This is a genomic window from Devosia sp., from assembly GCF_017307565.1.
Classification (GTDB): domain Bacteria; phylum Pseudomonadota; class Alphaproteobacteria; order Rhizobiales; family Devosiaceae; genus Devosia.
On the sequence record NZ_JAFKHD010000071.1, the window covers coordinates 1 to 41,176 of the forward strand.

General features: G+C 62.2%; 42 protein-coding genes. 17 read left to right on the top strand and 25 right to left on the bottom strand.

What is annotated here, in order from left to right; genetic code table 11:
• The first annotated feature begins 378 nt into the window (after positions 1–378).
• From J0I64_RS02135 to J0I64_RS02145, 3 genes are read left to right on the top strand one after another with little or no spacing between them, the layout of a single operon-like run.
• Positions 379–1,605: a urate hydroxylase PuuD gene (locus tag J0I64_RS02135; protein WP_291405977.1), complete on the top strand. Its 1,227-nt coding sequence runs from the start codon at positions 379–381 to the stop codon at positions 1,603–1,605.
• Entirely contained in the window at positions 1,602–2,903 is a 1,302-nt protein-coding gene (gene guaD, locus J0I64_RS02140; protein WP_291405979.1) for a guanine deaminase, read from the top strand. The genes J0I64_RS02135 and guaD overlap by 4 nt, the downstream gene beginning before the upstream one ends.
• A gap of 56 nt (positions 2,904–2,959) precedes the next feature.
• The gene (locus tag J0I64_RS02145; protein ID WP_291405981.1) at positions 2,960–5,122 is read left to right on the top strand and encodes a malate synthase G; all 2,163 of its coding nucleotides are present in this window, start codon (positions 2,960–2,962) and stop codon (positions 5,120–5,122) included.
• Positions 5,123–5,166: 44 nt separating this feature from the next.
• On the opposite strand, the gene J0I64_RS02150 is transcribed toward J0I64_RS02145, so the two are convergent.
• From J0I64_RS02150 to ade, 4 genes are all read right to left on the bottom strand, one after another.
• Complete coding sequence (locus J0I64_RS02150; RefSeq protein WP_291405983.1) at positions 5,167–5,496, bottom strand: DUF6693 family protein; 330 nt, start codon at positions 5,494–5,496, stop codon at positions 5,167–5,169.
• A gap of 82 nt (positions 5,497–5,578) precedes the next feature.
• Positions 5,579–6,337 carry a DUF2470 domain-containing protein gene (locus J0I64_RS02155; RefSeq protein ID WP_291405985.1) on the bottom strand — a complete coding sequence of 253 codons (759 nt, stop codon included), beginning with the start codon at positions 6,335–6,337 and terminating at the stop codon, positions 5,579–5,581.
• Between the two features lie 59 nt (positions 6,338–6,396).
• Complete coding sequence (locus J0I64_RS02160) at positions 6,397–8,025, bottom strand: CocE/NonD family hydrolase (protein ID WP_291405987.1); 1,629 nt, start codon at positions 8,023–8,025, stop codon at positions 6,397–6,399.
• Between the two features lie 3 nt (positions 8,026–8,028).
• Entirely contained in the window at positions 8,029–9,762 is a 1,734-nt protein-coding gene (gene ade, locus J0I64_RS02165; RefSeq protein ID WP_291405989.1) for an adenine deaminase, read from the bottom strand.
• Between the two features lie 95 nt (positions 9,763–9,857).
• Here ade and J0I64_RS02170 point away from each other — a divergent pair, with 95 nt between their 5' ends.
• Positions 9,858–10,019 carry a hypothetical protein gene (locus tag J0I64_RS02170; protein WP_291405990.1) on the top strand — a complete coding sequence of 54 codons (162 nt, stop codon included), beginning with the start codon at positions 9,858–9,860 and terminating at the stop codon, positions 10,017–10,019.
• On the opposite strand, the gene J0I64_RS02175 is transcribed toward J0I64_RS02170, so the two are convergent.
• Complete coding sequence (locus tag J0I64_RS02175; RefSeq protein ID WP_291405991.1) at positions 9,997–11,499, bottom strand: diguanylate cyclase; 1,503 nt, start codon at positions 11,497–11,499, stop codon at positions 9,997–9,999. The two genes, J0I64_RS02170 and J0I64_RS02175, sit on opposite strands and share 23 nt — an antisense overlap.
• Positions 11,500–11,665: 166 nt before the next feature.
• On the opposite strand from J0I64_RS02175, the gene J0I64_RS02180 reads away from it, so the two are divergent.
• The gene (locus tag J0I64_RS02180) at positions 11,666–12,712 is read left to right on the top strand and encodes an NAD(P)-dependent alcohol dehydrogenase (RefSeq protein ID WP_291405992.1); all 1,047 of its coding nucleotides are present in this window, start codon (positions 11,666–11,668) and stop codon (positions 12,710–12,712) included.
• Positions 12,713–12,775: 63 nt separating this feature from the next.
• The gene (locus J0I64_RS02185) at positions 12,776–13,354 is read left to right on the top strand and encodes an MgtC/SapB family protein (RefSeq protein WP_291405993.1); all 579 of its coding nucleotides are present in this window, start codon (positions 12,776–12,778) and stop codon (positions 13,352–13,354) included.
• 230 nt (positions 13,355–13,584) lie between these two features.
• Here J0I64_RS02185 and J0I64_RS02190 read toward each other — a convergent pair whose 3' ends face one another.
• A complete protein-coding gene (locus J0I64_RS02190; RefSeq protein ID WP_291405994.1) occupies positions 13,585–14,031 on the bottom strand; it encodes a hypothetical protein in 447 nt (148 codons plus the stop codon).
• 267 nt (positions 14,032–14,298) lie between these two features.
• Between J0I64_RS02190 and J0I64_RS02195 the strand changes: the two genes are divergently transcribed.
• Positions 14,299–16,059, top strand: coding sequence for a hypothetical protein (locus J0I64_RS02195; RefSeq protein WP_291405995.1), 1,761 nt, complete (start codon positions 14,299–14,301; stop codon positions 16,057–16,059).
• Here the strand turns inward: J0I64_RS02195 and J0I64_RS02200 are convergent, their stop codons facing one another.
• The 4 genes from J0I64_RS02200 to J0I64_RS02215 form a co-directional block, all read right to left on the bottom strand.
• Positions 16,060–16,392 (bottom strand): SMR family transporter, encoded by a 333-nt coding sequence (locus J0I64_RS02200; protein WP_291405996.1) that lies wholly within the window; start codon positions 16,390–16,392, stop codon positions 16,060–16,062.
• Positions 16,389–17,690 (bottom strand): UDP-N-acetylmuramoyl-L-alanine--D-glutamate ligase, encoded by a 1,302-nt coding sequence (gene murD, locus J0I64_RS02205; RefSeq protein WP_291405997.1) that lies wholly within the window; start codon positions 17,688–17,690, stop codon positions 16,389–16,391. The genes J0I64_RS02200 and murD overlap by 4 nt, the downstream gene beginning before the upstream one ends.
• Positions 17,680–19,011 carry a hypothetical protein gene (locus J0I64_RS02210; protein ID WP_291405998.1) on the bottom strand — a complete coding sequence of 444 codons (1,332 nt, stop codon included), beginning with the start codon at positions 19,009–19,011 and terminating at the stop codon, positions 17,680–17,682. The genes murD and J0I64_RS02210 overlap by 11 nt, the downstream gene beginning before the upstream one ends.
• Positions 19,012–19,145: 134 nt before the next feature.
• Entirely contained in the window at positions 19,146–20,036 is an 891-nt protein-coding gene (locus tag J0I64_RS02215; RefSeq protein ID WP_291405999.1) for a metallophosphoesterase, read from the bottom strand.
• 214 nt (positions 20,037–20,250) lie between these two features.
• On the opposite strand from J0I64_RS02215, the gene J0I64_RS02220 reads away from it, so the two are divergent.
• Entirely contained in the window at positions 20,251–20,724 is a 474-nt protein-coding gene (locus tag J0I64_RS02220) for an NUDIX domain-containing protein (protein WP_291406000.1), read from the top strand.
• 48 nt (positions 20,725–20,772) lie between these two features.
• Here the strand turns inward: J0I64_RS02220 and J0I64_RS02225 are convergent, their stop codons facing one another.
• The gene (locus tag J0I64_RS02225; RefSeq protein ID WP_291406001.1) at positions 20,773–21,732 is read right to left on the bottom strand and encodes a glutathione S-transferase family protein; all 960 of its coding nucleotides are present in this window, start codon (positions 21,730–21,732) and stop codon (positions 20,773–20,775) included.
• A 350-nt stretch (positions 21,733–22,082) separates the two neighbouring features.
• On the opposite strand from J0I64_RS02225, the gene J0I64_RS02230 reads away from it, so the two are divergent.
• From J0I64_RS02230 to J0I64_RS02240, 3 genes are all read left to right on the top strand, one after another.
• The gene (locus tag J0I64_RS02230; RefSeq protein ID WP_291406002.1) at positions 22,083–22,631 is read left to right on the top strand and encodes a GNAT family N-acetyltransferase; all 549 of its coding nucleotides are present in this window, start codon (positions 22,083–22,085) and stop codon (positions 22,629–22,631) included.
• 77 nt (positions 22,632–22,708) lie between these two features.
• The gene (locus J0I64_RS02235; RefSeq protein ID WP_291406003.1) at positions 22,709–23,338 is read left to right on the top strand and encodes a CoA pyrophosphatase; all 630 of its coding nucleotides are present in this window, start codon (positions 22,709–22,711) and stop codon (positions 23,336–23,338) included.
• Complete coding sequence (locus J0I64_RS02240; protein WP_291406004.1) at positions 23,335–24,510, top strand: CCA tRNA nucleotidyltransferase; 1,176 nt, start codon at positions 23,335–23,337, stop codon at positions 24,508–24,510. Before J0I64_RS02235 ends, J0I64_RS02240 begins: the two co-directional genes overlap by 4 nt.
• 4 nt (positions 24,511–24,514) lie before the next feature.
• Here J0I64_RS02240 and J0I64_RS02245 read toward each other — a convergent pair whose 3' ends face one another.
• From J0I64_RS02245 to J0I64_RS02260, 4 genes are all read right to left on the bottom strand, one after another.
• Entirely contained in the window at positions 24,515–24,712 is a 198-nt protein-coding gene (locus J0I64_RS02245; protein WP_291406005.1) for a DUF1059 domain-containing protein, read from the bottom strand.
• A gap of 64 nt (positions 24,713–24,776) precedes the next feature.
• Entirely contained in the window at positions 24,777–25,910 is a 1,134-nt protein-coding gene (locus J0I64_RS02250; RefSeq protein ID WP_291406006.1) for an AAA family ATPase, read from the bottom strand.
• Positions 25,911–25,923: 13 nt separating this feature from the next.
• The gene (gene hemF / locus J0I64_RS02255) at positions 25,924–26,796 is read right to left on the bottom strand and encodes an oxygen-dependent coproporphyrinogen oxidase (RefSeq protein WP_291406007.1); all 873 of its coding nucleotides are present in this window, start codon (positions 26,794–26,796) and stop codon (positions 25,924–25,926) included.
• An 18-nt stretch (positions 26,797–26,814) separates the two neighbouring features.
• Entirely contained in the window at positions 26,815–27,285 is a 471-nt protein-coding gene (locus J0I64_RS02260) for a tRNA (cytidine(34)-2'-O)-methyltransferase (protein WP_291406008.1), read from the bottom strand.
• A 168-nt stretch (positions 27,286–27,453) separates the two neighbouring features.
• On the opposite strand from J0I64_RS02260, the gene petA reads away from it, so the two are divergent.
• The 5 genes from petA to J0I64_RS02285 all read left to right on the top strand — a co-directional run bounded on the left by petA (position 27,454) and on the right by J0I64_RS02285 (position 31,127).
• Entirely contained in the window at positions 27,454–28,038 is a 585-nt protein-coding gene (gene petA / locus J0I64_RS02265) for a ubiquinol-cytochrome c reductase iron-sulfur subunit (RefSeq protein WP_291406009.1), read from the top strand.
• A 14-nt stretch (positions 28,039–28,052) separates the two neighbouring features.
• A complete protein-coding gene (locus tag J0I64_RS02270) occupies positions 28,053–29,303 on the top strand; it encodes a cytochrome b/b6 (RefSeq protein WP_291406010.1) in 1,251 nt (416 codons plus the stop codon).
• A 20-nt stretch (positions 29,304–29,323) separates the two neighbouring features.
• Positions 29,324–30,190 carry a cytochrome c1 gene (locus tag J0I64_RS02275; protein WP_291406011.1) on the top strand — a complete coding sequence of 289 codons (867 nt, stop codon included), beginning with the start codon at positions 29,324–29,326 and terminating at the stop codon, positions 30,188–30,190.
• Between the two features lie 184 nt (positions 30,191–30,374).
• The gene (locus J0I64_RS02280; RefSeq protein ID WP_291406012.1) at positions 30,375–30,569 is read left to right on the top strand and encodes a hypothetical protein; all 195 of its coding nucleotides are present in this window, start codon (positions 30,375–30,377) and stop codon (positions 30,567–30,569) included.
• A 24-nt stretch (positions 30,570–30,593) separates the two neighbouring features.
• A complete protein-coding gene (locus tag J0I64_RS02285) occupies positions 30,594–31,127 on the top strand; it encodes an adenine phosphoribosyltransferase (RefSeq protein WP_291406013.1) in 534 nt (177 codons plus the stop codon).
• 79 nt (positions 31,128–31,206) lie between these two features.
• Here the strand turns inward: J0I64_RS02285 and J0I64_RS02290 are convergent, their stop codons facing one another.
• The 10 genes from J0I64_RS02290 to J0I64_RS02335 form a co-directional block, all read right to left on the bottom strand.
• Positions 31,207–31,605, bottom strand: coding sequence for a GFA family protein (locus tag J0I64_RS02290; protein ID WP_291406014.1), 399 nt, complete (start codon positions 31,603–31,605; stop codon positions 31,207–31,209).
• A 70-nt stretch (positions 31,606–31,675) separates the two neighbouring features.
• Positions 31,676–32,074, bottom strand: a complete 399-nt coding sequence (locus J0I64_RS02295) for a VOC family protein (RefSeq protein ID WP_291406015.1) — start codon at positions 32,072–32,074, stop codon at positions 31,676–31,678.
• A gap of 159 nt (positions 32,075–32,233) precedes the next feature.
• Positions 32,234–32,407, bottom strand: coding sequence for a hypothetical protein (locus tag J0I64_RS02300; protein ID WP_291406016.1), 174 nt, complete (start codon positions 32,405–32,407; stop codon positions 32,234–32,236).
• A gap of 369 nt (positions 32,408–32,776) precedes the next feature.
• Positions 32,777–33,796 carry a TerC family protein gene (locus J0I64_RS02305; RefSeq protein ID WP_291406017.1) on the bottom strand — a complete coding sequence of 340 codons (1,020 nt, stop codon included), beginning with the start codon at positions 33,794–33,796 and terminating at the stop codon, positions 32,777–32,779.
• 236 nt (positions 33,797–34,032) lie between these two features.
• Positions 34,033–34,377, bottom strand: a complete 345-nt coding sequence (locus J0I64_RS02310) for a hypothetical protein (protein ID WP_291406018.1) — start codon at positions 34,375–34,377, stop codon at positions 34,033–34,035.
• Between the two features lie 31 nt (positions 34,378–34,408).
• Positions 34,409–34,966 (bottom strand): MaoC family dehydratase, encoded by a 558-nt coding sequence (locus tag J0I64_RS02315; protein ID WP_291406019.1) that lies wholly within the window; start codon positions 34,964–34,966, stop codon positions 34,409–34,411.
• Complete coding sequence (locus J0I64_RS02320) at positions 34,963–35,436, bottom strand: MaoC family dehydratase (RefSeq protein WP_291406020.1); 474 nt, start codon at positions 35,434–35,436, stop codon at positions 34,963–34,965. The genes J0I64_RS02315 and J0I64_RS02320 overlap by 4 nt, the downstream gene beginning before the upstream one ends.
• 91 nt (positions 35,437–35,527) lie before the next feature.
• The gene (locus tag J0I64_RS02325) at positions 35,528–37,816 is read right to left on the bottom strand and encodes an EAL domain-containing protein (RefSeq protein WP_291406021.1); all 2,289 of its coding nucleotides are present in this window, start codon (positions 37,814–37,816) and stop codon (positions 35,528–35,530) included.
• 56 nt (positions 37,817–37,872) lie between these two features.
• Positions 37,873–38,346: a molybdopterin-dependent oxidoreductase gene (locus tag J0I64_RS02330; protein WP_291406022.1), complete on the bottom strand. Its 474-nt coding sequence runs from the start codon at positions 38,344–38,346 to the stop codon at positions 37,873–37,875.
• Between the two features lie 188 nt (positions 38,347–38,534).
• The gene (locus J0I64_RS02335) at positions 38,535–39,416 is read right to left on the bottom strand and encodes an AraC family ligand binding domain-containing protein (protein WP_291406023.1); all 882 of its coding nucleotides are present in this window, start codon (positions 39,414–39,416) and stop codon (positions 38,535–38,537) included.
• Positions 39,417–39,506: 90 nt separating this feature from the next.
• On the opposite strand from J0I64_RS02335, the gene J0I64_RS02340 reads away from it, so the two are divergent.
• Positions 39,507–40,961: an alpha-glucosidase/alpha-galactosidase gene (locus tag J0I64_RS02340; RefSeq protein ID WP_291406024.1), complete on the top strand. Its 1,455-nt coding sequence runs from the start codon at positions 39,507–39,509 to the stop codon at positions 40,959–40,961.
• Positions 40,962–41,176 lie beyond the last annotated feature (215 nt).

Consider the following 41,176-nt stretch of genomic DNA (forward strand, 5'->3'; position numbering starts at 1 on the left):
TCCACATCTTCACCGGCCCGATCAAGGACAATACCGGCACCGAACGCGTCGCCGCCGGTGTGACCATGACCGATGCCGAACTGCTGTCGATGGACTGGTATGTCGAAGGCGTCGAACAGCCGGCGTAACGCTGGTTTCTGACGCGACTATGGGGGGCGGGCGCACGCCTGCCCCTTTTTACGTGAGCCGCCCAAATTTCGGTGATTACCTTCTCCCTTGCGGGAGAAGGTGCCCGAAGGGCGGATGAGGGGTACGCGACCTTTCCAGTCATTCCTCTGCGGAGGACAGAGACCCCTCACCTTGATTTTCTGCTGGACGCAGAAAATCTGTTCCTCTCCCGCAAGGGGCGAGGGAAGGCGCTGTGGTTGAGGTGAGAGAATGCCCGATTATGCGATTTTTTATGAATGGCTGATGTTTGCCGTGCGCTGGCTGCACGTCATCACCGCCATCGCCTGGATCGGGTCGTCCTTCTATTTCATCGCGCTTGATCTTGGGCTGCGCAAGACGCCGAGCCTGCCGCCGCTGGCGCATGGCGAGGAGTGGCAGGTGCATGGCGGGGGCTTCTACCACATCCAGAAATACCTGGTGGCGCCTGAGTTTCTGCCGGAGCACCTGACCTGGTTCAAGTGGGAGAGCTACTGGACCTGGATGAGCGGCGCGATGCTGCTGGCGCTGATCTATTATGTTGGTGCCGATATTTATCTCGTCGATCGCAATGTGCTCGACATTCCGAGCTGGGGCGCGATCCTGCTCTCTGTCGGCTCGATCGTGTTGGGCTGGGTGCTCTATGACACGCTCTGCAAGTCGCCGATCGGTCAATCGACCACCGGGTTGATGCTGGTGCTGTTCGCCATTCTGGTGGCGGCAAGCTGGGGCTACACGCAACTTTTCACCGGGCGGGCGGCCATGCTGCATATGGGCGCGTTTACCGCGACCATCATGGCGGCGAACGTGGCCATGATCATCATTCCTAACCAGAAGATCGTGGTGGCCGACCTCAAGGCGGGGAAGGTGCCCGATGCCAAGTATGGCAAGATCGCCAAGCAGCGATCGCTGCACAACAACTACCTGACGCTGCCCGTTATCTTCTTCATGCTCTCGTCCCACTATCCGCTGGCCTTTGCCACGCAGTGGAACTGGATCATCGCCTCGCTGATCTTCCTCGTCGGCGTGGTCATCCGGCACTATTTCAACACGCGCCATGCGCGGAAGGGCAATCCGCACTGGACCTGGGGCGTCGCGGTTGTCCTGTTCCTCATCATCGCCTGGCTTTCGACGGCCCCGAAACTGCCGGGGGCGGATACCGAGACGCTGGCCAGCGCCACGGGCGAGCGCTTCATGGCGACCGAGCATTTCGCGCTCGCAAGCCAGACTGTGCAGACGCGGTGCGGCATGTGTCACACGGCCGAGCCGGTGTGGCCGGGCGTATACGAAGCGCCGAAGAACGTCATTCTCGACAATGACGTGGCCATCGCCAATCACGCCAAGGATATCGCCATTCAGGCCGGCTATGCCCATGCCATGCCGCCGGGCAATGTTACCGAAATGACGGCGGAGGAGCGGGCGCTGCTGGTCGAGTGGTTCCGCGAGGGTTCGCGCTCATGAGCCGTACGCTGCTGCGCGGGCGCGTGCTGAGCTTTCATCGCGCGCCGGAAGGCATCGAGGATAGGGAGAGCTTTCTCTATCTCGAGGATGGTGCGGTCAGCATCGAGGGCGGGGTTATAGTCGCGGTTGGCGACTTCGCCGCGGCGGAAAAGACCGGGGCGGTGATCGTCGACCACCGGCCGAACCTGATCATGGCCGGCTTCATCGATATGCATCTGCACTATGTGCAGAGCCAGATGATGGCTTCCTATGCCGGTTCGCTGCTCGAATGGCTCAACGGCTATACCTTCATCGAGGAACAGAAATTCTCGCAACAGGGGCATGCCGATGCGGTGGCAGTCGATTTCTACGATGCGCTGATCCGGCACGGTACGACCACGGCCGTCGCCTATTGCTCGAGCCATCCGCGCTCGGTCGATGCGTTCTTTGCCGAGGCGCAGCGGCGCAACATGCTGATGGTCGGCGGCAAGGTGATGATGGATCGCAATGCGCCGGAAGACCTGCTGGACACGGCGCAATCGAGCTATGACGACACCAAGGCGCTGATTGCCCGTTGGCATGGCCGGGGCAGGGGGCTCTATGCCATCTCGCCACGCTTCGCCATCACTTCAACGCCCGAGCAGATGGCGGCGGCGCAGGCGCTCGTCGCCGAACATACTGACTGCTACGTGCAGACACATCTCAGCGAGAACGACGCCGAGATCAGCTATTCCATGGAGCTCTATCCCGATGCGCCGGACTATACGGGCATCTATGAGGGCTATGGGCTACTGACCGAGCGGACGCTGCTGGGCCACTCCATCCACCTCAATCATCGCGAGACCCACGCGATTGCCGAAGCGCGGGCGGTCGCGGTGTTCTGCCCGACCTCCAATCTCTTTCTGGGCTCTGGGCTCTTCGACCGCGAGCGCCTGCTGAAGCAGGGAGTGCGTATCGGCCTCGCGACGGACATCGGGGCCGGGACGAGTTTCTCGATGCTCCGTACGATGGACGAAGGGTTCAAGGTGCTGCAACTGCGCGGTCAGCGCTTCAATCCGCTCGCCTCTTTCCACCTGGCGACGCGTGGCAATGCCGAGGCGTTGGGGCTGGCTGACGCCATCGGCAGCGTAGCAGTGGGTCGGGCTGCGGACCTGGTCGTTCTCGACGCGCGGGCGACGCCGACTATGCGGATGCGCATGACGACGGTCGAGACACTGGCCGAGGAGTTGTTTCTATTGCAGACTTTGGGCGATGATCGCGCCATTGCCGAGGTCTATGTGGCTGGTGCAAGGGCGAAGTCAACGTTAGGCGGGTTGTGACCCGCTGTGCGATGGCCTAAAGCTGTCGCCAACCTGTTACTTTGGGACTCAATGGCATGAGCGACTATCTGACGAAATCCGGCCTTTCCGTGCACCCGTTGCTGGTGGATTTCGTAGAGAAAGAAGCGCTCAAGGGACTTGCCGTTTCGGCCGATCAGTTCTGGGACGGTTTTGCCGCGCTTGTGCGCGAACACGCCCCAACCAATGCCCGTCTCCTCGCCCGGCGCGATGACCTGCAGAGTCAGATCGACGAATGGCACCACAGGTATGGTCCGGTTTCGAACAATGTTCAGGGCTACGAATTCCTGCTCAAGGAAATCGGCTATCTGGTGCCGGAACCCGCCGACTTCACCATCGAGACAGAAAATCTCGATCCGGAAATCTCCAGCGTCTGTGGCCCGCAGCTCGTCGTGCCAGTCTCCAATGCGCGTTATGCGCTGAACGCAGCCAATGCCCGCTGGGGCAGCCTCTATGATGCGCTTTATGGCACCGACGCCATTTCGCGCGATGGCGAGCTGGCACCGGGCAAGGGCCTTAATGCGGCTCGTGCTGCGGCTGTGGTGGCTCGGGCGGCAAAATTCCTTGATGAAAGCGTGCCGCTTGCCTCCGGCAGCCATGCCGATGTGACCGGCTATCACGTGGTCAAGGAAGGCGAGGTGCGCCGTTTTGTGGCCGATACGGCTGCCGGTCGGATCAGCCTGCGCGATGCCGCGGCTTTCGTTGGCTATGGTGGGAATCAAGAGCGCGGCGAAGTCGTGCTGCGCCACAATGGCCTGCATATCATTCTGGTGATCGATCCAAAGAGCCCCATCGGTTCCCTGCACAAGGCAGGCCTTTCCGACGTTGTGGTCGAGTCGGCGCTGACGACCATCCAGGACTGCGAAGACTCCGTTGCTGCTGTCGACGCCGAGGACAAGGTTGGCGTCTATCGCAACTGGCTCGGGTTGATGACCGGGACGCTGGAAGACACCTTCGAGAAGGGCGGGCAGACCGTTACCCGCAAGCTCAAGGCGGACCGCGTCTACAAGGACGTCAATGGCGGCGAACTGGTGCTCAAGGGCCGTTCGCTGCTGCTGGTGCGCAATGTCGGCCACCTGATGACGACCGACGCCGTGCTGCTCGACGGCAAGGCCGTCGGCGAAGGGCTGATGGATGCGGCGGTGACTGCCCTCTGCGCCATGCACGACAAGGGCAACAATTCGCGCACCGGCGCGACCTATGTGGTCAAGCCGAAGATGCACGGCCCGGAAGAAGTGGCTTTCGCCTGCGCGATCTTTGCGTCGGTCGAAACGTTCCTGGGCCTCAAGCCCAACACCATCAAGATCGGCATCATGGATGAGGAGCGTCGCACCTCGGCCAATCTCAAGGCCGCGATCTATGAAGCGCGGCAGCGGGTGTTTTTCATCAATACCGGGTTCCTTGACCGTACGGGCGATGAAATCCACACCTCGATGGAAGCTGGCGCGGTGCTGCGCAAGGATGAGATCAAGTCGGAGCGCTGGATTTCATCCTATGAAGATCGCAATGTGCTGATCGGGCTTGCCTGCGGCTTCTCGGGCAAGGCGCAGATCGGCAAGGGCATGTGGGCCCGGCCCGACGACATGGCTGCCATGATGGATGCCAAGATCGGGCACCCGAATTCCGGTGCAAACACAGCCTGGGTGCCGTCGCCGACGGCCGCGACGCTGCATGCGCTGCACTACCACCAGGTCGACGTTTTCGAAGCACAAACGCGCCGCCATAACCAGGCCGTGCCGTCGCTTTCCGATCTCTTCTCGATGCCGGTGCAGGTGCCCTATTCGCTGAGCCGCGAGGAAATCACGCGCGAGCTGGAGAACAATGCCCAGGGTATTCTGGGCTATGTCGTGCGCTGGGTGCAGCAGGGTGTTGGCTGTTCCAAGGTTCCGGACATCAACAATGTCGGCCTGATGGAAGACCGCGCGACGTGCCGCATTTCCTCGCAGGCCGTGGCGAACTGGCTGCGCCATGGGCTCGTGAGCCGTGACGAAGTCACGTCCACCTTCGAGCGCATGGCAGTGGTTGTCGACCAGCAGAACGAGGGCGACCCGATCTATCGGCCGATGGCCGAGAATTATCAGTCGGTGGCCTTCCAGGCGGCGCTTGATCTGGCGCTCAAGGGTGCCGACCAGCCGAGCGGCTATACCGAGCCGCTGCTCCACGCCGCACGCCGCAAGGTGAAGGCGCGCGACGCGAAGTAGGTCAGTTACAAAAATCCCCGCGGAAGCGGGGATTTTTATTGGGATTAGTAGTAGACGATGCGGGTGTCGTTGAGCAGTACGCGCAGAATTCTGTAAGCGTAGAAGAAGGCAGCGATACCCAGCGTCACGATGATCAGCAGAAACCAGATGATCACGTGGCCGATAGATGAGCCCAAGTTGAATTGGCAATCGAGCTTTCCGATTGCCTTGCCGCTGGCGTCGATGACTTCAGTGCGGTTGAGCACGGCCTTGTTGAAATAATAAGGGAATACGAGCAGCGCGAGACCGAGCGTAACAATGCTCAAAACGATCCAGATAATAACCTGGCCGATGGTCTCAACGAGCCCGAAATCACACCGGAACTTTGCCGGCATGCCTGAATTTCCAAACGATGACATGATATGCCCCCAAATAAAGCGGGGGCATATCTAGTTTCTATTTGGCGATCTGACTAGGTCAGACTTCCATGAAGGCGACGCGGGCGGCGCGGGCCATCTGGACCAGGATCATGTGCATGTCCTGGGGAACGGTGATCGGCTTTTCGAAGAAGATGCGCCTGATATCGTCGCCATTGGCGATGTCGATGCCTTCGGCGTCGATGCCGGTGAGGCCCCACTTGCCCGATGGCGCCTTGGCGAAATGGCGGGCGTAGAGGTCGATGGCCTCGGAGTGATCTTCGTTCATATGCTCGATTGCGCTGGCTTCGGCCGCGGCAAGGGCAGGATCGGCATTGGAAAGCAGGTCGGCGGCGGTCATGGCAAAGGCCTTGCCGAAGCCGCCGTTGAGGCTTGCCGAGAGCGGTTCGAGGCGAACGAAGCGGAAGTCGCCCAGCTGGGCATAGAGCTTCGCCTTGGGCTGATGGGCGAGATAGCGCGCCGCGATGCGCTGGCTGTCGGCATCGTCGCGCTCAAGGATATTGGCATTGGCGGCAATGGACATGCGGGCATAGGCCAGCGGGTCGCCCTTGCCGGGTTCGCCGAGGAGAAGCGAGCAGCGACCATCGGCCTTGAGCGCCGGGAAATGCGCAGCGAGCCCGGAGATCAGCAGGGTGGGGGCGCCGTCGAAATCGGTGGAGACGCCGACGCGCGTTACCTGCGGGGCGCCGGTTTCGGGATCGAGCGTTGCCAGCGCGCCAAAGCGGGCCGAGCGGATCATGGTCTTGGCCTGACGGCGGGCGTCGTCGCCGGTTGGTTGCAGGACTGATTTTTCTTCCATGGTGCTTGTTCCCTCAAATGGTCTGGGGGCACTACGGGATTAAATGGTGATAGTCAATGTCATGTTAAATCGAAAGACGGCAGCGTGATGCCGGTGCCATCGCGCACGATCTCGATGTCGTTGGCGAGCAGGGTTTGGGCGGTGCTGATCGGCTCGCTGGTGCCGTGATTGCGCGCGTAGCGCGGGTGGGCGCCGGAGGCGATCAACAGGCGCAGGCGGTGGCCGGCGAGGAAGCTGTGGGCCGTGGCGTGCAGCGGGAACGTCAGCGACCAGGAGCCGTCTTCGTTGCGTGGCGTTTCCGGGGTTACGCGCAACATACCATCGCAGATATTGGTCGAGACACCATCCGAACTAACGTCGGAAAGGCGCACGAAGAAGTCGCAATGGGGCAGGCTCGCCCGGGCGTGGATGCGGACGTGACATTGGCCGATGATGGTCAGAGGGCGGAGGAGTGGGGTGCCGGTATAGGTGAGGACGTCCGGTCGCGCTTCGAGCGGGGCATTGTCGACAGCGCCGGCGCCGGTGAAGGCGAAGATGGCGCCGCCGAGGTTGGGCGTGGGATCGTTGGGATCGTAGCGGTAGGTGTCGCTGCCCTCTTGTGCGCCGGTGCCGTCGAGCAGTTGCCGGTCGGCAGCGATCGAGAAATTGACGGGTGACGGCGGGCCGGGCGGATAGCGGTCGAACTCATACCAGTTGTTTTCGCCCGAGATGTGGATGCGCACCGGATTTTTACGCAGGCCCGAGTCGTCGCCGAGGAGCTTGGCGCGCATCCAGAACAGGGTTTCGCGCAGGTTGTCGCGCTGCAATTCCTCGGCGATGTGAAACCAGGTGCCGATGGTGAGGTAGGGCGTGTGGCCGAGCTCCACCAACCGCTGATAGTCGGCCAGCAGTGGATCGACCATGAAGTCGTACCAGCCGGAGATGAAATGTACCGGTGGGGTCGTGCTGGAAATGCGGTCGCTGTGATCAATCTCCGCCCAGAACGCATCATTGCCGATGGCATGCTCGAACCAGTCGCGCCAGAAGCCGACCTTGTGGCCGACGGCGACCTTGTCGGCCTCGACAAGCGGCAGGACGGCGGCGGCGCGATCGGTCCGGCGCTCGATGACGCCGGAGAACATGCGAGCGGCAGTCGCGAGTGGGCGATTGCGCAGGCCCTCAATGACCTGCACCCAGGAGAGCCAGAGATTGAGGTGGAAGGCGCCGGAGGGGAAGACGACGGGACGGAAATTGGAGGTCGTGACCTTGGTTGCCATGGCGGCCACGGGTGGCAGGGCGTCGGAGATGGCCCATTGCGCGTAGCCGAGATAGCTGGGGCCCGTGAGGCCGATGCGGCCATCGAACCAGGGCTGGGCCTTGATCCAGTTGAGCGTGGCGAGGCCATCGGCGCGCTCATTGGCGAAGGGGTCGAATTCGCCGCCGGAGCGCTCGGTGCCGCGGCATGCCTGGATGACTACGTGGAAACCGCGCTCGGCATAGGCCTCGCAGATGGCGCTGAACCCGCGCCGCCCATAGGGCAGGCGCATGAGAATGGTCGGGTGGGGACCATCGGCGCGGGGCGCATAGTGGTCGGTCTTGAGGATGACGCCGTCATCCATGGTGAGGGAAATGCCGCGCGTCTTGGTCACCCCATTGAGCCGGGGCGGCAGGTCTTCGACCCAGGCAAGATAGAGCGAGGCGAGGCCCATGGATCAGCTCACGAAATCGAACTTGTCGACGTCGAAGAGTCCACGGTCGGTCATCTTGAGGTGCGGAATGACCGGCAGAGCAAGGAAGGCGACCTGCAGGAACGGCTCGGGCAGGACGCAATCGAGCGCCTTCGCCGCATCGCGCAGATGGTGGAGGTCGTGCGCCACGTCTTCGAAGTTTTTGAGGCTCATGAGCCCGCCGATGGGCAGGGCCAGTTCTGCCGTAACCTTGCCGCCGTCGGCAGTGACGAAGCCGCCGCCCAGTTCGATGAGCCGATTGACGGCGACGGCCATGTCCTCGTCGGTGGCGCCGACGACGGTGATGTTGTGGCTGTCGTGCCCGACCGACGACGCAATGGCGCCGCGCTTGAGGCCGAAGCCGGTGACGAAGGAGCGGCCGATATTGCCGTTCTTGCCGTGGCGTTCGATGACGGCGACCTTGATGACGTCGGCCTCGAGGTCGGGTTGCAGGCCCTTGTCGGATGAGGCGAGTGAGGCTTCCTCGCGGAAGGTGAGGATCAGGCCCGGCTTGACGCCGATGACAGGTACGCGGTTCTGGCCGGGCTTGGGTTCGGTGATGAAGGCTTCTGCGGTGACCGGCTTGGCCTTGACCGAAGTGAGGCCCACCGGCGTGACGGTGCCGCGGGTTTCAAAGAGGGCGGGCGCGACGACGCGGCCGGCGGCAATCACGTCTGACACGCGGCAATCTTCGAGGCTGTCGACAATGGCGATATCGGCGCGCCAGCCGGGGCCGAGGAGGCCACGATCCCGAAGGCCGAAAATCCGGGCGGCGGAGTGACTGGCGGCACGATAGACGTGATGCAGCGGCCGGCCCATGGCGATCAGGCGGCGAATGGAGCTGTCGAGATGACCTTCCTCGGCGATGTCGAGCGGGTTGCGGTCGTCGGTGCAGAGCGCGACGAAGGCGGAGGTGTTCTCGTCGAGAATTTCGGCGAGGGCCACGAGGTCTTTCGACACCGAGCCTTCGCGAATGAGAATGGCCATGCCCTTGGCCAGCTTTTCGCGCGCTTCGGCGGCGCTGGTGGCTTCATGGTCTGTGCGGATGCCGGCGGCGAGATAGCCATTGAGCCCCATACCCCGCAGCAGGGGGGCGTGACCGTCGATGTGGCTGTCCTGGAAGGCGACGAGTTTGGCAAGAATGCCGGGGTCAGCATTGAGCACGCCAGGAAAGTTCATCATCTCGGCAAGGCCGAGGGCCTTGGGGTGGCTGCGGAAGGGCAGCAAGTCTTCTATTTCGAGCTGGGCGCCTGCGGTCTCGAATGGCGTTGCCGGCACGCAAGAGGAGAGGTTGACCCGCACATCCATGATGGTGTGCTCGGAACTGTCGAGGAAATAGCGAATGCCCTCGGCGCCGAGAACATTGGCGATCTCGTGTGGATCGCAGAGGGCCGTGGTCACGCCATGGGGGAGGACGCAGCGGTCGAATTCAAGCGGGATAACCAGCGAGGACTCGATGTGCAAGTGCGTGTCGATGAAACCGGGAACGGCGAAACGGCCGGTGCCGTCCAGCTCGACCTTGCCCTCATAGCGGGCATGGGTGCCAACGATGCGATCGGCCACGATGGCGATGTCGGTGGTGGTGATCGCCCCGGTGATGACGTCCAGCATGCCGACATTGCGGATCACCAGATCCGCCGGTTCCTTGCCCTGTCCGGCCATGATCATGCGGGTGAGGAGGGCGGGGGTGGTCATGGTTTCGGTCTTTCTGGTGGTCATGCCGGAAGGTCGGCCGCCGCGCCCGCTGCGTCAAGCCCCGCGGAACCCTGCCAGCCGGCAGGCGTTGGATTCACGAGGCTTTTGGGAGAGAACTTATGGAAACCTATGATCCGCACAAAAGCACAACCGAAGTACGCCAGGCCAGTCCGCGCAAGATGAATGTCCGGGTACTCGCCATGTCGCTGGCCGGTGTCATCGTCGCCTTTGTGATTATCTACATCGTCTACAGTATGGCTATGTCGGGCCCTGCGAACTGACCGGAGTGGTGTCTGAGCGCCGGGCGATGAATGCCTCGCGCAACTGGGCATCCAGCCGGGCGGGCTCATTGGTATCGCCCGAGCCGTAGATGCAGTAGCGGTTGCGCCCACCGTTCTTGGCGCGATAGAGCGCGTCGTCAGCAAAGCGGATGAGTTCGGTCTGATCGTGTGCCAGGTCCGGCGCCGTGGCGATGCCGATGCTGACGCCGATGCGCGAGACCCCGGCGGCCAGCGAGATCGGCCTTGCCAGGGCGTCGATGATGGACTGCGCCAGTGCGGCGGGTTGGCCGTGGCCCGAGATACCGGTTTGGACAATGGCGAATTCGTCGCCGCCGAGACGGATCAGGGTGTCATGGGGGCCGAGCAGCGGCTGGATGATTGCGCCGATGCGCATGAGCAGTTCGTCGCCGGCCTGATGGCCCATCGTGTCGTTGACTTGCTTGAACTTGTCGAGGTCAAGCGCCAGGACGGCAAGGCTTGGGGTGGATTTTCTTCCAGTCGGGAAATTTTCAGCGAGCTTGAGGTGGAAGAGACCGCGATTGCCGAGGCCGGTCAGCGGATCGTGCAAGGCCCGGTGGCTCGCATCTTCGCGCTCGGCGTTGAGCTGGGAGAGGGCCGTGTGGAGGCTCCGAAGCAGCAGGCCGACGATGACGATGCCGATGGCCAGTGCGGTCAGCAGCGCGGGCAGCGTGACGCCCACAAGCCTAGCGCCGGGTGTTTCCGGTTGCCAGGCGATCCAGGCCACGGGCTGCCGATCCTGGCCGAGCACGGGGAGGCTTGCGGTGGTCGTCGGCTCGGTGAGGACGAAGGTGGGATTGGCGATGAGGTATTGGTCGCCGAGATAGCTGGCCAGTTCCGCATTGAGCAGCAGGATAGACACATAGAGCGGCTCGGTGCCGGCGGGCATGGTGTAGTCGCCGCTGTAGGAGAGGATCGGCATGACGGCGATCAGCGCCGGCTGGCCTTCCAGCATGGCAAATTCCATTGCCTGGGGAGCGGTGTCGCTTACGCCCGAATTGTAGGCGGCAATGGCGGCCTGGCCATCGAGGCTCTGGAGGCGCTCGAAAAACGGCGTCAGGTCAGGGACGTATTCCGACGCCGTCGAGGGCGCGACCTGGCCGCCTTCACGGATCGCCATGACGGGGCTAAGGCTGGAATCGAAGACGTAGACGCGATTGTGCCCAAAAGTGTCGAAGGCGTTGACGCCCAGGTTTTCGGCCAGCCAGCGCCAGTCGCCATCCTCATAGGCCGTAACGGCGTCGTCCCATACGGCCAGCTCGGCCTGGGCGATATACATCTGGGTCTTGAGCTCTTCAAAGGCGCGGTCGAGCAGTTGCTGCTCGCGCGCCAAGGCGTCGCCGTCGATCTGCTGAACCGACCAGGCCAGAAAGCCTGCCAGAGCCAGAATGGTCATGCCGGTTGCCGCCACGATGGGCAGGAGGAACCGGGCCTTGAAATGCGTTGTGTCCCGCAACTGCACTATCGCCCCCAGAAATTCGGCCGACTTTCGGGCGCGGGCCGTTAGCGGAGAGTGAATCCGTGCGGGAGCGGGCAATTCTGGGTTAATGCGTTGTTTCGGCTGGTGAAGCTCTGGCGGTTGCCCATGTGATGGGCTAATGCTCGCAAACTGGATTTTGGAGGATGCCATGGCCAAGGTGCGCGCGCTGGTGCTGGAAAAGCAGCATGAACTCAATCTGCGCGAGATCGACCTGCCGCTCGAGGTCGGCCCCGGCATGGTGCGGATCGCGATCCACACGGTCGGCGTTTGTGGTTCGGACGTGCACTACTATACCCATGGCCGGATCGGACCCTTCGTGGTGGACGCGCCGATGGTGCTCGGCCACGAAGCGGCGGGCACGGTTGTCGAGGTGGGGGAGGGCGTGAGCCACCTCAAGGTCGGCGATCGGGTCTGCATGGAGCCGGGCATTCCTGACCCAAGCTCGCGCGCCTCGCGGCTCGGCATGTACAATGTCGATCCGGCCGTGCGCTTCTGGGCGACTCCGCCAATCCACGGCGTGCTGACGCCCGAAGTCGTGCACCCGGCCAATTACACGTTCAAGCTGCCTGACAATGTGAGCTTTGCTGAAGGCGCTATGGTCGAGCCGTTCGCTGTGGGCATGCAGGCAGCGAGCAAGGCCCGAATTTCGCCCGGTGACACGGCCGTGGTGCTTGGCGCAGGGCCGATCGGCACGATGGTGGCGCTGGCCGCCCTCGCCGGCGGTTGTGCCCGGGTGGTCGTGGCCGATCTTGCCCAACCCAAGCTCGATATCGCTGCGCAATACCAGGGCATCATTCCGGTCAATATCCGGGAGACGAATCTGGTCGGAAAGGTTGGTGAATTGACCGAGGGCTGGGGCGCGGACGTGGTGTTCGAGTGTTCGGGCTCGCCGCGCGCCTGGGAAACCATCATGGACCTGCCGCGGCCGGGCGGCGCCATCGTGGTGGTGGGGCTGCCGGTGGAACCAACCAAGGTCGATATCGCCGCCGCCTCGACCAAGGAACTGCGGATCGAGAACGTCTTTCGCTATGCGCACCAGTATGACCGGGCGATCGCGTTGATTGCCTCGGGCAAAGTCGACCTGAAGCCGCTGATTTCGGAAACCTTCGGCTTTGAAGACGCAAAGGCTGCCTTCGATCGGGCAGTGGAAGCGCGGCCGAGCGACGTAAAACTGCAGATACGCGTCGCTTCCTGAGGCGGAACCAAGTCCATGCCCCGGAGATTGTGACGGCAGCGTCACTTTCAGGAGTTTTGGGGCATGGATACTGGCAATGCGTTTGGGCTGACCCAGACCTATCTGGCCGAGCACATCATCGCCATTCGGCTGATCATCGCCGCGCTTTGTGGTGCGGTCATCGGCTTTGAGCGCGAGGTGCGGACAGCTGAGGCGGGGCTGCGGACGCATATTCTGATCGCCGTGGCGGCCGCGCTCTTTACCATTCTCACCTTCGAGATTTTTCACACCATCGGGGGCGGTTCGGAGTCGCGGGCCGATCCCATTCGTGCGGTCGAGGCGGTTACGGCAGGGATTGCGTTCCTTGGGGCCGGCGCCATTTTTCGAGCGGGCGGTGGTGTGCAGGGGTTGACGACCGGCGCAGGCATGTGGCTCGCGGGGGCCGTTGGCGTTGCCTGTGCGTTGGGGTTTTATACGATAGCTGCCGGCACGACCGTGCTGGCCGTCGTCGTGTTGGCGGCGCTGCGTGCGGTGTCGCATCGGCTTATTGGTCACAAGGCGGGCGAGGACCAAGCTCTGCAGGTTATGCGGGAAGATGAAGCGGGCACATGGGGCCGCGGGGAGAAGCATGATAGGCCGCCCGACGGCGCAAAGGGACAGTAGCGCTGCCAGGCCTGATGCTTCTCCCCCCGTACGGTTGCGATCGGGAGGTATCGCCACCGTGCCCCCACGCCAGTTCTCTTGGAGCCGAACCGGCGATGCGGACGTCGATGGTGCAGATCGACGCCCGTGTTTTGAGTGCGGAGAGCAACGCTTGGGAATGCAGGATCGCGGTGGGAGCCGGATCTAGCAGCGCTGCTCTCCGTAAGGCACGTAACCTGTGGACGCAGGAGTCACATGCCAACAGCATCCAGGCGCTCACTGCGCGCCCAGAAATCGGTGATGGCGGCCAGTTCATGCCTATAGGCATTGACTTCGGGCTGCCGGAAGAAGACGGCGGCGGCACCGGCTTCGTGATACATCATGCGCACCGCCCGACTGGTGGGCGGCACCATCACCACCACGGCAACACCCTTTTGGTGTAGCCAGGCCTGGTGGCGACGAACGAACTCAACATTGGCATTGCTGTGGCCCTTGAGGTCCACGACCAGCAGGTCCGGCCAGTGCGAGCGCGGGTCGCTCAACTCACCAGCCAGCTCCGCGAGGCCTTCCACTTCGTCGCCATAGTGGCGCACGGAAGGGCCGTCATTGGCAGCCAACATACGCATGAACAGGTGTGCGGAATGGCCGTCATCGTCGATCAGCCCAATGAAGGGCGATTGTTGAAGCCTGTCGGTCACACGCTGCTCCTGCCCGTGTTTTCAACGGGCAATTTACTCTTGTGGACAAACATGCGGCCGCCGCGCCGCATGCAAGTTCAGAAACGCTTTGGTGGTTTCGTCTCGGCAGGGCCTGGCTGCCGGGAGGAGTGCCGGACTAATCGACCCGACGTCCGCCATATGAGGGAGGTCGGGCGAGGCGGGTAGGCAAACTCGCGTAAAATGAGAGTAAGTCGCTCTTGCTTTTTACATGTTAGCAATGACTATTAACCTCCCAGTGGGGGTAAAATGGTCGATGACCGGGACGACAAGGATGCGGTGCTCGCGGCACTGGATCGCCTGACGGCGTGGTCAGAAATGGCCAGGTCGCCGCAACTCACTCGTTTTCTTGAATACATCGTCAAACGCCGACTCGATGGCGACACCCAATCGATCAAGGCCTATTCGATCGCCGTTGACGTCTTCGGGCGGCCTTCGGACTTCGATCCGCAGACCGACCCGATCGTGCGCGTGCAGGCGAGGCGTCTCCGGGCGCTGCTGGATCAATACTATCGGGGCCCCGGCGCCGAGGAAAAGCTTCAGATCACCTTGCCGATCGGGCGCTATGTGCCTGATTTCATTGTCGCGGATGGGACCGGTCCGGCCCCCCCGGCGCGGCGCGGGCAGAGGACTTTCGATAAAGAACTCGACGCGGCGCTGGCGGCGCCGAGACGCAAGGGGCACGTGACCATTTCGTGGTTCGTGCTGCTCGTCATCGCCATTGGGGCGGCGGCGCTGGCCTATTCGCTCTCGACCTGGGGGCCGCGGCAGGTGCAGACGGAGGCGCGGAACGGCCTCATACAGCAGCCGCACCTGCGGATCATGGAGTTTCAGAATCTCACGGATGACCCGACGATTACAGCGGCTGTTTCGGGTCTGGCGGTCGATCTCGTGGACCGGCTGGAGCCCCTTCGGTTCCTCGTTGTCGACTATGGGGGGCGTGGGGAGGCAAATTCTGCGCCGATGCCGGCTGATGGCTATGTGCTCACCGGCATCGTGCGTCGCGACCCTGCTGTGCCTGCCAATTTACAGTACAGCGTGATTCTGACCGACCTCTCGACCAATAGCGTGATCTGGAATCGATCGCTGATTCTGACCGAGGAGCAGCTATCCGATCCGGGTCGAATCGATCGGCTCTCGATCGATCTTCTGGCCGTGCTCGGTAATCCTCGCGGCCCCTTGCACACGCGTGCGCGGCAGTTTCTCAGCCGGAACACGCTTTCGGGTGGAGAGAACCTTTATCTCTGCCGGCAGCTTTTCACCATGTATCGGGAGACGTCGACCCTCGGCGCGGCGGAGCGGGCGAAGTCCTGCTATGGCGCGCTTTCGGTCGAGGATCGGAATACCGGTGTAGCGCTGGCGGTGATGGCGAGCCTGACTGCCGAGGAGAACGAATTCGGCACATCGACGCCGACAACGCGGCTGGAGCGTTTTCGTACGGCGAACGAGTTGCTGGCACAAGCGGTGCAGGTTTCGCCGACCAGTAGTTTCGTTTGGGAGCAGCGCGCCCGGCTTTACGAAGCACAGGGAGAGCATGCCCAGGCGGAAGCCGCCTATGGCACCTCTCTCCAATCCAACCCGTCCAACATGGATGCGCTCGCGGCCCATGCGCGGCACATGGCCTTCATCGGGCAGCTCGACCAGGCCATCGTCATCGCCCAGCGAGCGCTCAGTGCCTACACGATCATTCCTGACTGGTACTATGGCGTGCCGACGCTGGCGGCTCTTCGGGAGGGCGATTTCGCCAAGGCGGCACGCTATGCCGAAATCTATGCCCGCGCGGATCGCGAGATCGGGCCGATCCTTGCCATCATGGCGGCGCAGGGGGCGGGGGATGACGCACAGGTGGCGCGCCAATTGCCCCGCGTGCTGGAGGTGCAGAGCTTCCGCAATGTCGGCATCATCACGCAGTTGAGGCGGCGGATTACCGACAGCGCGCTCCTTGACCGCATCCGCACGGCGCTGTTTGACGCGGGCGTGCCGCCGATCTCGCTAGTGACCGCCTTCTGATCAGTGGGCGCTTGAGTGGCTGAAAAGGTTGATCACCAGCACCCCGGCGAGGATCAGGCCGATGCCGATCAGCGCCGGTAGGTCGAGCGTCTGGCCGTAGGCGAAGAAGGCGATGATCGAAACGAGGATGATGCCGACGCCAGACCAGATGGCGTAGCCGATGCCGACCGGGATGGTCTGGAGCGCCAGCGAGAAGAAGTAGAAGGTCACGCAATAGCCCACCACCACGACGACGGACGGGACGAGCTGGGTAAAGCCGGCCGAGGCGCGCAGGAATGAGGTGGCGATCACTTCGCCGACGATGGCGATGGCGAGATAGGCGGCACCGTTCATGATTGTGCGTCCGAAAAATGGGTTTTGCAGAGTTCTACGAAGCGATGCCCGCGCTCTTCGAAATTCTTGAACTGGTTATAGGACGGGGCGCCTGGCGAGAGGATGACAGTGTCGAAGCGGTCACGCTTTTCTTCCAGAGCGGCGACGGCAGCGTCGAGGTCGGGCACTTCTGTCACGTCGATATCGGGCGCGGCCTTGCGTGCGGCGGCGGCGAGGCGTTCGCCGGTTACGGGCAGGGTGACTAGCGTCGTCACGCCGCGCTGGCTCAGGAGCGTTGCAAGTTCAGCATAGTCCTGCTGGCGCTCGTGGCCGCCAGCGATCAGGGCAATGCGGCGAGCCGGATAGGCGGCGAGGGCGGCCTTGGTCGCTTCGGGTGTCGTGGAGATGGAATCGTTGACTATGGTGACGTCGCCGAAACGATGCTCTTCGAGTCTGTGGGGCAAGGGGCGGAACGCGGCAATGCCTGCCAGAACGCCATCCATGCTGGCGCCAACGGCGAAGGCGATTTCGGCGGCGAGGACGGCGTTGTCGAGGTTGTGCGCGCCCTTGAGGCGGGACCGCGACACGGCGCCTTCGATGGCCATGGCCTGTTCGGCGGAGAGCGGCTTTACGAGCCGTCGGTGGTCGCGCACTGCCTTGGCGACGCGGGCGTTCGCGGCGGCGGCCTGACCGAGGGCAACGGCGAAGTTGCCGTCGCGGTCAACGAGGTTGAGCTTGTCGTCGTAATAGCGCTCGACCGAGCCGTGCCAGTCGACATGCTCGGGGTAGAGATTGGTGATGGCCGCCACGTCAGGGATAAAGCCCATATCGGCGGTCTGGTAGCTTGAGAGCTCGAAGACGACGATGGCGTGTTTGTCCGCGATTTCGAGCGGCGCGAGGCCGACATTGCCGGCAAGGCCCGCGTCGAGGCCGGAGCGTACCAGCATCAGGTGGACGAGCGTCGCCGTTGTCGACTTGCCCTTGGTGCCGGAGATGGCGATGACCGTGCGATCGGCACGATAGGTCGCACCCCAGAGGTTGAGGTTCGAGGTGATCGGGATGCCGGCGGCCGAAGCCTCGGCGAAAAAGGGCTTGTAGCGCGAGACACCGGGGCTTTTGACGATGCTGCCGAAGCGGCGGGCGGCAATTGCCGCGGACAGGTCGGACGGCGCGATGGCTTCGGTATCCGGAATGTCGGTGGAGCCGGAATCGACCGTGACGAAGATCTTCAGGTCCGGCTGCAGGCGGTGCAGGAAGTGCCGGGTGGAATTGGCTTCGCGGCCGGCGCCATAGAGCAGAACGGGCTCGTCAAACCGCATAGGCGGCCACCTTGGCGGCGAGCGCCGGAGGAATGTGGTGGTCGTGGCTATCGGTGAGGCATTCGGCCATGGCCAATTGCAGCCGCTCCTCGCCATATTGGGCGAAGAGATCGGCCTTTACGGCGCGCACGACGGCGTCTTCGTGCCAATCGGCGTGTCGGGTCAGCGTGTAGAAACAGGCGGCCGCTTCGAGGATTTCGCCCACGCATTCCCAAGGTTTCTGGCCGGCAAGGCCGGACAGTTCACGGAAAGAGCGTTCGTATTCAGGCACATCAAGCAGGTTCTTGCCGAAAATCCTGAGCAGACGCTCTTTCGACATGAAAGGGGCGAAGATCAGGAAAACGAAGTGGCACTTCGGGCACTCGCCGCACCAGAGCGGGCCATCGTTGCCCGTGAGGCGGAAGTTGCGATTGCAGCTCGAAAAGACCGAGTCGAACCGCTGGCCCTGGGTGAACAGCGAGGCGATCCGCGCTTCCGAATAGGGGCGCAGCAGCGAAAAATACTTCAGGGCGCCGCCGGTCGCGTTGGCGAGGATGTCGGCAATCAGCAGCTCGAAGCCGAGGGATTTTGAGTATTGGTGGTTGGTTTCGCGGCCATCGAACTCGACATTGCCTTCGCTGGCCGAGCGCTCATTGCTCAGCACGATCTGGTCGTAGCCAAAGAGCAGAGCGCAGAGCGAGGCGATCATCGAGTTGATCGCGGTCGAGGGAACGTGGCCGTTATAGTATCCGGGTTCCTTGCCAAGCCGGATCATTTCGGGGTCGAGCTTGCGCATCACATAGACGGGCTGGCGGCCGATGGCCTCGACCGAGGTGATTATCGGGCCCTTGGGATTGACCGCGAAGGGCGTGAAATCGACGCCGACATGGCTCAGGAGTTCGACGCTGACCAGCGAATCCTTGCCGCCGCCGATGGGCAGCAGGGTGCGTTCGGGCAGGGTAGGGGCGGGTTTGCGCGAGACGCCATCTTCGGCCGTGCTCAGTTTCAGGCGACCAAAACGGGCGAGATTGTTGCGGGCGTAGAATTCCCCGAGGCCGTTTTCGTAGACATCGATGACGAAAGCGCGCTCGGCCTCGGTCAGCTTGATGTCCGGGGCCGTGATGTCGAAGGGCGCGCGCAGCTTGAAGTAGCTTACGCCCAGAACGAAGGCCGTGAGGTCGAGCAGCTTGCGGAAAGCGGGGCTTTCAGCCGCTTCCGGCCGGGTGATGTTCGGCAGATCCAGAACTTCGGTGAAGTTCAGTTCGCCTAGGCGATAGGCGAAGCGAGCTTCGCCGGTGCTTGCGTCAAAACTCGGCGGCAGAATGGAAAAGGATTCGGTCACGGGCAACTCACGCGGCTTTGCATCATCATATAGGTGATTTGCGGCTGTGGCGGGAGTGGGGCTTCGCGACCTCCCGAAAGTGAAAGGTTCCGGTGGAGCCTTTCGAAGTTGTGGGCGCCGCCAGACGAACGGACTCAGTAGATCCGCATCTGCATGCGCATGACGATGTCGCTGCCGATGCGCTGGAAGCCGTATTCACGCATGGTGCAGGTCCAGCCGGCGCCGTTCTTCTCGATCCGGAAGAGATTGTAGCGGGCCGGATCATCCAGCGTGCCGCCCTGTGCAGCGCTGGCGGCGGCAACGCCGATCACCGGCACTTCGTGGTCGAGGCCCGGAATATGGTGGATCGAGGAGCGGTGGGTGTGGCCGTGCAGGATCATTTCGGCGCCACGGGCGGCGATGACCTTGCGGAAAAGCCGGTGCCCCTTGAGGCCGAAGGAAGGGTGCTGCAGCTCGGCATTCGGCGGATGGTGAATAAGTACGACGCGGAAATAGCCGGCATCACCCAGAAGCTTCAGCATCCGGTCGAGCCGGGCTGCCTGCTTTTCCTCGAACCGGCCGATGGCAAAGAATGGCGCGGTAGGAACGGCGCTCGAGCAAGAGATGATGGCGAGTTCGCCGATGCGACGAACGAAGGGGAAGGGCGAGCCTTCGAGCGTTTCGCCCTTGAGGTAGTCGCCCCACATGTCCCGCGCCATTTCCAGCGCGCCGGGCACGTAGGCGTCGTGGTTGCCCGGGCAAACGGCGATGCGTTCGCTGTCTCCCAGGTCTTGCAACCACTTGCCGGCGCGGCGCACTTCGGCGGGCAGGGCAAGATTGGTGAGGTCACCGGTGACGGCAGTGAAATCGGCGTTCTGTTCCTGCATATGCGAAACGAGACGGCCAAGGGTTTCGGAATTGAGTTCGCCGTGGCGCTTCAGCTTCCAGTTGAGGTAGCCGGTTACACGTTTCCCGACGAGGTCACTCAAAGCCACCTCAGGCAGGGGCGAGAGGTGAATGTCCGATATGTGCGCGAGCGTGATCATCGGGAGGGGTTGTGCCAGAAGGTTTTGCGCAGGGAAACGGTCAATCGACTGCCAAAGTCGGATTTTCCGGGCAAAAACTAGTTACTGACCGGGGTGCCGTTTTGCAGGAATGCACTGTGTTCGTGATTGGATGCATCGGAAAACCGCAAAAAGCGCTATCGACTTTTGCGCAGGAAACGCTACCCCTCGGGGCAGAATTGACGGAGAAACCAGCATGATGAACCGATTCCAGCGCGTCCGCGCCAAGGTGTTTCTCACCATTATCGGGATCATCAGGCACATGACCATCGGCACGCGGGTGATGCTGATCGATGGAAACAAGGTTTATCTGATCCGCCACACGCTCATTCCCGGATGGCAATTTCCTGGCGGCGGTATCGAGCCGGGCGAAACGGCAGAGTTCTCGGCCGCGCGCGAAACGCTCGAGGAAACGGGTCACCGCGTGACCGGCCCGATGGAGCTTTTCGGCGTCTATCACAATACCAGCTCGGTCACGAACCGCGACCACGTGCTCTTCTATGTGGCGCGCTCGCACGAGTTCGTCTTTGTGCGCAAGAAGGACCACGAGATTTCCGAGGGTGGCTGGTTTGACATTACCAAACTGCCAGAAGGGGTGACCCCCGCGACTTCCCAGCGCATCGACGAAGTGTTCGACGGCGCGCCCAAGCGGGATGTCTGGGGGTACTGAGCGCCCGTTTTCCCTCCCCGGTCAAAGGGGAGGGACGGTCACCAGGGCTTAGTCCAGAAAGGACAACTCTGGGCCAATCGGCACGACGCGGTGCGGATTGATGGTGATGTGACTCCAGTAGTAGTGCGTCTTGATGTGGTCGATATCGACCGTTTCCTTGACGCCGGGCACTTCGTAGAGCGCCTTGAGGTAATGCGACAGGTTCGGGTATTCCGCGATCTGCCGGCGGTTGCACTTGAAGTGGCCGAAGTAGACCGCATCGAAGCGAACCAGCGTGGTGAACAGGCGCCAGTCGGCCTCGGTGATGGTGTCGCCGGTCAGGTAGGCGTTTTCGCCGAGCAGGCACTCAACCCAGTCGAGCGCGTCGAAGAGCTTGTTGGCGGCCTCTTCATAGGCGGCTTGCGTCGTCGCAAAGCCGGCCTTGTAGACGCCGTTGTTGATGTCGTCATAGACGCGGGCGTTGAGCGTATCGATCGTCTCGCGCAGGGCTTCGGAATAGTAGTCGTCGGTATTGCCGGTCAGCTCGTTGAAAGCCGAGTTGAACATGCGGATGATTTCCGCACTTTCGTTGGAAACGATGGTGTTGGTCTTCTTGTCCCAGAGCACGGGCAAGGTGACGCGGCCGGTATAGTCGGGCTTGGCGGCGGTATAGACCTGATGCAGGAATTCCTTGCCCAGCAGGGTGTCGCCGGTCGAGCCTTCGTCGGTCTTGAAGCTCCAGCCGGTTTCGTCGGGCATCTTGGGCGAGACGATCGAAACCGAGATCAGGCCATCGAGTTCCTTGAGCTTGCGGAAGATCAGGGTGCGGTGGGCCCAGGGGCAGGCCAGCGACACATAGAGATGGTAGCGGCCTGCTTCAGCCGCGTAGCCGCCTTCGCCGGACGGGCCGGGTGCGCCATCGGGGGTGACCCAGTTGCGGAAGCCGGAGGTCGAGCGGACAAACTTACCGCCGGTCTTGCTCGTGTCGTACCACTTGTCCGACCACTTTCCGTCGATCAATTGTCCCATCTTTTGTCCTTTCCGGTCATCTTGCTGTCGGCTTTGCCCGTTCTGGTGCGGCGTGCCTCGGTTTGTGACTTTGAACTTAGTCATCGCAACGAGGACCGATAAGGCACCGCGGGCGCAACAATGCGTTGTGCAATTGGGATACACCGATCCAAGAGACAACAGGAATTTCCGTCATGACGCCGATATTCCCATTTACGGCCGACAATGCTGGTGCTAATGCGGATTCAGACGTGGAGGCGTCCAGGATGGTGAAGGTTTTGCAGATGTTCCGACGACCCTAGTTGGTCGTGTCGCGCGGTGCCCTCGGGTTGCCGTTTGTCTTTCTGCACAAATTTTCCCTGGATGAACCAATGACAACGCTCGTTGCGGCCGAGGCCGTCGCTACCCCTGTTTCTGGCCAGCCTGTCGTGCGGCCTGCTACGCCTGCCGACGATGCTTTCGTCGAAGAGCTGCAGGCCATTGCCTTTGGCCCTGGCCGGTTTGCGCGTACGGCTTTCCGGGTTCGCGAGCGGTTCCCGATCGATCCCAGCCTGAGCCTGATCTCGGAAATCGACGGCACGCCATCGGGTTCGGTCTGGATGACCCCGATCAGCGTCGGCGGCATGAAGGGCTATCTGCTTGGACCCCTGGCTACCCACCCCAATTTCCGCAAGCGTGGTGCGGGCAAGCTGTTGGCCATGGAAGTCAGCAAGCGGGCCATGGCGCGCGGCGAGGGGCACTTTGTGCTCCTGGTCGGCGACCAGGATTACTATTGCCCGCTCGGCTGGGTGACCACGACCCCCGGGAACATCCAGTTCCCAGGCCCGGTCGATACCAGCCGCGTGTTGCTGCTGGCTGACGACCCAAATCTGGCCAAGACCCTCACCGGATCGATCGCGGCGTTCGAAGCCGGCGTCTGAGGCGATCAAAACGGGTGCATCGGGGCGGGGGCTGGCATAAACTCCCGTCCGAGATGCTGAATGATCCGGACGCTTCCTTGCCCTTCGATATGCCGATTGCCGAACTGCTTGCCGGTCGTCTGCTGGCCGAGCCGCCGGCGACCGCGTCGACTGACGATGAGCTGGTTCCCGACTGGGCGCCGCTCGAGCCTTTTTCTCGGCCCCCCACGCCTGCCGCCGTGCTGATCGGCCTTGTTCGCCGGCCCGAGGGGCATACCGTCCTTTACACTGAACGTTCGCCGGACCTGCGCTCGCATTCGGGGCAGGTGGCGTTTCCGGGCGGCAAGATCGATGCTTCTGATCTGCATGCCGGGGCGGCGGCGCTGCGCGAGGCCTATGAGGAAGTTGGGCTTTTGACCCACGAGGCCAATGTGCTCGGCTATATGGAACCCTATTTTACCGGCAGCAACTATCTCATCACGCCTGTGGTGGCCGAGGTTTTTCCGTCGGGGCCGTTCGTGCCCAATCCCGGCGAGGTTCACTCCGTGTTCGAGGTGCCGCTGCGGCGCATTCTTGATTCAGCGAGTTATGGGCATTTTCGTATCAAGCGGGGCGGTAAGGAACACGTGACCTGGCAGATCGACCACGACGGCCACATCATCTGGGGCATTACCGCCAATCTGACGCGTAAGTTTCGCGATCTCGTGCTGGGCGAGGTTGAGGCATGATTCCCAAACATCTGCCCAAGGCCGAGTGGCTCGATAACCCGGATGTGCAGACCATTTTCGCCGTGCTCGACGGGCAGGCGGGAAAGACCCGCGCTGTGGGCGGCATTGTGCGCGATACGCTGATGGGGCGCTGGCGCCCCGAGGCTGACATCGACATGGCGACGGAATTGCTGCCGGTTGTGGTCATGCAGCGGGCCAAGGCGGCGGGAATCGCAACATATCCGACCGGCATTGACCACGGCACGGTGACGCTCCGGCTCAACGAGACCAGCGTCGAGGTGACGACGCTGCGGCGCGATGTGCTGACCGATGGCCGTCACGCCCAGGTGCAGTTCGGCACCGACTGGACGGAAGACGCCAAGCGCCGCGATTTCACGATGAACGCGCTTTATTGCGATTTCGACGGGACGCTCTTTGATCCATTGAAGGGGGCAGGAGACGCGCTCAATGGCCGGGTGCGCTTCATCGGCAATGCTGCCGAGCGCATCGCCGAAGATGGTCTGCGCGTTTATCGCTTCTTCCGTTTTTCCGCGAGCCATGGCGAAGAAAAGCTCGACGCCGAGGGGCTGTCGGCCTGCCAGTTGGCGGTGGGGCAACTCGATCACCTTTCGGCGGAGCGCGTGGGTTCGGAAATGATCCGGATGCTTGGTCTGCCCAAGATTGCGCTGACGGTCGCCGTGATGAATGAGATCGGGCTGTTGACGCTGTCGCGGCACGATCTGGCGGCGGTGCTGCGATATGAAGTGCTGGGCGGCCACAGCCCATCGGCACGGCTGGCGCTCGTTGCTGCCGGCGACATCGATGCGCTGCAGACGCGGTGGCGGCTTTCAAACGCGGTGGTTGAGGCGGCTCGGCACGTTGCCGATGCGGCTGCGCTGATGGCGGAAGATCGCGTGGTGCTTGGCGTCTATCGTTATGATGAGGATGCTGTCGAGGGCATGGCCGTAGCCGCGGCGCAAAACAATTGGCCGCGCGACCGACTGATGGAAGCGGCGCGGGAAATCTCGCGGCTGCCTGACCCAAAATTGCCCATTGCGGGTGGCGATGTGGTGGCGCGAGGGGTTGCCCCCGGGCCAGAGGTGGGGGAAACCCTGGCCCGGCTTGAAGCACTTTGGGTGGACAGCGCCTTTTCCCTCAGCAGGGACGAGCTGTGGGAAAGGCTTGGTCGGTAAGGGCTTAGTGCTTTACGGCGCCCTTGCCGTCCACGTCGACGATGCGGTCCTTGATGCGTTGCACCATGTCCGGCCGGACTTCGGTTTCGCCGTGAAAAGCCTTGAGGTTTTCAACGGCGCGACGCACCACCTCCGCCTCGCTTTCGGCCTCGGCCTTCCAGGTCGAGCCAGGAATGAGCGTACCGGAATCGAAGCGTTTCATGGGACATTCTCCTTACCTGTCAGAAGGGTAGAGGGGAAAATGCATTCCGCTTCGAGAAGTTCCCTTATTCGTCGAAGAATATGCCGAGTTCCGAGATGCCCTCGATTGAGGTGCCGCCATCGCGTCGGATGGCCTGGCGGGGCGTGATGCCGGTCTCCTCGGCAATCGCATCGGCGAGCACCTGGGAGTGCGTGACGACCCAGACCTGGCTGCGCTCGGCTGCCTTCGCAATGGCGCGGGCCAGGGCCGGGAGCAGGTCCGGATGGAGGCTCGCTTCCGGTTCGTTGAGGGCGATGAGCGGGGGGAGGCGGTAGGATAGCAAGGCGCCCATCAGGGCGAGGAACTGCAGCGTGCCGTCGCTGAGCTCGCCAGCGCCAAAGGGCCTGTTCGGCAGGTCGGGGAAAACGAGCGAGAATTCTGCCGTCTTGCCGGGCGGCGGGACGATAAGCCTGGCTCCGGGGAATGCCGCGTCGATCGCTGCATCTAGGTCGACCGTGTCGCCGCGAATGTGGACGAGCGTTGCGAACACGGCTGCAAGGTTGCCGCCATCGGCGTCCAGAAGGGGCGCGGTGGTGGCGAGGGCGGGCCGGCGGAGCGGCGCGTCCGAGTCGGTTCGGAAACCGTGATAGAAGCGCCAGTTGGAGAGCAGGTGCCGAACGGCATCGAGCTCGGGTATGGTGCCGCGCAGTGCAGCAAGGGCGGTTTCGCTGGCAAGAAGCGGATCGTCGAACTGGCGGCGCGCGCCCTCCTCGTCGCGAAACCAGCCGGCAGGGCCCTTGCGCTCCAGCAGTGTGACGGAGCGCTTGCCCGGTAGTTCGAGGCTTTCGAGCCTGATCTGCGGTTCCTCGGCAAAGACCGCCTCGTATTTGGAGTCGCCGAAGCCGACTTCTACCCTGTAGCGGGGAAGAAAAACCGCGTCGGCGTTGGGGCCTGCCATATCCAGCCCCACTTCGAGGCTGAGGCGGGAGCGCTCGTTGATGCGCCGCTCGCCCGCCCAGAGCACTGAGGCCAAGCCGCCCTCGCGGGCGATGGCCATGGAGAGTTCGCCGGTTGCTGCCAGCCGCACCAGTTCGAGGGCCCGGTAGATATTGGTCTTGCCGACGCCATTGGCGCCCACCAGCACGGTCAATTGCCGCACAGGCAGGCGCAGGTTGCGTACCGAGCGATAGCCTTCGATGTGGAGGTCGGTCAGGCTCATCGCTTGTCCGGGTTCAGGGCCAGCGGACCGCCGGCGGCATGGAAGACAGAATCGAGTTCACGTTACCGCCGGTCTTGAGACCGAAAGTGGTGCCGCGATCGTAAAGCAGGTTGAACTCGACATAGCGACCGCGGCGCACCAGTTGCTCCTCGCGTTCAGCCTCGGTCCAGGCGGTTTCGAAGTGGCGGCGTACCAGCTTGGGATAGATGTCGTGAAAGGATTCGCCGACGGCCTGGGTGAAGGCAAAGTCGGCGTCCCAATCGCCGGAATTGAAGTGGTCGTAGAAAATCCCGCCGATCCCGCGCGCTTCGTTGCGGTGGGGGAGGAAGAAGTATTCGTCGCACCAGGCCTTGAAGCGATCATAGTCGACGCCCGGCCTACCTTCACAGGCGGCGCGCATGGCGGCGTGGAATTCGAGCGTGTCGGGATCGTCCTGGGTCCGTTTGCGGTCGAGTACCGGGGTAAGGTCGGCGCCGCCGCCCCACCACTGCTTGCCGGTCACGATCATGCGTGTGTTCATGTGCACAGCCGGAACGTGCGGGTTCCATGGGTGTATGATGAGCGAAATGCCCGAGCTCCAGAAGGCCGTGCCGGCTTCGGTGCCCGGCATCTGCTTGGCAAAGTCTTCGGAGAAATTGCCGTGAACGGTCGAGATATGGACGCCGGCCTTCTCGAAAACCCGGCCATGCAGCATGGACATCTCGCCCCCGCCGCCCGCGGCGCGATCCCAGGGGGTGCGCTCGAACTTGCCGGCGGGCATGTGGGCATTGGGGCCGGTCACCTCGGCCTCGATCGCTTCGAGGCCGGCACAGATGCGGTCGCGCAGGGCGCGGAACCAGGCGGCGGCGGTGATTTTCTTGGTTTCGATATCGGCTGGGAGGGTCATGGGAGAGGGAATGAACTTTCAGCTAAGCTCTGTAAAGCGGCCAATCTGTCTCAGGGCCTCGCCAGCTATCATGCTGCCGGCGAGGGCTACATTGATCGAGCGCAAGCCCGGCTGCATTGGGATGCGCACCCGGAGGTCGCTGCGCGCCGCAACGGAATCGGGCACGCCGGCACTTTCGCGCCCGAGAAGAAGAATGTCGCCATCGGTGTAGAGGGCCTCATAGGCGGACTGGCTGGATTTGGTGGTGAGGAGGACTAGCCGCCGACCCGCCTCGCTGCGCCAAGCGTCAAACGTCTCGAAGCTATCATGCTGCCGGATCACGGCATGCTCCACATAATCGAGCCCGGCCCGCGCCAGATTTTGCGGCGTGATCGGGAAGCCAGTGGGGTGAATGATGTGTACCGTCAATCCGAGGCAAGCGCCGAGGCGGATTAATGTGCCGGTATTGTTCGGAATATCAGGCTGATATAGGGCGAGATCGAGCGACAAGGCAGGCGTCCACGGGCCTTGCCCGGTCCATTGGAGAGGTTTGATCCTAGGATATAGTTGCGCTCTCGCAAACTGTCACCCGCCGCACACTGGACAAGCCCCTCCGACAGTGCAAAAAGAACCCCAACTGACGGACCGCTTGAGGGCGGCTGGCTGACGATTCTGCTTATGTGGTCGAAGGTCGGCGCCGGTTCCGTCATTTGTGCATCGTACGGGGAAACGGACTTGTCCACGCAAGCAGAACACTCAACCACCAACCGGCGGGATTTTCTCTTTGTCGCCACCGGCGCCGTTGGCGCAGTTGGTGCCGCCGCGGTGGTATGGCCGCTGATCAACCAGCTCAATCCGGACGCGTCCACGCTGGCTCTCGCCAGCATTCAGTATGACGTGTCCCCGATTGCCGAAGGGCAGTCGGTGACCATCATGTGGCGTGGTCTGCCGGTCTTCGTGCGTCACCGTACGCCCAAGGAGATCGAAGAGGCCAAGGCTGTTCCGCTCTCCGAACTCAAGGATCCGGAAACCGACGAGCAGCGCACCAAGCCGGGCCATGAAGAGTGGCTCATCATGATCGCCAACTGTACGCACCTCGGGTGTATCCCGGTCGGTCAGTCGGGCGATTTCGATGGCTGGTTCTGCCCGTGCCATGGTTCGCACTACGACTCGGCTGGTCGCATCCGTCGCGGTCCCGCACCCAAGAATCTGGTCGTGCCGCCGTATGAATTCCTCAGCGATACGCTGGTCCAGATCGGTTAGTGGGGGCTTTTCCGATGTCAGAACATTCGACTTACGTTCCGGGAAATGCCGTTGAGAAGTGGCTGGACGACCGCCTGCCGGTGGTGCGTTTCGCCAAAGAACATCTCATGGACTTCCCCACGCCGAAGAACCTCAACTACTGGTGGACTTTCGGCGCTATCCTCGTGATGTGCCTCGGTGTGCAGATCGTCACCGGCATCATCCTTGCGATGCACTATACGCCCAATGTGGCGCTGGCTTTCGACTCGGTCGAACACATCCGCCGCAACGTCAGCGGCGGCCGCGTCATCCAGGCGACCCACGCCGTGGGTGCTTCGATGTTCTTCGTGGCGCTCTACATCCACATGTTTCGCGGTCTCTTCTACGGCTCGTACAAGGCCCCGCGCGAAATCCTCTGGATCCTGGGCGTCGTGATCTTCCTGCTCACCACTGCGACTGCGTTCATGGGCTACATCCTGCCCTGGGGCCAGATGTCGTTCTGGGGTGCCACGGTTATCTCGAACATCTTCTCGGCCATTCCGCTGGTCGGTGACAGCATCAAGCAGCTCGTTCTCGGTGGCTTTGCCGTTGGCAACCCGACCCTGAACCGCTTCTTCTCGCTGCACTACCTGCTGCCGTTCATCATCGCAGCCGTCGTGGCGCTCCACATCTGGGCGCTGCACGTTCCGGGCAACAACAACCCGGTCGGCGTCGAAGTGAAGGACAGCCGCGACACCGTTCCCTTCCATCCCTACTATACGATGAAGGACCTGTTCGCGATGGTGGTCTTCATGATCCCGTTTGCCTGGTTCGTATTCTTCGCACCGGACATTCTGGGTCACCCCGACAACTACATCATGGCGAATCCGCAGGTGACGCCGGCTCACATCGTGCCCGAATGGTACCTGCTGCCGTTCTACACGATCCTGCGCGCCATCGACTTCAACATCCTGTTCATCGACTCCAAGCTCGGCGGCGTGATCGCCATGGGCGGCGCGATGCTCTGCCTGCTGATCGTGCCGTGGCTCGACACCTCCAAGGTTCGTGCCGGTACCTTCCGCCCGATGTTCAAGTGGTTCTATGCGCTGTTCGTCATCAACTTCATCGCACTGATGTACCTGGGTGCACAGGAAGCGGCCGAGCCTTACACGACGCTCGCCAAGGTCTGCACGGCCTACTACTTCCTCTACTTCCTGGTCATCCTGCCGGTTCTGTCGCGTATCGAAACGCCCAAGCCGCTGCCAACCAGCATTTCCGAGAGCGTTCTCGGCAAGGCACACGCGTGATTGGGGCGACGAGAATGAACATGCATAAGCTCATCATTGCCGCTGCCGCTCTCGTGGCCGGTCTCTCCATGGCTCCGGCTGCTCAGGCAGCCGAAGCCGGCGCCCACGTCGAACGCCAGGCTTGGTCGTTCGGCGGTATCTTCGGCACCTACGACACCAACCAGCTCCAGCGCGGCTTCCAGGTTTTCCGCGAAGTTTGCTCGAGCTGCCACGGTGCTCACCTCCTGGCCTTCCGCAACCTGATGGAAGAGGGCGGCCCGGAGTTCTCCGAAGCGCAGGTTCGTGCGCTTGCGGCTGAATACGAAGTCGCCGATGCGACTGCCGATGGCGGCCGTCGCGCTGCTGTGCCCGCCGACCGCTGGCCCTCGCCGTTTGCGAGCGACCAGGACGCTCGTGACGCCAATGGTGGTTCGCTGCCGCCGGACTTCTCGGTGCTGGCCAAGGCCCGCGGCGTCAAGGATCCGTTCCCGACCTGGGTGTTCAACTACTTCACGGCCTATCAGGAAGGCGGCCCGGATTACATCCACGCCCTGCTGAACGGCTATCATGACGAAGTGCCGGAAGATGCCCCGCATGGCTCTGACGGCGCTCCGTTCCAGCTGCCGGATGGCAAGCACTACAACGACTACTTCCCGGGCCACGCGATTGGCATGGGGCCGCCGCTGTCCGACGGCGTTGTCGAATATGCCGAAGCCGAGAACGGCACCACCGTTCCGCACACGCTGGAGCAGTATTCGACCGACGTCGCTGCGTTCATGATGTGGATGGCCGAGCCTCACCTCGTCTCGCGTAAGCAGACCGGTTTCGCCGTGCTGATCTTCCTCGTGCTCTTCGCAGGCCTGATGTACGGCACCAAGCGCAAGCTCTGGAGCGGTATCGAGCACTAACCATCGCTGCAAGACTGCCCACCGGGCGGTTTTGCGTGGTTGGCTCCCTGGCGGAGCAAGCGCGAAAGCTACAAAAGGGGCCCGCCGGGCCCCTTTCTTTTTGGCTCACATTGGCGCAAGGCCCTTGCCAATCATGGCCTCAGCCGCAATATGAAGCCGTACCGGTTCTCTTGGGGAGGTTCCCTTGTCCGCCATTCGTCTGGCTGTCACTGTCGTGTCCGCCGCCGTGACCATGAGCCGCCACCCTGCCGTTCGAGCTGGTATCCAGGCTGTCGCCAACAATCCAAAAGCCCGCGAGGCAGCGGTTAACGCCACTCGCAATGCAGCTTACAATGCCGGCGTCATCGCCCGGCACATTGTCGGCCGCCGCACTCCCTGACAAACCAGACTCACAAGGCCTTCCATGCCGATCGACCTGAAGTCGCTCGTCCGGACCATTCCGGACTACCCCAAGCCGGGGATTCTGTTTCGTGACATCACCACGCTGATCGAGCATCCGGAAGGATTCAAGGAGAGCGTAGAGCGCATCGCGGCCGCTCATCGGGGCATGGGCTTTACCCATGTGGCCGGCATCGAGGCGCGTGGCTTCATCTTCGGCGCCGGCGTGGCCATTGCGCTGGGCGTGGGCTTTGTGCCGGTGCGCAAGCGCGGCAAGCTGCCCGGCACGACGATCGGCCAGAACTACGCGCTGGAATATGGCGTCGACACCATCGAAATCCACGCTGACGTGCTGAGCGATGTGCATAAGGTGCTGATCGTCGACGATCTGATCGCCACGGGCGGTACAGCTATCGCGGCCGTCAGCCTGATCCGCCGCACGGGCGCCGTCTGCGATCATGCAGCCTTTGTCATTGACCTGCCTGACCTGGGTGGGGCGGACAAGCTGCGGGCCGAGAAGGTCAATGTGAATTCGCTGATGGCGTTCGAAGGGCATTAAGCCCCAGGCATTTGGGCCCGCGCTGCTGCTGCGGGCCTTTTCATATGCAGTGTCTGGTTTCGCCGCCCGGATATGCCGCCTACCAGTTGTTGCGGCCGTCCATCTTCTGAACACTGATCGTGGACCAATCGATCGTGTCGACCGTGTTCAGGTTGACTGCAAAGCTGCGCTTGGTCGGCATGACGCCGGGCTCGCCCTTGGGCGTGCCGTCGGCGTTGTAGGCCGAAGACCAGTCTGGCGAACTGCCCCAGGTGTGAATGCCGCAGTTGGAACAGAAGTGGTGCTCGTTCATGCCGCCGCTGGCTGAATAGATCTTGTCGCCGTCAAGCGCCTCGAACTGCAGTTCACCCTCTTCAAAATAGACCCAGACGGCGCCGGTGCGCTGGCAGAAGGTGCAGTTGCAGCTCTTCGCGTTGTCAGGCAGGTGAGACAGGGTGATGCGCGTGGCGCCGCAGTGACAGGTTGCGATCAGCGACATGGGGCTCTCCTCGTTTCGATGAACCCGGTCTAGCGCGTCGCGCTGACAACGCGTGTCAGCACGTTTTCTGTCAGGCCGCGGCCATTGTGGGGATGCGCTGGTCCACGAGGCAGAACTGGTTGCCCTCGGGGTCGCGCATGACCGTGTAGGTCGGCAGGACGCGATCGACGCTGGCCCCGGCTTCCTTCATGCGTTTGACATCGCCGCCACGGTCCTCGGTTTCGATATCAAGATGGACGCGGTTATTGTCGTAGACGCGGCCATCGACGTTCTGGAAGCAGAAGGAGGGGCCGGGGCCGTCGACCATGACAGTCGTGTCGGTCTCCGGCGTCAGGCCCAGGGTTGCAAGGCGCGCAATCTCTTCCTCGTCATATGGACGGACGTCATAGCCATCGAGCAGTTTGGCCCAGAAGCGGGCAAGTTCGGCCGGATTGTTGCAGTCGAAGACAATCTCGTGGATCACACCCATCTGCGCTTCTCCTTGGTTACATGACAGTTTTGCTATTGGCCAAATGCGGCAAGTTTAGAGCGATGCTTCTCCGATACTGTGGCGAAGAAAGTTGTCACCGGCGAAGCTTCTGGCATTCCTGAGAAAACGGGGCCGGCGCTTGCGCCGGCCCCGTGCCGTCTAGTGCTGTCGATCGCCGCTCAGGAGCTTTTCGAGGGGAGGCAGACCAGATTTCGCGCCCTGTTGCTTGGGCTTTGTCTGCAGTTTTTGCGGCAGATGCTGTTGTTGTCCGTGCCGCGGCACATTGTGGCTGTGGTTGATGGGCTGCGGACGCTGGAACGGGTTTTTCGGCATGAGTCTATCCTTCTGGCCCGAGGCGCTTTCCTCGCGGCCATTCGAATGCATTGGGTGCGGCCTGGCGTAAAAACGCGCAGGCAACGCAATTGCGGAGCCACGCAGATGCGGGCCGACAGAGACGCCGATGGCGCGAGCAGATGCAGATCAGGAAGAGAGTTGGGCCGTCCGTAGATCGACCGCTGCCACGCGCGCCATCATGACCAGCCGGGCCCCGATGCGGGGGTGCTGAGACAGATCAGAAGCGTCTTGGGTGCGGTTTCAGATCATTTCTGGACAGGGCCTCCAACGGGTGTTGTCAAAACAAGATACAAAAAAGGGGCGGCCCGGGTCAACCGGGTCGCCCCCTTTGCATTCAGAGAAGTCGGATCAGGGCTCGAGATGACCCTGCTTGGGGTCTTCCTGGGCGCTGATATTGGGCTCGTTGCGTGTCTTCCAGAGCGAGAACAGCACGCCGCCGGCGAGAATGCCGATGGTGACGCCGAGCGAGAGCAGGGTGTCGATGTGGATGTGCAGCGGCACGAGGAAGATCTTGATACCGATGAGCACCAGGATGATCGCGAGCGAGACCTGGAGGTAGCGGAAGCGGTTCATCGCGGCGGCCAGAGCGAAGTAGAGGGCGCGCAGACCAAGGATCGCGAAGATGTTCGAGGTGTAGACGATGAACGTGTCCTGCGTCACCGCAAAGACGGCCGGCACCGAGTCGACGGCGAAGATCAGGTCGACGATTTCGACCATGATGAGCGCGACGGCCAGCGGGGTCAGCCAGGTGACGAGTTTGCCGGTGGTTGGGTGGGGCTGCTTGACCACGAAGTGGCGGCCATGGAGCTGCTTGGTGATGCGGAAGCGCTTGTTCAGGAACTGGAAGATTTTGTTGTCTTCCATGCTCGGCTCTTCATCCTCATGCTTGAACATGCGGATGCCGGTGAACACCAGGAAGGCGCCGAAGAAGAACAGGACCCAGTTGAACTGGTAGACGAGCGCAGCGCCGACGCCGATGAGGATGGCGCGGAAGGCGATAACGCCCAGAATGCCCCAGAAGAGCACGCGGTGCTGGTAAAGCCGGGGGATGCCTAGGAAGCTGAAGATGGTCGCGATGACGAACATGTTGTCCATCGCGAGCGACTGCTCGATCAGATAGCCGGTGTAGAATTCGAGACCGGCCTGGGCGCCACGCTGGAACCAGACCCAGGCGCCGAAGGCGAGGGCAATCAGGACGTAAAAGCCATAGAGCAGCAGGCTCTCCTTGGCTTCGATCTCGTGCTCATCCTTGTGCAGAATGCCGAGGTCGAAGACAAGCAGACCAATGACGATCGCGATGAACGCGACCCAGAAGTAGACGGGGGTACCGAGAAAATCGCCCGAAAGGGCGGCAATAAGCGTTTCCATACGCCGGACCTTCTCCATGTAACGAGGTGGAGCAATTCCGACATCGCCATGGAGAGTCCATGACCAGAGGGGCCCGGCATTGCCCCTCTAAAATGCTCAAACCGTAGAAAAGTTCAAGCCCCTACCTTCGGAGGGGGGCTGCGCGGAAATAAGCGCGTGCCGCGAGGCAGCACCAAACCCGCAGAGAACCTGCGTGTGGGCGCGTCTGGAGAGCTTTGTAGGGCTGTTGAAAGCGCTCAGCGCGGCGTGCAGAGCATCACGATGGCGTCGGCGGTTTCGAGCTGCACGGCTACGCCGTTGACCGGATCTTCCACCATGCGCGCGGCCTGAACGCCCATATTGGTCTTCAGGTTGCCGTCGTTGAGGCCAACGCCGTCCTGATAGGGGGTCAGCGTGCCGGTGCCCGAATTTGGGTCGCCGGTGGTGCGCGAGGCCCAGCCATAGACGCTGCCATAGATGGTCAGGATGCCGACCCTGTTTGTGGATGAATCCCGGCAGGACCAGTTGCCTTGATAGACCTGTGCCATGGAGGGCACGGACAGGGCGGGGAGCAGCAATAGAGCAAGGGCGAATCGGCGCATGGAAGCAGAGTGCCGGGGCGCCTCGAGCCTTTCAAGTGCCCCGGCGCAGCAGCGAGCCGATGACCGGCACTTTGGTGAGCGCCAGCAACAGTCTGAGCTTGAGAGGCATCGAATAGTCGCGCAGCTTGGAAAAGCCAACGAGGTCAGCGCGATAGACGATTTCGCCATGCTGGTTACGGGCGGTGAGCTGGTTAAAGAGCAGACCCCAGCCGGGTAGCGAGTTGGAGGGGCGCTTGCCGGTCACGATCAGTTCATAGGACACGGTATCGCCAGGTCTGACCGGTGCCTTGAATTCCATGGAATTGACGCCGGGCGAGGGGCCGGACACGCCGGGCTCATCGCCCTGCGCCTTGAGGCGCTCGGCTTCCGCATCTAGGGCGTCGACCATCTTCCGGTGGCCCACGCTCACCGTATGCCAGCCGCTGGCTACGAGCCCACCAAAGTGGCTCTGTTTGGCGAGCTCGGGATCGACGTGAAAATACTGCGGATCATAGAGTTTTCCGAAGCGAATGATCTCGTCCTCGGAGAAGGTGTGATCGCCGAGGGGGAATGCCTCGTCGATGACGATGTCTTCGAACCAGCGGGTCATGCGGCCACCTCGCGGCACTCGACCAGATTGGCGAGGCGCATGGTCATCACCGGCTTGTCGTTTTGATTTCGGATGTCGAAGTCGAGCGTGACGATGCCCCATTGCGGGTGGCTGCCCGAACGGCGCAGTCCGGCAATGGTGACGGTGCCGCCGATGGTGTCGCCCGCCATGACCGGGTTTTTCCATTTCAGGTCTTCGAAGCCAAGGCCGCCGGCGGAGGCGATCTTGCTCAGAAAGCTGTCAACCAGCATGCGCAGGCTGAGCGCGCCGGTCTGCCAGCCGCTCGAGGCGAGACCGCCGAGCAGGCTTCGCTTGGCCGCTTCCTCATCGATGTGAAAGGGGAGGGGGTCGAACTCCCGCGCAAAGGTGAAGATCATCTCCCGTGTCACGGTCACGTGGCCGAGATTGATGACTTCGCCAATGGCAAGATCTTCGAAATGGCGTCGGTCTTGGGTGACAGGATTGGTCATTGTCTTTCCCTATACGTCAATCAGCGTTTTCGCACGACGGCACCGTCAGAGCAAGTGTCGTGGACCGTGGCTTGGATGCGAGGTTGCCGGCTCAGGCGTCAGCCATGGCCAGGGCTTCGCGCACCAGCATGGCCCGGAAATCGGTTTCGGGCATGGGGGCGCCAAAGTAGTAACCCTGGGCTTCAGAGCAGCCGGCGCTGGTGATGATGTCGAGCTGGGCCAGCGTTTCGACGCCTTCCGCTGTGGTCAGCATGCGCAGGTTGCGGCCGAGCGTGGCAATCGACTGAACGATGGAGAGGCTGTCGGGCCGGTTCTCGAGATCGCGCACGAAGCTCTGGTCGATCTTGAGCTTGTCGAAGGGGAAGCGCTGCAGATAGCTCAGCGAAGAATACCCCGTGCCGAAGTCATCAAGCGCGATGCTGAGGCCAAGGGCGCGGAGCTGATGCAGCGCCTCGAGGTTGACCGCATTGTTTTGCAGCAGCACCGACTCGGTGATTTCAAGTTCGAGGCGGCGGGCGTCGAGTTCGCTCGTTGCCAGCACGGCCTTGACGATATCGACCAGGCCAGCCTTGCGGAACTGGACTGGTGAGAGGTTGACAGAGACGCGCACGTGGTCGGGCCAATTGAGCGCGTCGCGGCAGGCCTGTTGCAGCGCCCACTCGCCCAGAACTTCGATGGCGCCGGTTTCTTCCGCGAGTGGAATGAACTGGGCCGGAGAGATCAGGCCCTGTTCGGGGTGACGCCAGCGCATAAGCGCTTCGCCGGAAACGACGCGGCCGGTATCGAGCCGCACCTGCGGCTGATAGTAGAGCTCGAACTGACCGAGCTTGATGCCGCGGCGCAGGTCCATCTCCAGCAGGCGGCGGTTCTGCATCGAACGCTCCATCTGCAGGGAGAAGAAGCGGTAGGTGCCGGCTCCTTCGGCCTTGGCGCTATAAAGCGCGAGGTCCGCATTCTTCATCAGCTGGTCGGTTTCGTTGCCATCCGTCGGGGCAATGGCGATGCCGACACTGGTGCTGACGACGATCTCGTTGCCGTCGATATAGTAGGGCCGCGCGATGCTGGCGATGATCCGCTCGGCAAGGCCTTGGGCGCTGTCTGCCGAGGTATCGAGGCAGTAGTGCAGCAGGGCAAATTCGTCGCCGCCCAGACGCGCAACGAGATCGCGCGGCGAGACGGCCTTGCGCAACCGCTCTGCCACCTGCCGCAAGAGAGCGTCTCCTATGGGGTGCCCCAGAGTATCATTGACCTCCTTAAAGCGGTCGAGGTCGAGATAGAGGATCGCGAAGGGCTGGGCGCGGCTTGTCAGGCCGCGGACGGCCTGGCCGATGCTCTCCCAGAACAGCAGGCGATTGGCCATGCCAGTCAGGTTGTCATGGTGCGCCATGTGGACGATGCGGTTCTGGGCGCGATAGCGGTCGGTGACGTCTTCGAAGGTGCAGACCCAGCCGCCTTCGGCTGTGGCTTCGCGGGAGACATCGAGCACCATGCCGTTGGGCAGGTGGTGCGTGCCATTGTTGAGCAGAGCAATATCACCGTCTGCATCCGGCTCAACCCCATCGGACAGCAGGTCTGGGTCGATCAGGTCGAAGATCGAAGTGCCCGGTGCGGTGCGTGCCTCGTCCAGGCCAAACAGCGACAGGAAGCGCGGGTTGCAAACAATGACCCGATGGTCGCCGTCGAGCAGGCAAAGGCCCAGCGACATGGCATCGAGCGCCGCGTCGAAACGGGCGTTCTGGAGGGCAAGGGTGCTTTCGTTTTGCTCCAGCACCTTTTGCGTGCGCCCCAGCAGGTGATTGTGCAGCAGCAGCAGGGCGACCAGCAGGCAGCCGCAGGCGATCAGGCCGATGGCAACGTAGGTGAAAACCCATTGCAACGTGAACAGGCCCTGACGATCACCCTCGATGCGCGCGATATTCCAGACATTTGCGTCCGTCGAGAGGCGCACCAGCTTGGGGTAGATTGGTTCCAGAATCTGGAGAATGCGCGCGGGCGTGTCCGGCGTGTCGAGTTCGGAAAGCAGCGGTCGGGCCTCTTCCAGGGCACGTTCCAGGTCGTCGAGAATCTGGCCCACACGAGGGTCGGAATGAGCGAAATTCTGAACGTCCTTGCCGCGAAGGGTCTTGAGACGGTTGACCACGATGTCGAAGCGAAGCTTGACCTCATCGGCCGTGACGGTGCCATCGCGCATGGCGAAAGCGCTCACGCGATGTTCGAGGCGCGCGAATTCGCTGGGAGCCTGGGCCACCATCCAGGTGACGTTGCCCAGGCCAACGCCTTCGAGCGCGGTCTGCCGCTGGAAAACCAGGGCAGAAATGTAGATCGCCGAGGCGATGAAACCCAGGATGACGACGGTCAGCGCTATGCGTAGGAACCGCATGGTGATCGACTTATCCCATTAGTTTCGGCGGCCGGCCCATCGAAGACCAGGCAAGCCTATTGGACAGTAATTTCCTTCACCTGCCATACGGCGCGGCCATAATATGGCTGGCCCTGGAGGGTCGGGTTGGAGTCGAAGGGGTAGATGACGAAGAAGGGGCCTTGGTCGTCGACCGGCATATATTCACCGTTGCGCTTGACGGCAAGGATGACGCCGAACTCGTCGAAATCGGCGGTGGGGATATCAACGCTATAGTCGTTGAGCGCGATGACGGTGGCGGTGGGGCCGGTGGCATTGGCCTTTTCGAGGAGGGCCTTGATCGGTACGCCTTCGAAATCGACCACGCCTTCATTCCAGGGCGTGGTTGTCTTGATCGAGACGAGGCCCATGGCTTCCAGCTCGTTGCGATCCAGTTTGAGCGAGCCCGCGGCGCTGCTGATCGTTACCGCTGGTACATCCTCGGCGAAGGCTGGCATGGCGAAGGCGAAGACGGCGAAAAGGACGGCGGTCATGAAACGCACTGAGGTCATTTGCGTACTCCTTTGCACCCTGGCTAGCTTGCGCCTTGAACTCTTAAGAGCCGTTAAGTTGTAGGCCATCATGTCGACAAGCTTAACGGGGCGTGATCAAGACTGACTCATTTGTCTGGATTTGGGCAAGTCGGGGTGCTCAGGTGCAGGATTTTTCGCGACGTACCTGCGAAATAAATCGATAAAAATCAAAGACTTGCGCGGCGACCTGCGGCTCTGAACTCTAGTGGCGCCATGGAGCGGCGGCGACGCAGAACTTTGGCCATGTAGTTGCCATCGGAAAAGCCGCAAGTCTCGGCAATGGTCGCTACGGGCATTTCTGTGGCCAGTAAAAGGCGCTCTACCTTTTCGATTCGTTTTTCCAACACGTAGTCGGATGGGGCCGTGCCGATGGCCGCCGTGAAGCGGCGAACGAAGTGGGCGCGGCTGAGTTCGGCGACGCCGGCAAGACGTTCGACGGGCAGGGGGGCGCCGATATTGGCTTCGACATGGGCAATGACCCGGGCGATGCTCGCGGGCAGGTTGCGCTCGGGCGCGGGGCGGCTGCCGAAGGCGGTGTCGTGCAGTCCAGTCATGGCGGCGTAGGCGGCGGTTGAGGCGCGGCCGGGCGAGGGTTCGGTCATCTGCAGGACATCGAGACAGGCGGCGGCCAGGCGATCGACATCGGCCGAGGTCGGATCGAGGACCGGGCCGGCGCTGTCGAGGATTTCGCGGGCGAGACGCAGGGCTTCCCGGCCGTTGAGCAGCATCCAGAAATATTCCCACTCGCCGCCGCGTTCGAGCCAGTAGCGGTGGGCATGGGGCATGGTGACAAGCATTGTTTTTCCGGGAGTTAGCCGGTAGCGCGTGCCCGCATAGTCGAGCCGGCCTTCGCCTAATGTGGTGTGCTGGATGACGAGGAAGGGCGCGGTGCCGCGCTGCATGCCATCCCATGAATAGACCTCGTTGCGCCGTTGTTCGTAGCCGGCGCTGACGCTCATGCAGTGGAGCGGCGCGGCGCTGCGCGGCAGGGTGAGCGTGCGGATGTCGTGGCCGTGGTTGAGAAGCTGGGAGAGCATAAAATTACCCATGATGGCACAAGCTTTCTCTACACCACCGGGCCGCCAGAGGCTACCTATTGCTAACAGACTGCTACCGTTGAGCGGTGCGTGGGAGGGAATATGTCATTCAAGGTTACGGTGATCGGCGCTGGCTCGATCGGCTTCACGAAAACGCTTATCTCGGACCTCTTGAAGGTGCCGGAATTCGCCGATGTGGAGTTCGCGCTGACCGATCTCAATCCGCACAATCTCGATATGGTGCGCCAGATCATCGAGACCATCGTGTCGGTCAACAAGCTGCCGGCCAAGGTGACCGCAACGACCAATCGCCGCGAGGCCATCACTGGCGCGCGTTATGTGATGAGCTGTGTGCGTGTCGGCGGGCTTGAGGCCTTTGCGACCGACGTGAACATTCCGCTGAAGTATGGCGTCGACCAGTGCGTGGGCGACACCATCTGCGCAGGTGGCATTCTTTATGGCCAGCGCAACATTCCGGTGATCCTCGACTTCTGCAAGGACATCCGCGAAGTCGCCGAGCCGGGTGCGCTGTTCCTCAACTATGCCAACCCAATGGCGATGAACACCTGGGCGGCCGACCTTTATGGCGGCGTGAATGTCGTTGGCCTCTGCCACGGCGTGCAGCACGGCGCGCACCAGATTGCCGAGGTTCTCGGCGTCAAGGATAGCGAGCTCGACTATGTCTGCTCGGGCATCAACCACCAGACCTGGTATATCGATATCCGCGCCAAGGGCCGGAAGGTGGAGAAGGAGGAGTTGATCGAAGGCTTCGAGCGGCACCCGGTCTATTCCAAGACCGAGAAGGTGCGCATCGACGTGCTCAAGCGCTTCGGCGTATATTCGACGGAGTCGAACGGGCACCTTTCCGAGTACCTGCCCTGGTATCGCAAACGCCCGGAAGAAATCGGCCGCTGGATCGATATGAGCGACTGGATCCACGGCGAGACCGGCGGCTATCTCCGCCACTCGACCGAGCGCCGCAACTGGTTCGAGACCGACTTCCCGATGTTCAAGGAACAGGCCAACAAGCCGCTTTCCGAACACAAGCGGACCAGCGAACACGCCAGCTATATCATCGAGGCTTTTGAGACCGGCCGCCCCTACCGCGGTCACTTCAACCGCCGGAACAACGGTATCATCACCAATCTGCCGGATGATGCGATCATCGAAAGCCCCGGTTATGTCGACCGCTTCGGCATCAACATGATCGAAGGTATCACCCTGCCGACGGCTTGCGCCGCGACGTGTTCGGTTTCGATCTCGGTGCAGCGCCTTTCGGTTGAGGCCGCGATGACCGGCAATATCGACACGCTGAAGCTTGCTGTGTTGCATGATCCGCTGGTCGGCGCCATTTGCACGCCGGACGAGGTCTGGGCCATGGTCGACGAAATGGTCGTCGCCCAGGCGCAATGGCTGCCGCAATATGCCGACGCCGTGCCGGCCGCCAAGGAGCGCCTGGCCAAGTCGACCGTGAAGACCCGCGACTGGGAAGGCGCCGCTCGCAAGCGCGTTCGCTCGGTCGAGGAACTGCGCGAAATGACTGGCGCCCACCACTAAGCTTCTTCAAGTTTGACGCGACCTCCCAAGCGTCATCTCAGGCCCCGGCGAAAGCTGGGGCCTTTTTCGTTGGTGACGAACGACAAAAGCCCACGCATCCGTCAGGACGCGGGCCGGAGCCAGCGGGCGCGCGAGATCATCCAGGCGCAGTTGCGGCCGGAGTAGCGACAGAAGGAAGGCGTAGGTAGCGGAGATGTGACAATTCCGCACTTTCG

What these genes read in the sequence shown, in the direction of transcription:
- J0I64_RS02135 (WP_291405977.1), top strand. Translation starts at nt 379, where the DNA reads ATGCCCGATTATGCGATTTTTTATGAATGGCTGATGTTTGCCGTGCGC.
- guaD (WP_291405979.1), top strand. Translation starts at nt 1,602, where the DNA reads ATGAGCCGTACGCTGCTGCGCGGGCGCGTGCTGAGCTTTCATCGCGCG.
- J0I64_RS02145 (WP_291405981.1), top strand. Translation starts at nt 2,960, where the DNA reads ATGAGCGACTATCTGACGAAATCCGGCCTTTCCGTGCACCCGTTGCTG.
- J0I64_RS02150 (WP_291405983.1), bottom strand. Translation starts at nt 5,496, where the DNA reads ATGCCGGCAAAGTTCCGGTGTGATTTCGGGCTCGTTGAGACCATCGGC.
- J0I64_RS02155 (WP_291405985.1), bottom strand. Translation starts at nt 6,337, where the DNA reads ATGGAAGAAAAATCAGTCCTGCAACCAACCGGCGACGACGCCCGCCGT.
- J0I64_RS02160 (WP_291405987.1), bottom strand. Translation starts at nt 8,025, where the DNA reads ATGGGCCTCGCCTCGCTCTATCTTGCCTGGGTCGAAGACCTGCCGCCC.
- ade (WP_291405989.1), bottom strand. Translation starts at nt 9,762, where the DNA reads ATGACCACCAGAAAGACCGAAACCATGACCACCCCCGCCCTCCTCACC.
- J0I64_RS02170 (WP_291405990.1), top strand. Translation starts at nt 9,858, where the DNA reads ATGGAAACCTATGATCCGCACAAAAGCACAACCGAAGTACGCCAGGCC.
- J0I64_RS02180 (WP_291405992.1), top strand. Translation starts at nt 11,666, where the DNA reads ATGGCCAAGGTGCGCGCGCTGGTGCTGGAAAAGCAGCATGAACTCAAT.
- J0I64_RS02185 (WP_291405993.1), top strand. Translation starts at nt 12,776, where the DNA reads ATGGATACTGGCAATGCGTTTGGGCTGACCCAGACCTATCTGGCCGAG.
- J0I64_RS02195 (WP_291405995.1), top strand. Translation starts at nt 14,299, where the DNA reads ATGGTCGATGACCGGGACGACAAGGATGCGGTGCTCGCGGCACTGGAT.
- J0I64_RS02200 (WP_291405996.1), bottom strand. Translation starts at nt 16,392, where the DNA reads ATGAACGGTGCCGCCTATCTCGCCATCGCCATCGTCGGCGAAGTGATC.
- murD (WP_291405997.1), bottom strand. Translation starts at nt 17,690, where the DNA reads ATGCGGTTTGACGAGCCCGTTCTGCTCTATGGCGCCGGCCGCGAAGCC.
- J0I64_RS02215 (WP_291405999.1), bottom strand. Translation starts at nt 20,036, where the DNA reads ATGATCACGCTCGCGCACATATCGGACATTCACCTCTCGCCCCTGCCT.
- J0I64_RS02220 (WP_291406000.1), top strand. Translation starts at nt 20,251, where the DNA reads ATGATGAACCGATTCCAGCGCGTCCGCGCCAAGGTGTTTCTCACCATT.
- J0I64_RS02225 (WP_291406001.1), bottom strand. Translation starts at nt 21,732, where the DNA reads ATGGGACAATTGATCGACGGAAAGTGGTCGGACAAGTGGTACGACACG.
- J0I64_RS02230 (WP_291406002.1), top strand. Translation starts at nt 22,083, where the DNA reads ATGACAACGCTCGTTGCGGCCGAGGCCGTCGCTACCCCTGTTTCTGGC.
- J0I64_RS02240 (WP_291406004.1), top strand. Translation starts at nt 23,335, where the DNA reads ATGATTCCCAAACATCTGCCCAAGGCCGAGTGGCTCGATAACCCGGAT.
- J0I64_RS02245 (WP_291406005.1), bottom strand. Translation starts at nt 24,712, where the DNA reads ATGAAACGCTTCGATTCCGGTACGCTCATTCCTGGCTCGACCTGGAAG.
- J0I64_RS02250 (WP_291406006.1), bottom strand. Translation starts at nt 25,910, where the DNA reads ATGAGCCTGACCGACCTCCACATCGAAGGCTATCGCTCGGTACGCAAC.
- hemF (WP_291406007.1), bottom strand. Translation starts at nt 26,796, where the DNA reads ATGACCCTCCCAGCCGATATCGAAACCAAGAAAATCACCGCCGCCGCC.
- petA (WP_291406009.1), top strand. Translation starts at nt 27,454, where the DNA reads ATGTGGTCGAAGGTCGGCGCCGGTTCCGTCATTTGTGCATCGTACGGG.
- J0I64_RS02270 (WP_291406010.1), top strand. Translation starts at nt 28,053, where the DNA reads ATGTCAGAACATTCGACTTACGTTCCGGGAAATGCCGTTGAGAAGTGG.
- J0I64_RS02275 (WP_291406011.1), top strand. Translation starts at nt 29,324, where the DNA reads ATGCATAAGCTCATCATTGCCGCTGCCGCTCTCGTGGCCGGTCTCTCC.
- J0I64_RS02285 (WP_291406013.1), top strand. Translation starts at nt 30,594, where the DNA reads ATGCCGATCGACCTGAAGTCGCTCGTCCGGACCATTCCGGACTACCCC.
- J0I64_RS02290 (WP_291406014.1), bottom strand. Translation starts at nt 31,605, where the DNA reads ATGTCGCTGATCGCAACCTGTCACTGCGGCGCCACGCGCATCACCCTG.
- J0I64_RS02295 (WP_291406015.1), bottom strand. Translation starts at nt 32,074, where the DNA reads ATGGGTGTGATCCACGAGATTGTCTTCGACTGCAACAATCCGGCCGAA.
- J0I64_RS02300 (WP_291406016.1), bottom strand. Translation starts at nt 32,407, where the DNA reads ATGCCGAAAAACCCGTTCCAGCGTCCGCAGCCCATCAACCACAGCCAC.
- J0I64_RS02305 (WP_291406017.1), bottom strand. Translation starts at nt 33,796, where the DNA reads ATGGAAACGCTTATTGCCGCCCTTTCGGGCGATTTTCTCGGTACCCCC.
- J0I64_RS02310 (WP_291406018.1), bottom strand. Translation starts at nt 34,377, where the DNA reads ATGCGCCGATTCGCCCTTGCTCTATTGCTGCTCCCCGCCCTGTCCGTG.
- J0I64_RS02315 (WP_291406019.1), bottom strand. Translation starts at nt 34,966, where the DNA reads ATGACCCGCTGGTTCGAAGACATCGTCATCGACGAGGCATTCCCCCTC.
- J0I64_RS02320 (WP_291406020.1), bottom strand. Translation starts at nt 35,436, where the DNA reads ATGACCAATCCTGTCACCCAAGACCGACGCCATTTCGAAGATCTTGCC.
- J0I64_RS02325 (WP_291406021.1), bottom strand. Translation starts at nt 37,816, where the DNA reads ATGCGGTTCCTACGCATAGCGCTGACCGTCGTCATCCTGGGTTTCATC.
- J0I64_RS02330 (WP_291406022.1), bottom strand. Translation starts at nt 38,346, where the DNA reads ATGACCTCAGTGCGTTTCATGACCGCCGTCCTTTTCGCCGTCTTCGCC.
- J0I64_RS02335 (WP_291406023.1), bottom strand. Translation starts at nt 39,416, where the DNA reads ATGGGTAATTTTATGCTCTCCCAGCTTCTCAACCACGGCCACGACATC.
- J0I64_RS02340 (WP_291406024.1), top strand. Translation starts at nt 39,507, where the DNA reads ATGTCATTCAAGGTTACGGTGATCGGCGCTGGCTCGATCGGCTTCACG.